Annotated in this window: 50 protein-coding genes and 1 pseudogene (1 of these 51 running past the window's edge); 13 read left to right on the forward strand and 38 right to left on the reverse strand. The window is 35.3% G+C overall.

Annotation, left to right across the window (positions count from 1 at the left end; genetic code table 11):
• Positions 1-246: 246 nt before the first annotated feature.
• On the reverse strand, positions 247-2,868 hold the full coding sequence (locus AB1410_09760; protein MEW6456981.1) for a diguanylate cyclase: 2,622 nt from the start codon (positions 2,866-2,868) through the stop codon (positions 247-249).
• 12 nt (positions 2,869-2,880) lie between these two features.
• Positions 2,881-2,940 (reverse strand): annotated as a pseudogene (locus AB1410_09765) (two-component regulator propeller domain-containing protein).
• Between the two features lie 344 nt (positions 2,941-3,284).
• Between AB1410_09765 and bioB the strand changes: the two are divergent.
• From bioB to bioD, 4 genes are all read left to right on the forward strand, one after another.
• Complete coding sequence (gene bioB / locus AB1410_09770) at positions 3,285-4,232, forward strand: biotin synthase BioB (GenBank protein ID MEW6456982.1); 948 nt, start codon at positions 3,285-3,287, stop codon at positions 4,230-4,232.
• A complete protein-coding gene (locus AB1410_09775; protein ID MEW6456983.1) occupies positions 4,219-5,391 on the forward strand; it encodes an 8-amino-7-oxononanoate synthase in 1,173 nt (390 codons plus the stop codon). The genes bioB and AB1410_09775 overlap by 14 nt, the downstream gene beginning before the upstream one ends.
• Before the next feature lie 97 nt (positions 5,392-5,488).
• Positions 5,489-6,862, forward strand: coding sequence for an adenosylmethionine--8-amino-7-oxononanoate transaminase (gene bioA / locus AB1410_09780; protein ID MEW6456984.1), 1,374 nt, complete (start codon positions 5,489-5,491; stop codon positions 6,860-6,862).
• Entirely contained in the window at positions 6,820-7,584 is a 765-nt protein-coding gene (gene bioD, locus AB1410_09785; GenBank protein MEW6456985.1) for a dethiobiotin synthase, read from the forward strand. Before bioA ends, bioD begins: the two co-directional genes overlap by 43 nt.
• 128 nt (positions 7,585-7,712) lie before the next feature.
• Here the strand turns inward: bioD and AB1410_09790 are convergent, their stop codons facing one another.
• From AB1410_09790 to AB1410_09810, 5 genes are all read right to left on the reverse strand, one after another.
• Positions 7,713-8,648 carry a radical SAM protein gene (locus AB1410_09790; protein MEW6456986.1) on the reverse strand — a complete coding sequence of 312 codons (936 nt, stop codon included), beginning with the start codon at positions 8,646-8,648 and terminating at the stop codon, positions 7,713-7,715.
• The gene (locus AB1410_09795; GenBank protein MEW6456987.1) at positions 8,645-9,538 is read right to left on the reverse strand and encodes an NAD(P)/FAD-dependent oxidoreductase; all 894 of its coding nucleotides are present in this window, start codon (positions 9,536-9,538) and stop codon (positions 8,645-8,647) included. The genes AB1410_09790 and AB1410_09795 overlap by 4 nt, the downstream gene beginning before the upstream one ends.
• Position 9,539: 1 nt before the next feature.
• Positions 9,540-10,196, reverse strand: coding sequence for an isochorismatase family protein (locus AB1410_09800; GenBank protein ID MEW6456988.1), 657 nt, complete (start codon positions 10,194-10,196; stop codon positions 9,540-9,542).
• Positions 10,197-10,382 (reverse strand): hypothetical protein, encoded by a 186-nt coding sequence (locus AB1410_09805; protein MEW6456989.1) that lies wholly within the window; start codon positions 10,380-10,382, stop codon positions 10,197-10,199. It lies immediately after the preceding gene.
• Positions 10,383-10,532: 150 nt separating this feature from the next.
• A complete protein-coding gene (locus tag AB1410_09810) occupies positions 10,533-12,689 on the reverse strand; it encodes a VWA domain-containing protein (GenBank protein ID MEW6456990.1) in 2,157 nt (718 codons plus the stop codon).
• Between the two features lie 114 nt (positions 12,690-12,803).
• On the opposite strand from AB1410_09810, the gene AB1410_09815 reads away from it, so the two are divergent.
• A complete protein-coding gene (locus AB1410_09815) occupies positions 12,804-14,003 on the forward strand; it encodes a pyridoxal phosphate-dependent aminotransferase (GenBank protein ID MEW6456991.1) in 1,200 nt (399 codons plus the stop codon).
• On the opposite strand, the gene AB1410_09820 is transcribed toward AB1410_09815, so the two are convergent.
• From AB1410_09820 to pxpB, 3 genes are read right to left on the reverse strand one after another with little or no spacing between them, the layout of a single operon-like run.
• Positions 13,990-14,760 (reverse strand): 5-oxoprolinase subunit PxpA, encoded by a 771-nt coding sequence (locus tag AB1410_09820; protein ID MEW6456992.1) that lies wholly within the window; start codon positions 14,758-14,760, stop codon positions 13,990-13,992. The genes AB1410_09815 and AB1410_09820 overlap by 14 nt on opposite strands.
• 21 nt (positions 14,761-14,781) lie before the next feature.
• The gene (locus AB1410_09825) at positions 14,782-15,717 is read right to left on the reverse strand and encodes a biotin-dependent carboxyltransferase family protein (protein MEW6456993.1); all 936 of its coding nucleotides are present in this window, start codon (positions 15,715-15,717) and stop codon (positions 14,782-14,784) included.
• Positions 15,696-16,418 (reverse strand): 5-oxoprolinase subunit PxpB, encoded by a 723-nt coding sequence (gene pxpB / locus AB1410_09830; GenBank protein ID MEW6456994.1) that lies wholly within the window; start codon positions 16,416-16,418, stop codon positions 15,696-15,698. The genes AB1410_09825 and pxpB overlap by 22 nt, the downstream gene beginning before the upstream one ends.
• Positions 16,419-16,808: 390 nt before the next feature.
• Here pxpB and AB1410_09835 point away from each other — a divergent pair, with 390 nt between their 5' ends.
• The 6 genes from AB1410_09835 to AB1410_09860 all read left to right on the forward strand — a co-directional run bounded on the left by AB1410_09835 (position 16,809) and on the right by AB1410_09860 (position 21,979).
• Positions 16,809-17,543: a tetratricopeptide repeat protein gene (locus AB1410_09835; protein MEW6456995.1), complete on the forward strand. Its 735-nt coding sequence runs from the start codon at positions 16,809-16,811 to the stop codon at positions 17,541-17,543.
• Positions 17,540-18,331 carry a prepilin-type N-terminal cleavage/methylation domain-containing protein gene (locus AB1410_09840; protein ID MEW6456996.1) on the forward strand — a complete coding sequence of 264 codons (792 nt, stop codon included), beginning with the start codon at positions 17,540-17,542 and terminating at the stop codon, positions 18,329-18,331. Before AB1410_09835 ends, AB1410_09840 begins: the two co-directional genes overlap by 4 nt.
• Before the next feature lie 34 nt (positions 18,332-18,365).
• Positions 18,366-19,190, forward strand: coding sequence for a prepilin-type N-terminal cleavage/methylation domain-containing protein (locus tag AB1410_09845; GenBank protein ID MEW6456997.1), 825 nt, complete (start codon positions 18,366-18,368; stop codon positions 19,188-19,190).
• Between the two features lie 94 nt (positions 19,191-19,284).
• Complete coding sequence (locus AB1410_09850; protein MEW6456998.1) at positions 19,285-20,679, forward strand: hypothetical protein; 1,395 nt, start codon at positions 19,285-19,287, stop codon at positions 20,677-20,679.
• Between the two features lie 131 nt (positions 20,680-20,810).
• Positions 20,811-21,416: a dCMP deaminase family protein gene (locus tag AB1410_09855; protein ID MEW6456999.1), complete on the forward strand. Its 606-nt coding sequence runs from the start codon at positions 20,811-20,813 to the stop codon at positions 21,414-21,416.
• Entirely contained in the window at positions 21,413-21,979 is a 567-nt protein-coding gene (locus AB1410_09860) for an AAA family ATPase (GenBank protein ID MEW6457000.1), read from the forward strand. The genes AB1410_09855 and AB1410_09860 overlap by 4 nt, the downstream gene beginning before the upstream one ends.
• Positions 21,980-22,053: 74 nt before the next feature.
• Here AB1410_09860 and AB1410_09865 read toward each other — a convergent pair whose 3' ends face one another.
• The 8 genes from AB1410_09865 to AB1410_09900 form a co-directional block, all read right to left on the reverse strand.
• Positions 22,054-22,590: a M48 family metallopeptidase gene (locus AB1410_09865; protein ID MEW6457001.1), complete on the reverse strand. Its 537-nt coding sequence runs from the start codon at positions 22,588-22,590 to the stop codon at positions 22,054-22,056.
• Entirely contained in the window at positions 22,583-25,588 is a 3,006-nt protein-coding gene (locus tag AB1410_09870; protein MEW6457002.1) for an HsdR family type I site-specific deoxyribonuclease, read from the reverse strand. The genes AB1410_09865 and AB1410_09870 overlap by 8 nt, the downstream gene beginning before the upstream one ends.
• A gap of 1 nt (position 25,589) precedes the next feature.
• Positions 25,590-26,720: a restriction endonuclease subunit S gene (locus AB1410_09875; protein ID MEW6457003.1), complete on the reverse strand. Its 1,131-nt coding sequence runs from the start codon at positions 26,718-26,720 to the stop codon at positions 25,590-25,592.
• Positions 26,717-27,712 carry a hypothetical protein gene (locus AB1410_09880; GenBank protein ID MEW6457004.1) on the reverse strand — a complete coding sequence of 332 codons (996 nt, stop codon included), beginning with the start codon at positions 27,710-27,712 and terminating at the stop codon, positions 26,717-26,719. Before AB1410_09880 ends, AB1410_09875 begins: the two co-directional genes overlap by 4 nt.
• A gap of 25 nt (positions 27,713-27,737) precedes the next feature.
• On the reverse strand, positions 27,738-28,031 hold the full coding sequence (locus tag AB1410_09885) for a hypothetical protein (protein MEW6457005.1): 294 nt from the start codon (positions 28,029-28,031) through the stop codon (positions 27,738-27,740).
• A gap of 97 nt (positions 28,032-28,128) precedes the next feature.
• Positions 28,129-28,665: an ORF6N domain-containing protein gene (locus AB1410_09890; GenBank protein ID MEW6457006.1), complete on the reverse strand. Its 537-nt coding sequence runs from the start codon at positions 28,663-28,665 to the stop codon at positions 28,129-28,131.
• A 182-nt stretch (positions 28,666-28,847) separates the two neighbouring features.
• Positions 28,848-30,392, reverse strand: a complete 1,545-nt coding sequence (locus AB1410_09895) for an ATP-binding protein (GenBank protein MEW6457007.1) — start codon at positions 30,390-30,392, stop codon at positions 28,848-28,850.
• Positions 30,373-32,154, reverse strand: coding sequence for a type I restriction-modification system subunit M (locus tag AB1410_09900; protein MEW6457008.1), 1,782 nt, complete (start codon positions 32,152-32,154; stop codon positions 30,373-30,375). The genes AB1410_09895 and AB1410_09900 overlap by 20 nt, the downstream gene beginning before the upstream one ends.
• Positions 32,155-32,515: 361 nt before the next feature.
• On the opposite strand from AB1410_09900, the gene AB1410_09905 reads away from it, so the two are divergent.
• A complete protein-coding gene (locus AB1410_09905) occupies positions 32,516-33,934 on the forward strand; it encodes a Na+/H+ antiporter NhaC family protein (GenBank protein ID MEW6457009.1) in 1,419 nt (472 codons plus the stop codon).
• Here AB1410_09905 and rnhC read toward each other — a convergent pair.
• The 14 genes from rnhC to AB1410_09975 all read right to left on the reverse strand — a co-directional run bounded on the left by rnhC (position 33,911) and on the right by AB1410_09975 (position 52,766).
• Complete coding sequence (gene rnhC, locus AB1410_09910; protein MEW6457010.1) at positions 33,911-34,567, reverse strand: ribonuclease HIII; 657 nt, start codon at positions 34,565-34,567, stop codon at positions 33,911-33,913. The genes AB1410_09905 and rnhC overlap by 24 nt on opposite strands.
• 40 nt (positions 34,568-34,607) lie before the next feature.
• Positions 34,608-35,906 (reverse strand): acetyl-CoA hydrolase/transferase C-terminal domain-containing protein, encoded by a 1,299-nt coding sequence (locus AB1410_09915; protein MEW6457011.1) that lies wholly within the window; start codon positions 35,904-35,906, stop codon positions 34,608-34,610.
• A gap of 125 nt (positions 35,907-36,031) precedes the next feature.
• Positions 36,032-37,531 (reverse strand): NADPH-dependent glutamate synthase, encoded by a 1,500-nt coding sequence (gene gltA, locus AB1410_09920; GenBank protein MEW6457012.1) that lies wholly within the window; start codon positions 37,529-37,531, stop codon positions 36,032-36,034.
• Positions 37,532-37,545: 14 nt separating this feature from the next.
• Positions 37,546-38,379, reverse strand: a complete 834-nt coding sequence (locus AB1410_09925) for a sulfide/dihydroorotate dehydrogenase-like FAD/NAD-binding protein (GenBank protein ID MEW6457013.1) — start codon at positions 38,377-38,379, stop codon at positions 37,546-37,548.
• The gene (locus tag AB1410_09930) at positions 38,372-40,741 is read right to left on the reverse strand and encodes a molybdopterin-dependent oxidoreductase (GenBank protein MEW6457014.1); all 2,370 of its coding nucleotides are present in this window, start codon (positions 40,739-40,741) and stop codon (positions 38,372-38,374) included. Before AB1410_09930 ends, AB1410_09925 begins: the two co-directional genes overlap by 8 nt.
• Positions 40,738-42,681 carry an NADH-quinone oxidoreductase subunit NuoF gene (locus tag AB1410_09935; protein ID MEW6457015.1) on the reverse strand — a complete coding sequence of 648 codons (1,944 nt, stop codon included), beginning with the start codon at positions 42,679-42,681 and terminating at the stop codon, positions 40,738-40,740. Before AB1410_09935 ends, AB1410_09930 begins: the two co-directional genes overlap by 4 nt.
• Positions 42,682-42,684: 3 nt before the next feature.
• Positions 42,685-43,170, reverse strand: coding sequence for an NADH-quinone oxidoreductase subunit NuoE (nuoE, locus tag AB1410_09940; protein MEW6457016.1), 486 nt, complete (start codon positions 43,168-43,170; stop codon positions 42,685-42,687).
• 16 nt (positions 43,171-43,186) lie between these two features.
• A complete protein-coding gene (gene ccsB, locus AB1410_09945) occupies positions 43,187-44,026 on the reverse strand; it encodes a c-type cytochrome biogenesis protein CcsB (protein ID MEW6457017.1) in 840 nt (279 codons plus the stop codon).
• A gap of 202 nt (positions 44,027-44,228) precedes the next feature.
• Positions 44,229-46,157, reverse strand: a complete 1,929-nt coding sequence (locus tag AB1410_09950) for a cytochrome c biogenesis protein ResB (GenBank protein ID MEW6457018.1) — start codon at positions 46,155-46,157, stop codon at positions 44,229-44,231.
• An 18-nt stretch (positions 46,158-46,175) separates the two neighbouring features.
• The gene (locus tag AB1410_09955; protein ID MEW6457019.1) at positions 46,176-47,282 is read right to left on the reverse strand and encodes an alanine dehydrogenase; all 1,107 of its coding nucleotides are present in this window, start codon (positions 47,280-47,282) and stop codon (positions 46,176-46,178) included.
• 104 nt (positions 47,283-47,386) lie between these two features.
• Positions 47,387-48,712, reverse strand: a complete 1,326-nt coding sequence (locus AB1410_09960; protein MEW6457020.1) for an FAD-dependent protein — start codon at positions 48,710-48,712, stop codon at positions 47,387-47,389.
• Between the two features lie 22 nt (positions 48,713-48,734).
• The gene (locus AB1410_09965) at positions 48,735-48,962 is read right to left on the reverse strand and encodes a hypothetical protein (protein ID MEW6457021.1); all 228 of its coding nucleotides are present in this window, start codon (positions 48,960-48,962) and stop codon (positions 48,735-48,737) included.
• A 542-nt stretch (positions 48,963-49,504) separates the two neighbouring features.
• Complete coding sequence (locus tag AB1410_09970; GenBank protein ID MEW6457022.1) at positions 49,505-52,567, reverse strand: efflux RND transporter permease subunit; 3,063 nt, start codon at positions 52,565-52,567, stop codon at positions 49,505-49,507.
• 10 nt (positions 52,568-52,577) lie between these two features.
• Positions 52,578-52,766, reverse strand: coding sequence for a hypothetical protein (locus tag AB1410_09975; GenBank protein MEW6457023.1), 189 nt, complete (start codon positions 52,764-52,766; stop codon positions 52,578-52,580).
• Positions 52,767-53,063: 297 nt separating this feature from the next.
• On the opposite strand from AB1410_09975, the gene AB1410_09980 reads away from it, so the two are divergent.
• The gene (locus tag AB1410_09980) at positions 53,064-53,351 is read left to right on the forward strand and encodes a GYD domain-containing protein (GenBank protein MEW6457024.1); all 288 of its coding nucleotides are present in this window, start codon (positions 53,064-53,066) and stop codon (positions 53,349-53,351) included.
• A gap of 148 nt (positions 53,352-53,499) precedes the next feature.
• Here AB1410_09980 and AB1410_09985 read toward each other — a convergent pair whose 3' ends face one another.
• The 6 genes from AB1410_09985 to AB1410_10010 all read right to left on the reverse strand — a co-directional run.
• Positions 53,500-53,643 carry a hypothetical protein gene (locus AB1410_09985; GenBank protein ID MEW6457025.1) on the reverse strand — a complete coding sequence of 48 codons (144 nt, stop codon included), beginning with the start codon at positions 53,641-53,643 and terminating at the stop codon, positions 53,500-53,502.
• Positions 53,644-53,791: 148 nt separating this feature from the next.
• Positions 53,792-53,935 carry a hypothetical protein gene (locus AB1410_09990; GenBank protein MEW6457026.1) on the reverse strand — a complete coding sequence of 48 codons (144 nt, stop codon included), beginning with the start codon at positions 53,933-53,935 and terminating at the stop codon, positions 53,792-53,794.
• Between the two features lie 120 nt (positions 53,936-54,055).
• Complete coding sequence (locus AB1410_09995; GenBank protein ID MEW6457027.1) at positions 54,056-54,511, reverse strand: HEPN domain-containing protein; 456 nt, start codon at positions 54,509-54,511, stop codon at positions 54,056-54,058.
• Positions 54,508-54,975: a nucleotidyltransferase domain-containing protein gene (locus AB1410_10000; protein ID MEW6457028.1), complete on the reverse strand. Its 468-nt coding sequence runs from the start codon at positions 54,973-54,975 to the stop codon at positions 54,508-54,510. The genes AB1410_09995 and AB1410_10000 overlap by 4 nt, the downstream gene beginning before the upstream one ends.
• A gap of 229 nt (positions 54,976-55,204) precedes the next feature.
• Positions 55,205-56,137, reverse strand: coding sequence for a 6-bladed beta-propeller (locus AB1410_10005; protein ID MEW6457029.1), 933 nt, complete (start codon positions 56,135-56,137; stop codon positions 55,205-55,207).
• A 218-nt stretch (positions 56,138-56,355) separates the two neighbouring features.
• A protein-coding gene (locus AB1410_10010) for an efflux RND transporter permease subunit (GenBank protein ID MEW6457030.1) crosses the window boundary here: on the reverse strand, positions 56,356-57,671 show its 3' end. It continues 1,909 nt past the right edge of the window; the window shows 1,316 of its 3,225 coding nt (coding positions 1,910-3,225); its start codon lies off the right edge, out of view; its stop codon occupies positions 56,356-56,358.

Below are 57,671 nucleotides of genomic sequence, written 5' to 3' on the forward strand. Positions count from 1 at the left end.
CAGGGATGGCAGAAATCAGATTTTGGTATGACAACAAATTAGTAGGTATAGAAAAGGTCAAAAATGAAGACCTGAAATTAGTCCACTTTTAAATCTTAAATAGTCCACTTTTAAAATTTAGCTAACATACTTGATTATGGGCTCTATCAACAAAAAATTCATATCTCATATTTTCTCTTCCGAGATAGAGGAATGATACTCCTTTGGTTTTTTCTTATCCAATGAAATTGAAAAATTTAGCTGACTTCAAATTTCTATTTCCTCATAAATTATTTCTCTAAAACAAACCTGGTTGCGACCGCTATTTTTGGCTTCATAAAGAGCATCGTCCGCTGCCTTAATTAAATTGTCTATAAGTCTTTCATGGAAAAATCTGGGAGACCTAACAATTCCTATGCCAAGGCTAATGGTTATTTTGAATAATTGATCATCAAATTGAAAAGAAGTATTTTTAACTGATTGTCGCAAATCTTCAGCTAAAGTTTGAGCCCCTTTTAGATCAGTAGAGGGAAGAATAACAGAAAATTCTTCCCCTCCATACCGAGCTAAAGTATCATTGCTTCGTATGCGATTCTTGAGGATTTTGACCATGCTTGTCAGAATATAGTCTCCTGTTCGATGACCGTACTTATCGTTGAATCTTTTAAAGTGATCAATATCCAGTATGATTAGAGCTAAGGAATCTGGATGTTTCCTGCGTATCATTTTTCTTATTTCCTGATTCAGAGTCTCCATAAAAAACCGGCGATTATATATCTTTGTTAACTCATCAGTGATTGCTAGCTCATTTAAGAGTTTACTTTTTTCTTCGAGTTCCCTTGTTCTTTCTCTAATTATTTCTTCAAGAATCTTTTTTTCTCTTTTTATTTTATTAACTCTATATCTGTAACCAGCAACAACCAAAACCAAGAGGCCTATTATTGATACTCCAATAAACCACCAGGTTTCCCAAAAAGGAGGCAGAATGGTAAAATACAATTGAGCCGGAGTTTTTGACCAGTAGCCATCTCCATTTCTCGCTGTAATTTTAAAAGTGTAATGACCATTATTTAGATTGGTATATCTTATTTCTCTTTTTTCAGTAATCTTTGACCAATCTTTATCATAACCTTCAAGTCTGTATTGATAGCGAACATCCTGTTCATCTTTAAAGGATAAACCTATATAGAAGAAATCAATATTGTTTTGGTTATACTTAAATTTTAAATTTTCACTTTGCTCAATGGGTGAATTATTAACCAAAAACTTTTCTATATAAACTGGAGGAGGCACTTTATTAGGAATATCATTTTGAGGAATATATTTGATCACTCCTTTAGTGATGCCAAACCATATATTCCTTTGAATATCAAGATATAAAGAATTAGGGGTACATGTTTCATCTCCTACTAAACCTTTTTTTTGATTGTACACTTTAATTACTTTTTCGCCATCAAATATATTTAATCCTTTATCCGTTCCTAACCATAAATTCCCATCATATTCAATAACAGAAACAATATTATTATCTGATAGGCCATTTTTAGTAGTATAAATGGTAAAATTTTTACCATCAAATTTATTTATTCCAAGATTTGTTCCCAACCACAGAATACCTTTTCTATCTCTAAAAATCGTATTTACACGATTATTTGATAATCCCTCATTGGTGGTGTAATTTTTAAATTTTTTGCCATCGAAACAGGAGGCTCCTCCCTCAGTCGCAAACCAAATCTTATTTCCATCTTGGTAGATGTATCTGACATAATTGTTAACTAAACCATTTTTAGTAGTGTAATTAATAAATTTTTTGCCATCAAATTTACTTATTCCTTGAGCTGTAGCTAACCATAAGAAATTCTCAGTGGATAAAATATCTACCACAGCGTTGGAAATCAAACCGTCCTTTTGGGTATATTTTTCAAATCTTTTTCCGTCAAAACTATTTAAACCTTCAAATGTAGCAATATAGAGTTTATCCTTAAATTCAGCTAAATCCCAAATTTGATTACTTGATAATCCATTTTTAGTAGTGTAGGTAATAAAGTCAGTATCAAATTTTATTAAACCATCTTGATACGTCCCAAACCAAATCGCATTTTTATAATCATAAATTGACATTACTATCTTATTTTCTAAATAATTTAAAAATTTATCAGAGAGAATCTTGCTTATTCCATTATTAGTAGTTAACCACACTGAATTTTCTTTATCAATTAGAATGGAATAGATATTATTAGCTATTAAGCCATTTTGAATGTCATATCTTTTAAAATTATCTTTATGTCGGATAATTCCATCTCCTATTGTCCCAAACCACAAATCTTTACCTAAAGCAGCACAGTAAATATCATCTTCTGGAAAATAATTTATAAATTCGTTGTTTTCAAATTTAAATAGTCCTCTATCTCTTGTTCCTACCCATAAAATAGAACCCTGTTTTAATAAAGCTCTTACAGTCTTACCATAAAATCCTTCTTTTTCTCCATAATTCATAAAATTTTTTCCATCAAATCTGGAGAGTCCACCACCACTTGTGCCAATCCAAAGATATTTATCATCAGAGAGAAGGGAATAAATATAATTATTCGGCAAGCCATCTTGTGTAGTGTAGGTAATAAATCTTTTTCCATCGAATCTGGAAAGACCTCCTTCACTTGTGCCAAACCATAAATATCCCTGAAATCTTGATATACACCAGATAGTACCTTTGCCTAATCCATCATTGAAAGTATAATTTCTGAATGTCTTTCCATTAAATTGGCTGAGCCCATTATTCGTTCCAACCCAGAGAATTTCATTGTCTTTTAATATAGCTCTAACTGTATTATTAATTAAACCATCTGAGACCGTGTAGGTAATAAATTCAGCTCCATTATATTTTACCAATCCCCCACCAGTACCCAACCAGATATACCCTTTACTATCTTGTAAAATGCACCAGACCTGAGCGCTTGGCAAGCCATCTTTAGTGGTATAATTCCTTATATGAAGTCCCTGGGCTAAAATAATATTTTCTAAGACTAAAATTGAAAAAAGGAGGGAATATTTTTTATCATTCTTTTTAATATGGAATCACCTCAACTCTTCATTTATAATATAATAATTAAAACATAAATTTTCAATATGTAGACTTATTTTCCTTTAATTTAATCTTACTAATTGGTCTTTTTAGCATTTGACATCAATTTCTTCCTGTGATATAAACAAAAGATTGATACAGAGCGAGAATCAAAAATATCCACGTCCAAAAAAGAAGACTTTCTATCTAAGGGCGTAAACCTAATTTTTTAAGGTTTGCAATTATGAGTATCGGAGCAAAAGAGGCTTTAGAACTTCTTAAAGCTGAAGGGCGAGAATTTTTTGAACTCATGCATACTGCAAATACTAAGAGAATTGAAAACAAGGGAAACGAAATTTCCTTATGCGGAATTGTAAATGCAAAGAGTGGTCTATGCGGTGAAGACTGTAGCTTTTGTGCCCAATCAGTACATCATGATACTGATGTAAAAACTTATCCGCTTTTAGGAGAAACGGAAATTTTAAGAGCCGCCAGGGAAGCTCAAGATAATGGCGTGAGGGAATTTTCAATCGTTACAAGTGGTAAAGGCATTCGTAGAAAGAAGGAAATCGAGTCATTAAAAAAAACTATCAGTGAGATTGCAAAAAAATTGAAATTGGAGCGCTGTTCTTCTCTCGGAATCGTAAGGAGAGAAACCCTCCTTGCCCTTAAAGAAGCCGGGCTTCAATCCTATCATCACAATCTTGAAACAGCACGGTCATTCTTCCCGAAAATCTGTACAACTCGTTCCTACGATGAGAATATTAAGGTTGTTATCAATGCAAAAGAATTGGGGCTTAAGGTTTGCTGTGGAGGGATTTTTGGAATGGGAGAAAGTGATGAGCAAATTGTGGAATTCGTTCAGACACTTAATGAACTTGATATTGATAGTATTCCAATAAATTTCTTAAATCCTATACCAAAAACCCCGTTAGCTAATACAAATTTCCTCAATCCGGAAAGGTGTCTTAAAATAATTGCTGTTATACGGATTCTTTTCCCAAAAAAGGACATTTTTGTCTGTGGAGGAAGAGAGGTGAACTTAAGGCAACTCCAACCTCTTATCTTTCTGGCTGGTGCTAATGGAATGATTACTGGAAACTACCTCACTACCAAGGGAAGAGGATACCTTGCTGACATGGAAATGATAAATGACATGGGGCTCAAAGTAAAGGGATATGAGAGAACATAAATTTAAAGACCAACTAAAGATTGAATTAAGAAAGCTTGCATCTAAAAATCTTTTAAGAGATATGGTGGAAATTTCAAGTCCACAGGGGAGTAATGTTAGTATCATGGGAAGGAATTTCTTGCTTTTCTGCAGTAATAACTATCTCGGGCTTGCAAATCATCCCGATATCATAAGAGCTTCAATTGAATATGCCAAGCGCTACGGCGTTGGCAGTGGAGCGAGTCGTCTGATATCCGGAACAATGACCCCTCATGTTGAGCTTGAGGAGAAATTAAAGAAATTTTTGAGTGCTGAGAAAACTCTTCTATTCAATAGCGGTTATCATGCGAATGTTGGAACAATCTCGGCCATCGCTCAAGAAGGGGACACAATATTTTCTGACGAGCTCAATCACGCGAGCATAATTGACGGCTGCAGACTCTCAAAAGCAAAATGCATTATTTACCCTCACAGAAATGTTGAAGTGCTAGAGAATTTGATGAAGAAGGAAAGGAAAAGAAATGGGAAGGGGAAATCCATTATCGTAAGTGAAAGTTTATTCAGCATGGATGGGAACATTGCACCAATTGTGGAGCTTGTCGCTCTGAAGAAGAGATTTGGTGCAGTGCTCATTCTTGACGAAGCACATGCTTTTGGGGTAATAGGAAAAGGGGGGAAAGGTGTGGCTGAGCAAAATGGGGTTGAAAGAGAGGTTGATATTAAAATAGGAACACTCGGAAAAGCATTTGGATGTTTTGGGGCTTTCGTAGTTTCAGATGCAACTACAATCAATTTTTTAATGAACAAAGCACGATCTTTCATCTACACAACATCCTTGCCTCCTCCCATTGTTGGTGCGGCGATAAAAGCAATTTCTCTCGCAGAAGAAGCTGAAGACAAGAGAATACAAATAAGAAAAAATATTGAGCAAATAAGAGGTGCGCTCAGCAATCTTAATGGAATAAAAGTAGAAAATCATATATTCACGATTATTTTTGGAAGTTCAAAACAGGCCCTAATGCAAGCATGGAAACTATTTGAAAAAGGCATATTTGCGCAATCAATAAGACCACCAACAGTAAAACCAGGAACAGCCAGAATAAGATTTTCCATCACTTCAGAACATAAGGAAGAGGATATATATTTTCTGACTCAAAGTCTTTTCTCAATATTTAATTAAACGCTCATGAGTCAGAGGCTCGTAAAGAAGCATGAAAATATTATTCCTCCTCCCTGCATCTCAAATAAAAGAGTGAGAGGGTAAGGGTATTTGCGGATTGAAGTTACAAAAGAGTTCAGAAAAAAAGCGCCTAATTGAATGGGATAAACGCTACATCTGGCATCCATTCACACAAATGTCAGAATGGCTTGCCTCTGAGCCTCTCATCATAGAAAAAGCTGAAGGGAACTACCTAATTGACATTGAAGGTAGACGCTACCTTGACGGTGTCTCATCTTTGTGGGTGAACAGATGGGGACACAATAACAGAGAAATCAACTCTGCCATCGTAAAGCAGATTGAGAATGTTTCCCACACAACTTTTTTAGGACTATCCTCCCCTGCCCCTATAATACTCGCAAAAATGCTCACAGAGTTTCTGCCCAAAAGCCTGTCAAAAGTTTTTTTCTCCGATAATGGTTCAACTGCAGTGGAAGTCGCCCTGAAGATTTCATTCCAGTACTGGCAAAATAAGGGAGGTAAGGCAACAAAAAAGACAAAGTTTGTATCACTCAAATATGGCTATCATGGGGACACTATTGGCGTGGTATCTATTGGAGGGATTGACCTTTTTCACAAAATTTATCGTCCCCTCCTTTTTGAGTCTTACAAAGTTGAATCCCCATATTGCTACAGATGCGCATATAGTCTGAATCCCATAGACTGTGACCTTCGCTGTGCAAACTATGTTGAAGAAATCTTTGCAGAAAGAAAAAGTGAGATAGCCGCTCTCATTATGGAGCCTTTAGTTCAAGCTGCAGGAGGGATAATTGTGCATCCGAAAGGCTTCCTGAAGAGAATTTCGGAATTTTGTGCTGAGTATGGCGTACTACTTATTCTGGATGAAGTTGCAACAGGTTTTGGAATAACTGGAAGCCTTTTTGCCTTTGAACAGGAAAATGTCATCCCTGACATTTTATGCATTGCAAAAGCGCTTTCAGGTGGATATCTTCCAATTGCGGCAACCATTACCAGCGAAAAAATCTTCCGAGAATTTTTGGGACTCTATTCGGAAAAAACTTTTTTCCACGGACATACATACACCGCAAATCCTTTGGCAGCAGCCGCAGGAATTGCAAATCTAAAACTTTTTAGGAATGTCACCAAAATCAAAAAAAAGATTTTGGTTTTCCAACAACTTCTTACACGGTTAAAGAACTTTCCTTTTGTAGGTGATATAAGACAGAAAGGATTAATTGCAGGGATTGAACTTGTGGCAAACAAAGAAACCAAAGAAGAATTTCCAATCGAAGAGAGAGTTGGGCACAAAGTTTGTATGAAAGTTAGAGAAAAGGGAGTAATCCTTAGGCCTCTCGGAAATGTCATCGTAATTATTCCGCCTCTATCCATAAAGGAGGTAGAATTAAAAAAAATAATTGATGCCATTAGATGGGCATTGGAAGAAACTTTCAAAGGGCTGAAAGGGAAGTGATGGGAGGGGGCGTTTTCATCACAGGAACTGACACAAATGTGGGAAAGACTTTTGTGGTTTGTGCTCTCGGACACGCATTGAAAAAAAAATTTTCCAATCTATTTTATTTTAAGCCAATAGAAACTGGCTGCAGGAAAAGAGGCGGAAAGCTCATCCCCTCTGACACAATAAGTGTATTAAACTCCCTTCGATTGAAGATGCCTATCAGTCAGGCATCCCCCATAAGATTTGTAACTCCAGCGGCTCCCTATATCTCGGCTAAAGTTGAACACAAAAAAATATCTATAAGAAGAATCCTTAGCTGCTACAAAAAAATCAGAAAAAAAAGTGATTTTGTTATTGTTGAAGGAGCAGGTGGAATTAATGTTCCAATAACAGAAGACTATTTTTACATAGATTTGATCAACGATATGAAAATTCCAGCGCTTCTCGTAGTAAAAGAAAAATTGGGAATGATAAATCATACCCTTTTAACTCTTGAAGGATTAAGCTCCAGAGGAGTAGAAGTGGTCGGCGTTATTTTTAACCGAAGCGAGAACTACAAATATCAAAAAGACGAGTATGAATTAAGGTCCAAAGACATTGAATTCATAGCCAACCACGCCGGGATTAAAATTTTAGTTAGAATACCATTTGTAAAGGAAAGAAAAAACATCCAGGAAATTCCAGAGGTGCTTAAGCCTATCATTTTAAATCTATGTCTTCAGAAAATCTCTTTATAATCTTCAGAGAAAGAACCAGAGTAATAGTTCTATAATCAATTTTCTTCTGGGGCACCATATATCTTTTCCACTAATCAAGCATATAGTCTATTGCATTCAATTTTCCTTTCTTTTGTGTTGTTACTTTTTCAGAGTTTCTGGAGATGATAAGTGTAGCTATCCTTTATAAATTCCTTTTTTCTCTTATAATTTGTTATATATTGCCCACAGTTACTGCCAATATAATTCTCTTCCAATTCTCCTATGCTCAGGAGAACCTCATAGCCAGCTCTACATAGGGCATCAATTATTGGGTATTCCTTTTTCTCTGGCAAAATATGGGAAGATATTTTATTTTTGGTCGCCTGATGTGTAGGATTTACTGGAGTTATCTTGATTAAAAATTTATCTGGGTTAAAATGGTGTAAAAGAATATCTGGGTTAACAGGCATCCCATTAGCCAAAGCAAAATTAAGGGCTATTTTTCTGTCACCCTTTTCATAAAATATATCTCCGTATTCTGCCATTTTTCCAAAATCCCATTTTTTTACAGGAACAAGCCACTTCCTTAATTTTACATCTGTGGTATGAATAGAGAACTGAAATTGAAATTTTCCTCTATAATATCTCTTTTTAATATCCAGCAATCTTTTAAAAAATTTATCTGTCCCCTCAGGTGCAATTGTAGAAATAGATGGTATAAGCCCAGGAGCATTGCATAAATCAGGGAGCTCCATAAGTACATCAAGGACATCTTGATTAAAGGCTGGTTCCCCCATTCTTGCAAATTGAATCTTAAACTTTTCAACAGACACTCTCCTTTCAGGGAAACGCATTTTTATTAGATAATCAATCTGAAATACTATCTCATCTTTAGAAAGCTTTCCCTGAAAATTACCCCCAGCATCACAAAAGCGACAGCTTACCGGGCAACCATACAAGGTGGATACAATCAAAACCCATTTCTTTTCTCGTGGCAGTGGAGGTTGAACCGATTCAACAAATTCTATTTGTTTACCTTTATCCATTTCTGCGATATAGATCATGGCAATATCTTCTCTTCCAACTTTTGCAACTATCTTCATGAGTTTTCTCCTATTATTTTTTTGTGAATTTCCATAGCAGATTTAACACCATCTCCTACACAAATAGCAGTTTGTCTATAGACTTCATTTTTAACATCACCCACCATAAAAAGCATTTTTACCTTTATAAGTTTTTCAAATTTTTTCTTAAGATTAATACTCAAAAAATCAAGATGAGGCCTTCTTCCAATAGAGATAACCAGATAATCTACATAGATTTGCTCTTTTTTCCAGTTTCCATAATGATTACAAATTATCAGTAGCCCATTCTCTACATCTTTTATTTCCTCCACATTAATGCTATCCAAATAGGAAATATTCTCGGTTTTCATACATCTATTCCATAAGGCAGGAATACACCTCGCTTTATTATTCTTGTTTAAGATTATAACCTCATTCCTTTGAGAGAGAGTAAGAGCATAATCGAATGCTCCATCACCACCTCCAATAATCGCAATCTTCTTGTTTATTGCTTCAGCCATAGAATGAATCTCATAAAATACTCGGTTTTTGAGCTCTTCTGGGATTTTTGGAACTGAAAGTCTCAGAGACTCTGTGCCAGAGGCAATAACTACAATGCGAGAGATTATTGTTCTTTTATCAGTGCGAACAAAAAATACTTTGTTCATATAATCGAGTTCTAACACCTCCTCAAAATGGACTTTAATTCCAGCATTTTCCAGTTGTTTTCTAAAAAGTTTTACAAGTTCTTGTCCAGGAATTCCCTCTGGAAAGCCAGGATAGTTCTCTACCAAATTAGCATTCCTTAGAAGTCCACCAATTTCATCTTTTTCTAAAAGAATGGGTTCAATTTCATAACGCTTTAGCTGAATTGCTGTTGCTATTCCTGAGGGTCCTGCCCCTATTATAACCACATCGTTAATATCCAATTTAAGATGCCTCTAAGCATTTTTGTAGTTCTTTAATGAGAATAGGTATGGAAAAACCATGAGACAGATTAAGGAAAGCCGCCCAATGAAATTCTTGGCTATAGGTTGCAGTCCCATCTATCGGGAAAAAGACCCTATAACCTCTAACAAAGGCAGATCTTGCTGTTGTCTCACAGCAAAGGTGCGTCATTACTCCAGTTATTACAACCTGTGTTACCCCTTTTTCTTTTAGCAAATTTTCAAGGGGTGTATTGTAGAATGCGTCATATTGCGTCTTTTTGATAACTATTGCCCTGGGAAGACTAAACTCAGGAATAATCTCACTCAAGACATTTTCTTCCATTATCAAATCTTTCCACCATTCTCTCATAAGCTTTGCATCCCGATGATTGTTAAGATGGCGCGTTAAGATAACTGGCAGATTCGCTTTGAGGAAGGCATTCGATAGATCTTTAATCCTTGGTATAATTGGTAAAGAGCTTGGAACATAGGCATGGGAGCTTCCATCGAGAAAATATCGTTGCATGTCAAGAATTAAAAGGGCAGAATGCTCAGGAATGAAGGTAATTTTGTGTTGTTCTCTATATTTCCTCAATTTCTGAAGCATTTGCCAAGATCTTTCATCAATAGTTTCCGAACTAAAATAACTTTCTCTCATTTAATCTTCCTCGCTATTATGAAGACGTATTTTCTTTCGATTAGTAATTAGAATTTCATATTTTAATTTATCAAGATTTAACACTTCTATTTCTTTTATGACATTTCCTTTCTCTTCGTCTTTAAATTGACCTGCCTTTATTTCCATTCTTAAAATTTTATCATTTTTCTTTTTTTTATTAAACAATATGAATTCTGAAAGACCTCACTACATAATACAATAATATTTGACCCTTCCTGAGTCCTTAGAAATAATTAAAATTCCTACCGAAAATAATTTTAGTTTGAATATCTAAATCATTAGATTCTGAAAATATCTGAATTTAAAATATATTTTTTATTGAATGGAAAAAATTTTGAAGTTATTGAATCTTTTTTTATTTAATTTGTCTTCTAATATAATATAAAGAGAATAATTTCCAGGTTTTAATTCAACTGGGTCAAATTCAACCAAATATATAATTTTGGTTTGCTGTTCGATTTGATTTAAAATTTTGCAACTAATACTTTTACTTTCTCCTGTGGACAAATTAACTAAAAATGTAAGAATGTTAAACTCAGGTTTAATTTCGTTTTCTTCTTTTTCAAATCTTATAACTGCAAATAGATTTGAACTCCCTGGGATATATACTCCAATCAAAGGAATAAATTCACTTTGATTGAATGGATAAGGCTCTTCATGGAAAGGGTAATTCTTGGTATGTTTATATCTATCGGAGGTAAAACCCGCTAAGAAATTTTGATTGGTGTTTTTTATAAGTAAAAGAGGTTGAGAAAGTCTTCTATTTCCTCCTTCATCTGAGGCCTTAAAAGATATCGATGCTTTTCCTGATTTTCCCGTTGAAAGATTCCTTATTACAATTCTAAAGAGATTTTCACCTTTTTTCACAGGTAGAATATTATAAAAAAATAAATTTTGTCCTCTATAATAAGAAACGTCTATCTTTAAATTCTGGAGCAATGTTAAATCTCCTTCTTTTTCAAGAGAAAGTGTAATAATTTCTACTTTACCTTCTCCCTCGATGAATTTATTCATTGGAATCTCTGTAAATATCAGAGCATTCTCTTTGCCTTCATCAGAGAACAAAACAGCATCAGAGCTTAGTTTTAATACTTCTCCTGTTATAATTGATTCATCATTTAATGCTAAATCAATCAGATGTAAATCTTTTTCAAATTTTGTAAGCTGGGAAAATGGTTTTGGATTAAAATATCCTTTAAGTGTTAAAATTTCTGTACCTTTCCTCTTTACTTTTACTTTTATACTATGGAACTTACCATCAGCTACCTCTTCTTTAACATAATATCCGAGCACATAATAATAATCTGTCATTTCTGAGATTTTTTTAACTACAGATTTTAAATCATATGTTCCTCCGAAGTATTTTCCTCCAGTTGTATTAGAAAGTTGCATGAGGGAATAATTTACTGAACCAGGATTTGAAGATCTGAGGCTTTCTTCCCCGGCTGATAATCCTTCTGTGTTTACTGCATAAACAATCGAGCCTGATGCAGCAAGTTCTTTTGCCATCAGTTCATACTCATTAACAAGATCAGTATTTCCTGCCATTGATTCATCATCAGAGCGACGTACAAAATCCCATATAAATTCTTCCATCCTTTCAGCACTACTAAATTTATCTCCATAGAAAATTCTATTGTTTATTCCAGATGAAAATAAAACAATATGCTTAACTCCAGGGATATATTTCAAAGCTTTTGCTAATTCTTTGAAAACAAGAGTAAAATTTGTAACATTGCGTTTATATATTTGTATATTAAATTCCTTATCAAACCTTTCTAAATTTTCAATAATTTCGTCTGGCTCTTCCTGAGAGCTTAAGCCTTTTGGAGCAAGTTGATCCATTGAGCCTGAATATTCATTACGAAGTTTTTCAGCTCTTCCAAGAAATTTTTGGATTCCAATTTTTTCTATCTCTTTTTTAATTTTTTGATGGTCATCTGTCAGATATTCAATCATTTTAAAGCCTGACATAAATGAATAAGTCAGTATTCCAACCAAATCTTCAGGCCTTACCTGAGTGTTTATGAAATGAAGGGCTGCTTCTTTAGCTCTTTTTATTCCCTGAGGAGTATTAAATCCAAAATCAAAAAGAAGGAATATTTTTCTTCTTTCTTCAGGTTTCAAACTCTTCACTTCATCCTCTGGCTGAATTGTCTCTTCTTTCTTTAATGATTTTCTCTCAAAGTAAGCAACAGTCTTTAATTTACCATCAATGTATATTTCAAAATCTGATTCCTTTAAATCTTTAACTGGTTCTCCTTTTTTATTCACTACATATACTTCTACAAGTTTTAGAATAACTTTAACTTCATATTTAAGTTTTTCCTGTTCTTTCTCCTGGGATGATAATATGTAAGATGGAAAAATAAGGAGAACTATTAGAAGGGAGATAAGACATATATTCAATTTAATTTCATAAAAAGTTTTCATCTTTACATTTAATTTAATACTTTTTTTAAACTTTTTCAATATCCTATTTTGGTCATCCTTGCTGTTCAAATTTTTTAGTTTTAAATTGACACAGGTTTTACTGTAAAATAAAATTTTCTTGGACTTATAAAAACAAAGAAGGAGGACTAATAAATGAAAATATCCAAAAGAGGTAAAGAAATCCAAGCTTCCCCCATAAGAAGACTTGTTCCCTATTCGGATGAGGCAAAAAAAAGAGGAATTAAAATATACCACCTGAACATCGGTCAACCTGACATTCCAACTCCAAGGCCCATAATCGATGCAATAAAAAAATACAATGATGAAGTATTAAGCTATGGACCATCAACCGGCTTACCCGAATTAAAAAGACAAATCTCTTTTTATTTTCAAAGATATGGAATCCCTATAAATGAAGATGAGGTAATCATTACAGTTGGCGGAAGTGAAGCAATTTTATTCTCATTCAATGTAGTGGCTGATCCCGGTGATGAGATTATCGTCCCAGAGCCATTCTACACTAATTATAATGGTTATGCTTCAATGGCAAATTTGAAAATAAAGCCTGCCACAATGAAAGCAGAGGATGGATTCAGACCGCCAAAAATAAAAGATTTTGAGAAAAAAATTTCAAAGAGAACAAGGGCAATGTTATTAAATTCTCCAAACAATCCAACTGGAACTGTTTACACAAAAGAAGAGCTTTCAGAAATTGTAACCCTGGTAAAAAAATATGACCTTTTTCTTATAAGCGATGAAGTCTATAAAGAATTTATTTATGATGGTATAACTCACACAAGTATTTTAGAGTTCCCTGATATCTATGACAGGGCAATTGTAGTTGATTCTATTTCAAAAAGGTTCAGTGCATGCGGGGCGAGGGTGGGAGCTGTGGTTTCAAAAAATCAAAAGGTAATTGAATCCTTAACAAAGTTTGCTCAAGCAAGACTCTGTCCTCAGACAATTGAGCAGCTGGGTGCGATTGCTGCCTATAAGATGGACCCAAGTTATTTTGAGCCCATCAAGAAAGAATACGAAAGAAGAAGAAACCTTATGTATGAAGAACTTTCAAATGTAGAAAAGGTTATTTTGAAAAAGCCCCAGGGTGCTTTTTATATGATTGTAAAATTGCCGGTAAAAAATGCTGAGGATTTCGCCATCTGGTTAATGAAGGATTTTTCTATCGATGGAGAATCTGTTATGGTTGCGCCTGGAAATGGATTCTATGCAACTCCTAACTCTGGAGAAGATGAAGTAAGAATAGCTTATGTTTTGAAAGAGGAAGATCTAAAGAAAGCTTTAAGAATTTTTAAAGAAGGACTTAACAAGTATAAAGAAATTAAAGAAGAATAATTTGGCTTAAGGGGCAAACTTCAACACCGAGTTTATCCAATTTTTCTCTGGCTGATTGAATTAACTCAACCGCTCCAGGTGTGTCTGAATGAAGACTAAGTGTATGAAATTTAATTGGAATCTCCCCTCCTTCAACAGTTTTAATTTTTTGGTATAAAACCATTCTCTCAAGTTGATTTAATATTTCTTCTCTGTTTTCAATTAAACTTCCTTTAACAGTTCTCGGGACAAGCTCACCTTTTGAATTATAACGCCTATCGAGAAAAGCTTCATAAGCGACTCTACATCCTTCATCTTCTGCTGTTTTTGCAAATTGTGAGTTAGCTAAAGCAACAAGCATATAATTTTTATTTATTTTTTTTATCGCTCTTGAAATTATTCTGGCTAACTCTTTGTCTTTGACTGCCATATTATACAAAGCTCCATGAGGTTTTACATGCTGGATTTCCATTCCCTCTATTTCTACCATGGCTTCTAAAGCTCCAATCTGATAGATTAAGATATTTTCAAGGTCGAACTCTTCAATTTTCATTTCTCTCCTTCCAAACCCCATCAAATCAGGAAAAGAAGGATGAGCTCCGATTGAAACATTGTGTATTTTTGCAAGCTGAACTATTTTTCTCATGGTAGTCGGATCTCCTCCATGAAAACCGCAACCAATGTTTATAGATGTCACAAAATTCAATATTCTTTCATCTTCTCCAACTTTCAAATTTCCATAGCTTTCTCCATAATCTGCATTTAAATCTACCTTCATATATCCTCTCCTCAAATCTTATTACAATAATTCATAAATATTCTCAATCCTCCTGATATATTCTTCCCTTTTTTTGTATGCTTCCTCAAAGGAAACTCTTCTAAAAATTATTTTATCCCCTGGCTTCATCTGACCGAATTTATCAAGGTCAGAAACTAAAACCGTCCCTATCTTTGGATAACCTCCTATAGTTGGGCCATCTGCTAAGATTACAACTGGATTTCCTTCTTTTAGAATCTGAATTGTTCCTGTATTTAATGGCTCGGAGAGAATTTCTCTCTTTTTAAAAGGATAAACCTCAATTCCTTTGAGCCTATAACCTGACCTGTCAGATTCAGGCTTTACGATCCATATTTCACTCAAAAATTTTTCATACTCTGAAAAAATTAATTCATCCTCTTTCTCTAAAATGAAGTCAACTTTAAACGGACTCAAAAAATTCTTCTGATAATTTACCTTGATTTCTTTATGCTTAACAAATTGCCTTATCTCTTTCAATTTTATAATATCGCCCTCGCTTAACTGCCTTTCCTCATAACCACCTATTTTTCCTTTTGTATAGGTAGAATAAGATCCAAGTGCTACCGGAATATCAAGAAGTCCTGATACCACAAGATAAGCTCTCGCTCCTTTTTTAACGAAACCCAATTCGAGAAAATTCCCTTTCTTAACAGAAATAGTTTGATTCATTTCAACTTCTTTCCCATTTAATCGAATTTCGATCTCTCCTCCTGTTATTGCAAAAGCTAAATCTGAGAGAAATTCAATTTTTGGACCGAGCAGAGTAATTTCAAAAGCAGGGAAATTCCATGGATTCTCTACAAGGGAATTTGCAAGATAGAATGAGAATCTATCCAGAGCTCCTGAGGGCGGCACGCCATAAGCTCTATATCCTTCTCTACCTCTGTCCTGAATTGTTGTAAATAAGCCTGGTTTTATGATTCGTATAGCATCCATTCTTTCTCCCCTTTTTCAATCCTCGAGTAAGCTTGAGAGTCTATGGGCTTAAATTTAACATTATCACCAGGTGAAAGTAAAAATGGATTCTCCTGATTTAAGTCAAAAATTTTTAAAGGAGCTCTTCCGATTATCCTCCATCCTCCAGCAGTTTCAACAGGATAGATTCCTGTTTGCTTTTCTGCTATCCCCACTGAACCAGGGGGTATTTTAATTCTCGGAGTCTCTCTCCTTGGAACCTGAATCCTCTCATCAAGAATTCCCATGTAGGGAAAGCCTGGAGAAAACCCAAGCATAAAAACTCTGTAAATCTTCGACGAGTGAATTTCAATGAATTCTTCTTTTTTTATGCTGCAAATTTCAGTGACAATATCCAAATCAGGAGAAAAATCTTCCCCATAACAAACAGGAATAACAATGTTTCTTTGAAAACTTTCCTCCTCTTTATCTAAATTTTCTGAACTATTAACGATATTTTCAATTAAATTTCTTATCTGTTCATACTTTATCGATTCAGGTTTGTAAAAGATTGCAAGCGAAGAATATGCAGGAACTATCTCCTTTATCTCTTTAATTTGTAGGTCTTTAATTCTTCTGGCTATGTTCCATATGATTCTATTTTCTTCAATGTTAATCTCATTTCCAATTACAAAAAGAATCCCATCCTCGCCAAGGGGAAAATATTTTGCATTCTCAAGCATGTAATGTATACTTAAAAAATCAAATTTATATATATATTAATCATTATTGTTATTCAATATTAATATTTAATACGAACGCACTAATATTTGTTACACCTTACTCGTTTTCCCCCCTCACCTCAATCCTCTCCCCACAGGGGAGAGGGAGGGGTGAGGGGACAGGAATGCATCGGAATTAAATGCGTTTGTATTAGTATTATAGTATTAATTTCCTTAACGCCGTAATATCGGTGTCAGGCTTAACTTTTTGACACCGTACACGTACAATTAATAGAAACATTTAAAAAGGTTGCAAATAAAAAAGTAGCCTGTCCCCTTTTTCCCTTTTTTGTCTAAATTTGACCTTTGTATTAAAAATTATTTATAATCTTTTGAAAAAGAGGAGGAGGAATGAAAAACATATTCTACGGAGCTATTTGTTTATTTTGTATTTCAGTAATTTCCTTTTCACAGGATGTTGGGAAAATAATGACTGAGGCTGACAATCTTTTTTCGATGAGAGAAGAGTTGAACAAGGCAAAAGAAGCAGCTTCAATATATGAAAAAATAATCAAATCAGACCCTAAGAACTTTGAAGCTCACTGGAAGTTAGCAAAAACAATTTACTACATCGGAAACCATTCGCCTGAAAAAGAAAGGGTAGAAATTTTTAATAAAGGTGTTGAAATATCAAAAAAAGCAATAGAAATAAACCCTGATAAAGCAGAAGGTCATTTCTGGCTCGCTGTTTTATATGGAGTCTATGGAGAAGCCCGTGGAGTATTAAAAAGCCTTTTTCTTGTTGATGACATAAAAGAAGAAGCTAATAAATCATTGAGCATAGACCCAAATTTAGAAGGCGCTGGAGCTTACAGGTTACTTGGCAGGATGTACTATAAGCTTCCTGGAATTGCAGGAGGCTCAAAGGAAAAAAGCCTTGAATACCTTTTAAAATCAAAAGAAATGTGTCCGACAAATGCATTAACAAGAATCTACCTTGCCGATACATATTTAAAACTCAAGAAAAAAGAAGAGGCAAAAAAAGAATTGCAGGAAGTTATAAACATGGAGCCAGATTCAAGATGGATTCCTGAAACAAAAGAATTAAAAAAGAAGGCTGAACAAATGTTAAGGGAGATAAAATGAAACAATTAGTGTGCTGTCCCATAGATATCCTCGCACACAAACAATCTCTGATGAAGCACACTGAATGGGTATTGGGAAGAGGCTTCCCCATGTCTGGGGTGTTTTCAGCGAAGCGTCTAAAGGGAGCTTGCCCCCAGAGGGAAAGTGCCGTGTCACATCAAAATAACAAAAGGTATTTAGGTGAGACGACACTAAAAGGCTTTACTCTAATTGAGGTAATCGTTGTGCTGGCAGTCATTGCAGTTTTAGCTGCAATCCTCACTCCAATAATCATTAAAAACATAGAAGATGCAAAGATTGCCAGAGCGAAGAGTGATGTAGAATCTATAGGAAAAGCTATTGTGGAATACAGAAATGACATAGGGTTCTGGCCTTCAAAACATAGAAACGGAGCTTCAAATCCATGGCAAGCGATTAATGTTATTGCATCAGAGGATATAACAAAAATCGCTCCTCCTGATGATGGCTCTGATTATGACTGGAACAGGGGGCAGATAAGAACCATGGAACAATTTCTTATCAACAATGATAGCCAGATTGTAGAAATAAGCCCTAATCCCCATGGGCTTCCAGCGTGGGAAGGTCCTTACATAACTAAATTGGAATTAGACCCATGGGAGTATGCTTATGTGGCTAATGTGGGATGGCTTCCTGAAGGAGCTGATTATTCAACTTCGAGCACAAGAAGGGTGTGGGTAATCTCTTCTGGTCCTAACATGACAATTGAAACAAAATACACAGGCGAAGGCTCAATAGGTGGAGATGATATTGGATTTGGAATAAAATAAATTTTTATGATTAAATATAAAAAATGAGTTTTAAATGGAAATAAAAAAGAAAAACCAAAAAGGATTAACTTTGATTGAAATGATTATTGTTATAGCAATAATCGCTCTTTTAGCAGGTCTCTTTACTCCCTTAATCTTCAGGAATATTGACCAGAAGAGATTTGACACAACAAGGGAGAAAATGAAAATGATTAAGCAGGCTATCGTTGGAGACCCAACTCACATATTGTACAGACAGAGGACATCATTTGGGTACATTGGAGATATGGGAATTTTGCCCAATGCCCTCACTGATTTAATCGTCCAGGGAACCCAGCCAAACTACCAGCAAGATGGAACATCAGGATTATGGTGGGGATGGAAAGGGCCTTACCTTGAGACAACTCAGACCACAATAAGCGGAAACACTAAATATGTGGCATTGATAGACGCATGGGGAAATGACATTCAGTATACAAAAAATTTATCAGGAAATCCTGTTGTTACCCTTCAATCCTATGGTCCTGATGGAGCCTCAGGAGGAGGCGATGATGTATTTGTTTATATCTTTTTCCAGGAAGCATTCTCCTACTTACAAGGAAACTCTCAGGATGAATGTGGAATGGGAATTCTATTTGGAGCAATAAGATTATATTATCCAAATGGAACAACAGTGACATATGCAACTGCAACAAACTCCACCGGTAATTTTACGTATTCATTAACTACATTTCCTGCAGGTGTTAGAAAATTGATTGCCGATGCAAATAACAATGGAAGCTTTGCTGATTCAGTAGATTTGAATCAATTCTGCGTCATAAACAATGGACCTGTCAATGGAATTAACTTGAGAAGAAAAGGAACCTGCGCCTGGCCATAAAACAATACAAACTCAAGTGCTATACGCTTTTTTTGAGAAAATTTGTTGGTAAAAATATTCAGGAGACTCTAATATTAAATCATCATAAAAAATAATGTCTTATAAAAAATCCAAACTAAAAGGAATTGTTCTTCTTCAGGTATTGGCAGTAATAATCATTCTATTGATTGGTATAGCAATTTTTCTTCCTTTAATCGTAAAATCAATCGAGAAAAGGGAAACTCTTAAAACAGAGGAGAAATTAGAGATAATAAAAGAGGCAATCGTAGGAAAAGAGGAATTGATGGGTTCTAATCTTAGAACCTCTTATGGTTTTGTTGGAGATTTAGGAATTCTTCCAGCAACTCTAAATGAGTTAATGGTTCAGGGTTCATATCCATCCTGGACAATTGATGCAACAACAAAAGTTGAATTCGGCTGGAGAGGACCTTATTTGAATACAATTCAGCATAATGGTAACTATGTTGCTTTTCTGGATACATGGGGAAATCTAATTCAATATGAAAATGGAACTGGAGCTGTTTTAAAAGTTTTAAGAAGCTATGGCCCTGACGGACAATCAGGTACCACAGATGATATCACTCTTAACATAGAAGAAGATGAAGTCAGAGGTTATGTAAAAGGAACTATTAAAAACGGTGCGGGAGTTCCAAGAATGATTGACCAGATAGACATATACTACCCAAATGGAACATCTACCTTGCAAAAATTAACAGTTTACCCTGATTTTGGAGATTACAGCACTGAAACTGATACTTGCTCTCCACCATGCCCTGTAAAAATCCCTATTGGCAAAAGAAAAATTATAACTGATATAGACAACCAACCCCCTCAAAATTTAGATTATTATTTAGGCCCTGGGCAGAGAGTTGGGCAGTATGCGAAACTTCCTCCAATTCCTCAAATTCCTCCTGGAGCATGGGCATGTGATTTTTATTTGCCTGTGAATGGTGGTCCTTACATGAACTGGAACCTGAGATGTGGAGTACCTGGCGTCCCCGGATATTTAATTTACATAGAAAAATCAAGAAAACATCAGAAATTCCACTGTCCTGAAAAAGGAGATGGAAAAAATATGTGGGATAAAGTTATAATAACCATCCAGAATGTGTTCAATTTCACGGTCAAATTAAAAGCATTTTCCTTCTATTCAAACAGTCCTAATCCTTTATATCTTGAATATGCATTCTTTGGAAAAAAGAAAGGGTTTCCGACTGATTTTGTCGGATGGGACTATATGGTTGTTAACGGTGGGGTTAGAGCTGCAGAAAAACAGAGAATAAATATATATGCAATAGATGCTCCTAACTATACTCCCTACACAGTTGAGATAGAACCTTGCGAAGATATTGAATTCAGTTTTCTTGGTTTTAACTACAGCCAAACAGGTCCGGAATACTGTATCGATGTAAGATGTATTGTTTTTACAATTGCTTTTTCAGATGGCTCTACCATTGAAATTCCTGTTGACCCAGGGGATTGCAAATAAAGTAGGTTTCTTGGCCACTCCTCCTATCTCAGAAATACATTAAATTCCCCCCTCCTAATCAAAACTTTAGATGATTACTGCAAATCAAGTTAATTGAAAAAAGAAAAGGATTAGATTAAAATTTTTCATCTATGAAAAAAGATGCTGAAAAAAATCAAAGACCTTCGAAGGATAGATATTATTTAAATATTGCAAAAGAAGTTTCTCGAAGGTCAACATGCCTTAAAGTTTTAATCGGAGCAATAATTGTAAGGGATGACCAGATCATTGCAACCGGATATGTGGGAGCACCAAGAAAGACAAAAAGCTCTTTAGAACACGGATTCTGCCTCAGGCAGATGCTTGGTATTCCTTCAGGTGCTCAGTATGAACTATGCAGGTCTGTCCATGCAGAACAGAATGCCATAATAAATGCTGCAAGAGCAGGCGTTTCCCTTCTTAATGGAGATATGTTTATCTATGGAGAAAAAAGAGATTCCTCTATTTCTCAATCCTTGGAAAATGAAAAAGAGGTTACAGGGAATGTAAAATTGCTGAATGCCTATCCCTGTTTTATCTGTAAAAAAATGATAATAAATTCAGGATTGAAAAGAGTCGTCTGCTCGACAGAAGATGGAAAATTCAGAATATTTTCAGTCGATAAATGGGTTAAAGAATGGCAGATAACAGATATAATAGAGGATAAATATCAGTATGGAGAATTGCTGCATCAATTGAATAAACTTAAACAAAAATGAAAATCGGAGTAACCGGTCCGATTGCCTCTGGAAAAGGAGAGGTTGTTAAGTTCTTCAGGAAAAATAATTTCAAATACATTTCTCTTTCAGACATGGTCAGAGAGGAAGCAAAAAAAAGAAACATTCCAGTTACAAGAGAAAACCTTCAGAACATAGGAAATAGCCTGAGAAAAGAATTTGGAGCAGGTGTTTTAGGAATGAAAGTAAGAGAGATAATTGAAAGCTTCCCTGAAAAAAACTGGATTATCGATGGAATAAGAAACCCTGCTGAAATAGAAGAATTGAAAAAAATGAAGGGTTTCTATCTTATCGGAATTATCGCACCCCTTAACATTTTGATAGAAAGAATATTGAAAAGAGAAAGAGAAGATGACCCGAAAAAGAAAGAGGAAATTATAGAAAGAATCAGACAGGACATAGGTGTTAATGAGCCCGAAGATGGCCAGCAGGTTGGCAAATGCATTAAGATGGCAAACTTTACAATCATTAACGAAGGCTCGTTATTAGATTTACAAGAAAAATTAAAGAGAATCTATTCCACAATTTTAAAAAAATCTATTTAATAAATACTTTATCCTTATATAATATTTTTAAAATTCAAGATAAAGGAATATGGTATTGGATGCAAAGATTGTAGTCATTTTCTCGTGCCATATTGAATATTAAACCAATATATGAACAAATCTTTCTCTAAATTTCTGTAGTTATTAAACCTTTTGGAGACTATTTTCCAAAAATTTTCGTTATGTCTTTTTTCTATTAAATGGGTAATTTCGTGAAAGATTACATACTTTATCAAATACTTGGGCAACTTTTGCATCAGTATATTTATAGTCAGATTTCTCTTGGGACTCAAGCTTGCCCATTTTGTTTTCATATTTCTGAAATAGATATTATTCAATCCAATACTTAATTCTTTGGAGATTTTTTTAACAAATTTCTCAATGAGAGTCCTGAATTCCTTTTCACTTCTCTCAATCAATCTTTTATTTGAAGAAAGATTTAAACATTCCCTTATAAATTCATTCTTTTTAAAAATCCAATTCTTGTGCTTTTCAAGAATAATATCAGGTTTTAATCTCACAGGCAGTACTAAAAGAAGCTCACCTGTTGTAAATTCTAACCTTGGATATTTTATATTCCTGTAAGAAGTTTTATATCTTATGTTATGCATTTCCATAATTTTTCACACTTTCAATGAGTTTCCCATATAGAGTATTCATTTCATCTAAAGAGAGAGCATGCTTGCTTTTAAGCCTCCTAACAAATCTTCTTATCTCACGCTCTACTTCCTTTCTTGCAGTAGCTTGATTAAACCAGCCTAAAAACATACGCTCTTGAAGATTTTGTGAGAGTTCCATCACTTCTTTTGTAAGCTGTTCTCCATTTTCCAGTTTCTGCTCAAGTTGAAGGAGCATTGCATATTCAAGATTGGAAAATCCTAAAGACTTTTGTCTCTCTGTAAGAGTATTGATATCCTTAAGTATTCTTACACCTTCAGTATAAATCTTTGCGTAATCTCTAGTCTTTTCTTTCCAGAGCTCAAGAAGCCTTTCGACTTTTTCAATCAATGACTCATAGATGGGATTTCTGTGTCTTTCTACAAGAACTAACTTGTTAAGGGTAAAGAGGATATTCGCTGCTTTCTCCTCTTTTCCTTTAATTTTCTCTTCTAGCTTCTCGAGATACTCTTTATCAAAAGCTATAGTTGGAAGTTCTCGCTCAAGTGTATCTATTTCAGTAGCCCTATGAACAAATCTTATAGTTTTATCGTAGTATTTTTGAATATAGCCTTCATAAACAGATTTTTGGATGACTACTTTCATGTAATATGCGTAAATTGCAGAGAGCCATTTATAGGAATCAAAATGTTCCAATTTGATCTCATTGGGCCCAAGAAGTTCGAAAGTTTTACTTAATTTTCTGTACTTTTCAAGAAATTCTTTCCCTTTCTCTTCATCTAAAGTAAGAACTTCTATAGTTTTCAATAAGGTTTCCCTTTTGTAATCAATCGATACTTCTTTAAGAATTTCCAAAATCTCTCTAATAAGAGTTACAAATTCCTCTATAACATTGTCCTGACTAAAGAGAGCACCTTTGATATCTTCTTCGCTGTACATTTCAAGGGCTCTCTTAAATTCTTTTAAAATACCCACATAATCAATTACAATTCCAGACTCTTTTAAATCATTAAAAGGTCTGTTTGTTCTTGCTATTGCTTGAAGAAGCCTGTGTTCCTTGAGGAGCTTATCAAGATACATTACCTGGAGAGAAGGGCAGTCAAAACCAGCAAGCAGCATTTCAGTAACAATCAATATGCTGGGTAAGGGTTCTTCTTTGAATTTTTCGATAATTTCTTTTCTGATATCCCCTATATCTTTGCCTCCGTATTGTGCCCTGAGTTCAGCGACTGCGTTCTTTAATAACAGTTCATCTTCTCTATCAAACGTTATGACTACTTTGCTATACTCTTCAGGCAAATGTTTATTCAATTCCAGTCTGTAAAGTTCACATGCCTTTCTGCTTCCAGCTACCACCATAGCCTTAAACTTTCCATCAATATTCTCTTTGAAATGTTGAGCTATATCTTCGGCAATTACTTTAATCCTATTGGGATTTTCAAGAAAGAGTTTTATGGCATTAAGTCTTTTCTTTATCCCTTCCTCAACATCTTCGCGGATCTCCTCTGGAAGTTCCTCAAGTTCTGTTTCCAAAAATGCTTCCAGCATCTCCTTTTTTAAATGGACCTCTTTTTCAAGTCTTGGCTGATAGACGATTTTCACTGTAAAACCGTCTTTGATAGAATCCGTTATGAAATATCTGTCAAGATAAGGTTCTTCTGTCGGATAGCTGAATTCTAAATAGGTGTCTCTTCCTCTCTTTGAAATGGGAGTGCCTGTGAGGGCAAAAAAGAAGGCGTTCTTGAGTATTGATTTCATCTGAGCTGCAAGAGTTCCATATTGAGTCCTATGCCCTTCATCTATAAAGGCAATGACATTCTTCCTGTTCATTATTGTTTCTTTGTGTTTTGATATTTCCTCTAATTCTTTCTCTACCTCTTTGAGTTCTTCATATCTGAATTTATGAATAAGCACTATAAAAACTCCTCTCTTGCCTCTGTAGTCCTCATGTTTGAGGATTTCTTTGAGTTCCCACACTGAACTAATAATTTCAGGTTTTACAATATCTAGAGAGTTGAATTCACTATAAAGCTGATCTTCCAGCTCAATCCTGTCAACAATGAAAAATATTGTGGGATTTTCAAGCTCTTTCATGTAGTAAAGCTTATGAGCTGCAAATATCATGGTAAGGGTTTTTCCGCTTCCCTGCCAGTGCCAGATAAGTCCTCTATTCTTTTCCTCTTGACCCGTGAGATTCGCCATGACTCTATTAACGATTTTATTGGCAGCGCTGTATTGCATATATCTGGTTATCGCCTTAGAGGCATTTCCAAATTCTATCCTGAAAAAGAGGAAATGTTTGAGTATATCGAGTAAAGATTTTCTTGATAGAATTTCGATGACAGAGTCAATGGAATCTTTTCCTTCCTCTTTCCATTCGTGCGTTTTCACTTCATCCTGCCACGGAACAATAGGAAAATACTTAGCCCTACTTTCTGCAGCTACTCCAATTTGGACATACTTATAAAGCTCTGGAACGATTTTTTCGTAATCTTTTACCTGTTTATAAGCGTTGTACCAGCTTTCGGATATACTTGCAGGGTTCTTACATTCTATATTTACAAGAGGGATGCCGTTAACATAGAGCATAAGATCTATCCGAATTCTTTCTCTGCCGTCATAATTGATCTGCGTTGTTACAATGAACTCATTATTCTCGATGTCCTTGAAATCGAATAATTGAATGTACTTTACCACTCTCTCTTTTTCAAACTTCACAGGAATGCCAAATTTATAGAAATTCAAAATTTTCTTTGCTCCTTCAATGCCTGAGCTTGTTAAAGTTAGTTCATTCAGAGCTTTATTTATCTCTTCATCGCCGATGTTAGCTTCTTTGTTTATTCTTTTTAATGCTCTTACGAGATTCGGCACAAGGAGAGGCTCTTTATAGTTTTCTCTCATAAGATTATCAGATGGAACAAATTCCCACTCCTTTTCTATAAGTCTGCGGAGGAGATACTCTTCTACAATAGATTTTTCAGTAAATTTCATCTCAGGTTTCCAATTTCACTCTCTTTCTCCCTGTCAGTAAATCATTCATCAATCCCTTCTTAATTCTCTCAAACTTTCCCTTTTTCTCTTTCAGCATCTCCAGCCTTCTATCCCCTGTGCTCAGGATTTCAGCGATTTTTTTCTGTTCAGGGAGAGGAGGAAGAGGGAGTTTCAGCACATGTACCAATTCTCTTTTAAGTCCAGGGACTACATCAGCCAAACTTAGTTTTGGCAAATTTAAATGATTTAATACAAAAAATAACCACTTCAATTCAATATCTTTTATTAAGGTATTTATATAATAAGTTGTATCTATAGGCCAAAAATCTGAGTTTATCCAAGAGACAGCTCCTATTGTCCCCTTTCTGCCTATAACTATACCTGGCCCCTTAACTAAAGCTTCTTCATGGTATCCCACTATTCCATTAGAACCTACCACTGGATACATTCCAGCTTTTCTTTCTCTTTCAGATAATCCTTTGCCATACTCTAACGTTAGTATTTTCCCCAACCTCACCACCTCCCACTCCTTCGGTATCCTTCCAATCTCTGTTTCTTTAAACTCTTTATAACCTATGCCCTTGGTCAGTAGCTCATGCATCAACCCCTTTTTTAGCCTTTCGGTCTTCTCAATAGTTTCATCTACCTTCTCAATAGCCTCATCAACCGTTGAAAGAATCTTAGCAATTTTTTTCTGTTCAGGGAGAGGAGGAAGAGGGAGTTTCAGCACATGTACCAATTCTCTTTTAAGTCCAGGGACTACATCAGCCAAACTTAGTTTTGGCAAATTTAAATGATTTAATACAAAAAATAACCACTTCAATTCAATATCTTTTATTAAGGTATTTATATAATAAGTTGTATCTATAGGCCAAAAATCTGAGTTTATCCAAGAGACAGCTCCTATTGTCCCCTTTCTGCCTATAACTATACCTGGCCCCTTAACTAAAGCTTCTTCATGGTATCCCACTATTCCATTAGAACCTACCACTGGATACATTCCAGCTTTTCTTTCTCTTTCAGATAATCCTTTGCCATACTCTAACGTTAATATTTTCCCCAACCTCACCACCTCCCACTCCTTCGGTATCTCGCCAATTTCGGTTTGTTTAAATTTCTTTTGTTTAGTCATTTCTTAAATTCCAATATGTCAAAAATACTCAATTGTCCTGCATTTGAAATTTCAATTTTTCTGGTTGTAATATTCTCAAATTCCCATCCAGTATTTGGGATAAGCGCTTTAGAAATAGTAAATGCTCTATAATGACTACTATTCTTAAATCCACTGCCCCGCTTTCGTTTATCAAGCATCTCTTTTACAGGATATGCAATAATTCCTTTTTTATCTTCTATTGGGTTACCGATCTGAGGATTTATATTCTTGATTTTTGCATCTTTAAGGCAGCAATGAATCGCACAACCAAGTAACATATCCGCCAACTGAAGCATATTGGCGTGCTTGTATTCTTCCGATCCTTCATTATAATTCCTATGATTAGAATTCAAATGTACTAACTCTGCATCCTTGGGAATTTGCACATATTCCCGAACTTCTCCTGTAAGTCTATCCAGTATTCTAAACTCGTTTAATCTTCGATGATGTGGCTGACCATCAGTAATAATTTTTAAGATTTTCACTTTGTGACTATTGTCATAAAGGTAATGAACCGTTCCCTTTAATAACATTCTAAGCAATGTTTCTCCAAACCTTAATTCTCTTTCATTCCTATCTTTACCACCATAACTTGCAATTTGATCTGGCCTTGGCTTTTCATGAAAAATTATACCTAACTTGCAAAAAGTTTTATTCTGCTTTAAATACTTTACACCTATTTGAACTATCTGTTTATCGGCATTATTTCGCTTTGCCCATTTCCGTCCAGATATCTCTGAAAAATGGAATTTATGATCTACGCCAAAATCACTTCTTATCTTCTTAATTTCCTCAAATAGAATATTTAAGGGTTCAACTTGTCTTATCTGTGTGTCAAATAAATCACCTGTCTCTTCAATAATTGTTTTAATCGGTACAAAAAGCAAAGCATGTCCCTTTGATATTTCTGTACCAGCGCTTTTTGTTTCATCATGATATACTATTACTTCACTTTCAATACTTCTTCTCATTTTTCTATTTTGCCTCTCACCACATTTATTTCTTCCCCCCTGCTCTCTTTATAATATTTCCTTTTTCATCCATGACCCCTATCCCGTTTCCCTTGGTACCATCTAAAGCATTCTGTAGATTCCTTTCGTTTACAGCAATATACCTTGCTTTTGAGGATCTTTTTACCTGATTTATTCCTTGATATATTCCACTTTTCGTGGTCTCAACTTCAATCACTCTATTGTCTGTAACTATATCAATCCCCTTTTGCTTTCTATATTCTGTTCCAAACCTTTTTGCCAACTTTTCCCCAATTTGATCGTGTTTATTTTTAGCCATTATTTAACCTCCTCAAATTAATAATCATCAACTTAATCATCAACCTTATCTAAGTTAATAGCCGAGGCTTCTACATTTCCAAGCGGTTTCGTCTCTCTCACTCCCTTCCGAACCCGATCATCTTTCTCGGCTTTTGAGGTGGAGTCATGAGTTGGCGAATGGCATCGAAAATAGCCTTTATCTTTTCCTCTTGCCTTTCTATTTTTCTTTCAAGCTCCGTTAACTTGTGAGCAAGTTCTTTGTGTGCTGAAAGGATTTCTCTAAGCCTTATAAAGGCCCGCATGATGGCTATATTCACATGAATGGCTCTTTCGCTATGCAATACACTGGAAAGCATGGCAACACCTTGTTCAGTAAAGGCATAAGGGCGGGCACGTCTTGCTCCTCCCCAACTTGAAATCACAATTTGTGACTTCAAGATTTTATACTCTTGTTCATTAAGCTGGAACATAAAATCTTCAGGGAATCTCTCGATATTGCGTTTTACTGCCTGGATAAGCACACGAACTTCAACCTCATAGAGTTCCGCAAGGTGTGTGCTAAGCATAATTTTCTTCCCTCGGATAAAACAAATTTTTCTCTCAATCTGTTCTATTGGAACAATTGCTTGATTAAGCATTTCCAGTTCCATCATCCTTGACTTTTTACATAATCTTTAATTTTTTTTATATTTTCTGCCGTCGTAGTTGCCTGCCAATTAACCTTTTTGCATCAAAATATAATAAATTTATGCCTCTTAGAAAATGACAACTTAAATGACAACCATTGTCAAACCAGCTCATAATAAGCTCCTCTGTACTTTTCTTTGAACTTTCATCATCTATCTCTTTCCCCTTTCTTTATTGCAATATATTTTTGAAATCTACTTTTTGGTTTATCCGGAATCGTTCTTTTTAAATAGTCCTTTTCCAATAGAGGATTGAGGATTTTCTCTATAAAGTGTTTTCTGTCTCTTAAGTTTAGGTGCACCATGATTTCTTTCAGGGATCTCGGAGTTTGGCAATAACTTAGAGTCAGAGCAATTCTATCCATTATTTCGACTTGTGGGGTGACTTGTGGGGTGACTTGTGGGGTGACTTGTTCGGTTGGATGACGCAGTGTGAAGGTAAAAGTATCAGATTTTATATCATTTGAATAATCTGGAATTGGATATCCTTCTTTTTTCAGGAGCTCAACGGTAGTTCTAATGCCTGTTCCTTTTGTTTCTGCCCATCCGATATCATAAAAAACAGCGGCTATTAGAGGGTTGCGCAATTCAGATCCAGGAGAACTAAAGAGAGAAGGATCTTTTAGAGAGTAGCCAGGGTTATAAAATTCCACTCTATCATTATAGACTCTTATCTGAGCAGGGCTTGGGTGAAAATAGTTTTGATGCATTAAAAGATTAGTGAGGGCTTCTCTTAAAGCCTTTCTATGGGCATGCTCTTCTGTGCGAATGAGCTTCTCATCCAATTTAAATGGAATCAAGAAGAAACGATCAAGGATGTCGAGAGCAGAAGACCAGAGAGTTACGAGATTTCCTGTCAAATCCTGTGAGAGAAAGGGATTCTTTTCTTTTCCCCATTCTGACCCTTTTATCCTGATTATATCCAGGCGCTTTGCTGGAAAATATCGTTTTACAATTCCTTCCTTACCAAAAAGAAGGATGCCAGCTACGATTAAAGTCCTGCCATCTTGTGCCAGCAGATTGTACGCTTTCAATAATTCGGCATTGTCAAATGTGAGTTCCGGAGCATCAGGTTTTATGAGCTTACGCAGATTTCTGAAGACAGAAATAGCCTTGATATCAATATCTTCTAATGTAGTACCAATAACAGATTGTGCATCAGGAGCTCCCATTCGCTCTTGATAATATCTCTGGACATCAGAATCTGTTAATCTTATGTCGGTAGCTCCTATTCGTTTAAAACCTCCTTTAATTGGGCCTAAGTCTTTTATGTAGATTGGCTTTTGATATCTCGGTGCTTCTTTTACTTCAATCAAAATTATCGGCATACCTTTATCCTCTGTTATCCCCGCTCTTACAACAGGACAATAATTAAATTTCTGCCCAATGGTGGAGGTAAAGTCATCCAATATCTTTGAAGGATTCTCTACGCCCACAGGGATGTAGTTATTGTCTGCCTTCTCATACCCAAGAAGTATCATTCCACCGCCTTCATTTGAAAAAGCTGAAACGGTCTCCCATAAATCCTTAGAAAGTTTCGATTTGCAAAGTTTATACTCAATCTTTGAACTTTCCCATCTGCTCCTCTCTTCCATTATCTTCATTTTTTGTGGTTCTCCGTTCTCTATCAATTTGACTCTTTTTTCAGCTCCAGACTCAATAGAATCTTGATTCTCAGATTTTTTCTTCATCATTAGATACCTTTAGTTCCTTAAGATAATTCTCTATCTTTTCGCTTACTTCTGTTAGCTCCTTTTCAAGTATGCGAAGCTCTTCCCACTCTTTTGCCGCATCAATCTCCTCTGTCTCTTCCTCAGGAAAAACATACAGCGTAACATTCAGGTTATAGTCATTTTCTTTTATCTTTTCATGCTCTACAATCCTTGCAAATCCATCTATATCCTTAAACTCTCTGTATGCAATAACAATTTTATTTATGTGCTCATCTCCTAATCTGTTGAGTTTTCTGACCTCTGGATGTTGTTCATATTCTCTGCTTGCATTTATAAATAAAATCTTGTCTTTCCTTTCCTCTGGTTTATTCTTATTGAGAATGAGGATGGCTCCTGGTGCACCTGTATTGTAGAAAAGTTTTTCAGGGAGGAGAATGACTGCTTCCATCAGGTTTTCGCTAATAATAGCTGTTCTCACCGCTTTTTCTTTTCCACCCCTAAAGAGACAACCATTATCTATGACAATACCTACTCTACCTTTTTCGGTGTTTGCAGAGGATAGCATGTGTTGAATCCAAGCCCAGTCTGCGGATTGATTTGGAGAGAATCCGTACTTAAATCTTTCTCTCCAGAACTCACCCTTTTTCAAAATATCCTCACCATAGCCATCTTGATTCCATGGGGGATTGGCTATGACGACATCGAACGTTTTGGCACGTTCAGCATCTTTAAATTTGGGATAAAGCAGAGTATCGCCAAGCACAAGTTGGGCATTCCTTATATCATGGATGTAAAGATTCATCTTCGCTAAGGCGAGAGTCTTGTGATTGGCTTCCTGTCCGGACAAGAAAAGTTTTTCAGCCTCACTTTTTCCCTTTTCATTTTCAATATGTTGATAGGAGGCTATTAACATGCCTCCTGAACCACAAGCAGGATCATAAACACTTTCTTTTGGCTGGGGATCAAGAATTTCTACGAGGAGTTTTATAACCTCTCTTGGCGTGTAAACTTCTCCTTCTTTTGCCTTTTGGGGAGCGAAATATTTTAAAATCCATTCGTAGGCATCACCAAGTATGTCAGGAGAGACATGATGAAGTGGCTTTGCGCTGAAGAGCTCGACAAGTTGCCTTAATATCTCTACATTCTCTCTGTTTGTGGTGAACTGGACAAAATCAACATTCTCAAAGACATCTTTTAACTCAGGATTTTTCTCTGAGAGAAGCTTCATTGCCTTGGAAAAGTTTTCTGGTAATCGCGCAGGTTCTTTTCTTATGTTTTCCCAAAGAAGTTCATCCGAAATATCGAAATCATGATATATGGAGTTTTTTGCCTCTACTTTTGCCTCTTCCTCACTAAGACCATCTGCAAGGGCTTCCTTATAGGCCGCCTCGTATTCTATTTCCCATTTGTCGCTTATCCTTTTATAGAAAAGAAGGAAAAGTATAAATGTATAATCGACCCTTGTTCTGATAAGATCCGCAGCTTTTTTTAGTAGATTATCAAGATCGTCTCTTGTTAGAGTATCATTCCTTATCGTAAATAATTCCGATAATATTTTTTCTCGGCTTATCAATGTGTAGATACGCTTTCTTGCATCTTTAGGGTCAAGTTCAACTTTGAGCCAATCTCTTTTTCGTAACTCTGAAAGAATAACATTGACCTGCTCCTCTGAGTCCTGCAACTTCTCCTTGAGAATCTTTTCTGCTTCTTCAAAACGGAATAAAGAATCCTTGAAGGCTTCCACGAGCATCCCATATCTTTTTTCGAGCCATTTAGGTATCATAAACTATTTCCATATAAATAAATTAGATAAGTTTTTAATTTCATACTTATATAATAGTATAAAAAAAATCCTTTGTCAAATTTTTCTATTTAAAATATACCCTTTCTTTTAAAAGATAATCCCTCGATGTGATTAGGCAAGATTTATATGGCAATGTAGAGGTGCTATTTTTTACGAAAGGCCCTCATGTTTAATGGTGGAAGCGTCTAAAAATAAATCTATATAAGAATTTCTAATTAGAATTTATAACATTTCAGTTACTTTTTGTGTGATTTAACTAATACATCTTAAGATACTTTAAATGACTTAAATTTTGGAATGGAATTTGTTTTGCATTTATGATAACATTTGAAATTTAAAAATGGAAAGCTTTGGCTGGCTTTCAATAATTCCTCCCTTAGTAGCAATTGCTTTAGCTCTGATCACAAGACACATTTATATCTCCCTTTTCCTTGGAATCTACTCTGGAGAGCTTATAATTTCCAAAGGAAGAATATTTTATTCTTTCTACCTCACATTAGAAGAAATCCTAAATGTCTTCTCAAAAAAAGAAAATGTTCAGGTAATCTTTTTCTGTATGCTCGTGGGAAGTTTAATCGCCCTTGCCCAGAGATCCGGTGGAATAGAGGGGTTGATAAATTATGTTACTTTAAAGGGTATAATCAAGACAAAGAGAAAAGCTCAGGCTCTGGCAGGGATAATAGGAGTTCTTGTATTCATTGAATCAAGCATCACCTCCCTCATAGTCGGGTCAATCTTTAGACCAATTTTTGATAAGTTAAAAATTTCCCGGGAGAAGCTTGCCTACATTTGCGATTCAACCTCTGCTCCTGTCTGTATGATGATACCTCTAAATGGATGGGGAGCTTTTGTTATCGGCCTTCTTTTAGCTCATAACATAAAAGACCCGGTTCATGTGCTTATTAAATCCTTGCCCTTAAATTTTTACTCAATCTTGGCAATTTTAATGGTTTTTATAATCGCTTTTTTAAACAAAGATTTTGGGCCGATGAAGAAGGCAGAGGAAAGAGTAGAAAAAGAGGGAAAGATTTTCAGAGATGGATCTAACCCTCTTATCGCCTATGATATAATTAATTTAAAAACTAAAGAAGGAGTTAAGCCAAATCCATTTAATTTAATTATTCCTGTTTTTGTGATGATCTCTATTATACCCTGTGCTCTTTACATTTCCGGAAATGGAAATATATTCAAAGGCTCAGGGTCCACTTCAGTTTTATGGTCGGTTTTGATTTCGATTCTAATTGCTTCAGTCATCTATTTAATCAAAAAGAATCTAAACATCCATGATTTAACTGATTTAATCATTAAGGGAATGTCAGGGCTTCTCCCCGTTACTATTCTTGTTGTATTTGCATATGGCATCGGGAGTATCTCAAGGGAGCTCCATACGGGTGAATTTGTCGCTTCTCAATTTTCAAGAGCACTCCCTCCTTTTCTTCTTCCTGCAATTCTTTTTGCTGCAACATGCTTTATAGCTTTTGCTACCGGAACTTCCTGGGGTTCATTTGCGATAATGGTACCGATAGGAATCTCTGCTGCAATAAATTTAAATTTAAGCATTCCTCTTGTTTTATCTGCAATATTGGGAGGGGGAGTCTTTGGAGATCATGCTTCTCCTCTTTCAGACACTACAATAATTTCTGCAATGTCTTCTGCTTCTGACCTCATGGATCATGTCACCACCCAGCTTCCCTATGCTCTGTTTTCTGCAGGAGTAAGTTTATTTCTTTACATATTAATAGGAATTCTTTTCGTTTAGGAGTAGTGTTTTAGTAATTCTAAAATGTTTTTTTGCTATTCTATCGAGTACTTCAGTCCCTTTTTCCTCTATCAATTTCTTTGCAATTTCTTTTACTTCCTGGGATGAACCTTTTTTAAGCTCAACTCCAATCTCTGAAGAAATTTTCTCCATTTCATTTAGAAATTGGGCTCGAGCAAGAATTGAGGCTGCTGCCACAGCTAAATCTTCCTCAGCCTTTTCCTTCTGTTCAATTATTATCTGTTTGCCCTTTTTCATAAGAGCTCTCTCTATGAACTTTTCATCTCCAAACTTATCAGAAATAGCTCTATCACAATAAGTTAATTGAAGTATATTCTCGATAACTCTTGCATGGCCCCAGGCAAGAATTCTATTCAAATTTTTCATCCTTCCCCATAATTTATTATATTTCTCCGGACTTATCGTAACCAGGGAATTTATGAATTCCTTCTTAATTATTTTAGAAAGTTCCTTTATTTTATTATCTGAGAGTTTTTTACTATCTTTTACTCCCAGCTCTTTCAAACGATTTATCTGGTTCTTATTTACAGAAACCCCTGCTATTACTAAAGGTCCAAAATAATCTCCTTTTCCTGATTCATCAGTCCCTATCCAGCACGTCCGCCCGTTCATAAAAAGATGCAACACGTCTTTACAATAGTTATAGAAATTATTATTTTAAAAGTTTTCTTTCTTTTGCAGCTTTTTCAAGTTCTTCTCTGAAATCAGGATGGGCAATCTCTATGAGAGCTTTTGCCCTCTCATTCAAATTTTTTCCATGTAAATAAGCAACACCATACTCAGTTACGACATACCATACATCGGCTCTTGTGGTGACAACCCCGGCTCCCTGTTTTAAGAACGGCACTATTCTTGAAACTTCTCCTCCCTTTGCAGTGGAAGGAAGTGCTATAATTGGCTTCCCTCCTTTAGAATGGGCAGCGCCCCTTATGAAATCAACCTGGCCTCCAAATCCACTGAAAATATACGGTCCAATTGAATCAGCGCATACCTGACCTGTTAAATCCACCTCTATTGCTGAATTTATCGCAACCATTTTATCATTTTGGGCAATGATAAAAGGATGATTTGTATAATCTGTAGGATGTAACTCAAACAATGGATTGTTATCCACAAATGTGTAAAGGTTATCTGAGCCAAGGATGAAAGTAGCAATCACTTTACCAGGATGAAGAGTTTTCTTTGCTCCTGTTATTATTCCCTTCTCGATACCTTCAACAATTCCATCGGAAACCATTTCAGTATGAATTCCTAAATCTTTCTTTCCCTCCAATGAGGCAAGAACAGCATCAGGAATGCCCCCGATCCCCAATTGTAAAGTGGAGCCATTTTCGATTAATTTTCCAACATATTCTCCTATTTTTTTCTCCATATCGGTAAAAGTTTTTCTTTCAAGCTTTGGGAGCTCTTGGGATGTTTCTATTACTTTAGAAACTTTAGATACATGTATAAATGAATCACCAAGAACCCGAGGCATTTTATCATTCACTTGAGCTATAACTATTTCTGCGCTTTCTACAGCAGCTTTTGAAACAAGAACCTCGACTCCAAGACTCATAAACCCATGAATGTCAGGAGGAGAAACCTGAACCATTGCTACATCAAGCTTCATCTGTCTCGAAAGAAATAAATTTGGGATTTGATGAAGGAATACAGGAATATAATCTGATTTTCCTTCATTAACTGATTTTCTGTCTGCTGGGCCCACAAACAATGAATTATGCCTGAAATGACCCTCCATGTCCGGACTGGAAAAAGGATCTTCTCCTAAAAGGAGAACATGAATAAGTTCCACATTGAACAATTCGTCTTTTCTTTTTGCAAGGGCATTCAACAATACATATGGAGCTGCAGCATTACCACTCATAAAGACTCTGTGATTGCTTTTTATTAAAGACACTGCCTCTTCAGGAGAACAAAGTTTCTTCTTATAATCCTCATGCCATGACATCGCTTACTCTTTAGTTATTAGTAGGGCAACCCTTCAGAGCCTGCCCCGAACTTGGTTCGGGGGTTGCTTAATGCATGGTTAAAGCCATGCCCTACATGTCAATTTATTTAATTCATTTGTATTAGCTAACGACTATTTTTATTCTTTAAATATAAATCAATGCTGTATGCAGCCATTCTTCCATCTCCCATTGCCAAAATAACAGTTGCTCCTCCTCTCACTATATCTCCTCCTGCATATATCCCTTCAATACTTGTTGCCATTGTATTAAAATCCACTTTTATCGTTCCCCATTTTCCAACTTCAATACCCTTTGTTGTTTGAGGAATTAAAGGATTCGGGCTTGTTCCTACAGCATTTATAACAAGATCCACTTCGATTCTAAATTCTGAGCCTTTTATGGGAATAGGTCTTCTTCGTCCTGATGCATCAGGTTCTCCCAGTTCCATTCTCAGACATTCCATCTCCTTGACCCATCCTCTTTCATCTTCAATGAATTTTACAGGAAGAGTTAAAAAAAGAAATTCAATACCTTCTTCTTCAGCATGCTTAACCTCTTCCACTCTTGCAGGCATTTCTTTTCTTGTACGTCTATAAACGATTGCTGCCCATTCAGCTCCCAATCTTTTTGCGGATCTGACTGAATCCATCGCTGTATTTCCTCCTCCGATTACTGCAACCCTTTTCCCTTTTGGCAAAGGCGTATCATAATTCGGAAACTCAAAAGCTCTCATAAGATTTATTCTTGTCAAATATTCATTAGCAGAATAAATTCCATTTAAATTTTCTCCCTCTGCATTCATAAAAGTTGGCAGTCCTGCGCCTGAGCCGATAAAAAATGCTTCATAGCCTTCTTTCTTTAAATCATCTATCGTTGCAGTTCTTCCTACAACGAAATTATTGAGTATTTCCACCCCTAATTTCTTTAGATAATCAACCTCAGCATCGAGAATTCTCTTTGGTAATCTAAACTCGGGTATTCCATAAGCAAGAACGCCTCCTGATTTATGAAGAGCTTCAAAAACAGTTACTGAATGGCCTTTTTTTGAAAGCTCTCCTGCTACAGTTAGACCAGCAGGACCAGCACCTACTATTGCCACTCTTTTTCCTGTAGGATTAGCTAATTGAGGAATCAATATCTCTTCTTTTTCTCTTTCCCAGTCAGCAACAAACCTTTCAAGGTTCCCTATTGCCACTGAAACCCCAGTGGACTTAAAAACTATACACTGAACCTCGCATTGACTTTCCTGAGGGCAAACTCTTCCACATATTGCTGGAAGAGAATTGGTTTCCTTTATTTTTCTTGCAGCTTCAGAAAATTTGCCAATTTCAATTAGTTTAATAAATGAGGGAATATCAATTGCCACAGGGCAACCAATTACACAAAATGGATTTGGACAATCTAAGCATCTTCTTGCTTCTTCTACAGCCTGGTCAGGTGATAAACCAAGGTTTACCTCAAAAAAATCTTTATTTCTGACATCATGTTCTCTTTCAGGCATTTTCTGTCGAGGGATCTTCATTCTCTCTTTTACTGGAATCGCTTTCTTGAGCTCTTTTCTCCACTCTTTCTGAGCCTCTTTTTTTAAGTCATCAAATCTTGGAATCTCTTTTTTCTCTTCCATCTTAATTTTTCCTTTCAGGGATATACATCACATTCATACTTTTGCAGAGAATCCAGTTCTTCATTTATATATGCTGCCCGTCGGAAGAAAAGTTCTTCCCAGTCAACCTGATGACCATCAAAATCAGGACCATCAACACATGCAAATCTTGTTGAGCCTCCGACTGACACTCGACATGCTCCGCACATTCCAGTTCCATCCACCATCACGGGATTCAAGGCCACAATAGTTTTGATCCCTGACTCTCTGGTTGTTTCTGAAGCAATCATCATCATAAAGGTACAGCCAATTGCCACGACCCTGTCTATCTTTTTCCCATCAGAAATCATTTTTCTCAATATTTCAGGAACATGTCCCTGGTATTTAGTTGTTCCATCTCTTGTAACAGCCATCAACTCATCACTAACTTTTTTTATCCTATCTTCCCAGTAAATTAAAAATTTACTTCTTCCTTCTATCATTGAAATAACTCTGTTTCCTTTCTCTTTAAGGGCCCTTGCCATAGGGTATATATTGCCGATCCCATAGCATCCACCTACACATAAAACAGTTCCAAAATTCTCAATTTCACTTGGCATTCCCAAGGGGCCCAGCAATGCATAAAGATAATCGCCTGATTTCATGTTTGCTAACTTCTTTGTGGAAGTACCCACTTCCATGAATACTATTGTTATCGTTCCTCTTTCCTGATTCCAATCAGAAATCGTCAGAGGGATTCTTTCACTTTTTTCATCTGTCATGACGATAACAAACTGTCCTGGCAAAGCCTTTTTTGCCACAAAAGAGGCTCCCACTTCTAATAAATGCATATTTGGAACAATCTGTTCTCTCCTTAAGATTTTAAACATTTTTTCCTCTTACAACCCTTTCTAAAGATTTCGATTCTTTTAAGATAAAAACATTCCTGTATCTGTATAGACTATTTTCTTTATTTTCCTCTGTGGCTGAAGGGTTCAAGTAATCAGTGCTTAAAATTTCTTCCAGCTTTTCAGGATTTATCTCAAACAATTGAGATTTCTTCAAAACCTCTGAGAAAGAAGGCAGGTTGATAAAAGCGCTTCCTTTTTCTCTGAGATTTTTATAAGAAATGTTTTTGTAAAGCTTAATTTGACTCGAAATTTCCTCCATTATCTCTTCAGAATTCTTATAATCAAAACCAGTTGCTCCCATTTTTTCAGAAATTTCACTTATTATCCACCAATCTGGCTTTGCCTCTCCAACAGGTTCAATTACCTTACTTAGCAATTGAACTCTTCCCTCCACGTTTGTATAAGTTCCCTCTATTTCTGCAAAAGAAGCAGCAGGAAGAATAACATCTGCAAATTCTGATAATTCAGAGGGAAAAATATCCTGAATTACAAGGAATTCTATTCCGGATTTCTCCTGTAATTGGAACTCTCCAGCTAAATAGAGACATTTTATTTCATTTTCTTTAATTTTTTTCTTGACCTCAGAAAAATCTCCAGCCTTATTCCTATGGTAAAACTCTGACACCACTCCCATATCAAAAGAGCCCCTGAAATTATTCTCAACTACAAGGGGAAATAAAACAGCCCCTGAAGAAATAGCTAAATTCATGAGGATTTTTATATTTTCAGTATCAAAGCCATTCTGGATTAAATCAGGTTCGTAAAATAAAAGCGAATCCGGGCTCTTAAAAAGAATCCCTGAGATTTCCTCTATTTTCTCAAAATTAATTCCCGTTGATTTCTCTATTCTCTCCCTGGAGACCTTTTCCAGAATGGATTTGATGAGTTCCGAATTCTTTAATTTTAAAAAATACCTTTCATTTATATTCCCATTTTTTAAGGCTGACTTCATCAACCCGATAAAGAAGGCTATCTCTGAGCCTGATTTTATTTTCAGAGTTTCATAAGCATAGTTAATCAATCCAGTTTCTTCATTGTTAATCAGGATAAGCCTTGAGCCATTCCTCGAAGCTTTTTTTATCTCAAGAGAAATGATCGGGAATGATTTTGAAAACAAAGGCCCGACCACAAAAATTGTCTTAAATTTTGATACATCTTCAATTGAATTTTTAAACAGAAGTGGTTTATTTTCATTTTCAAAATATTTTAAAGAAGAGGCATACGAAAATCCCTGTGTAAATTCTAAATACCCAGATTTCATCACTTCCTTTACAAATTTTCGAATTACAAAATTATCCTCATTTGTAAGGTTAGTTGATGTAATAAAACCAAATTTATTTCCCTTATATTTTTCAAGATTTTCAGAAATAAAATTAATCGCCACCTCCCAGGAAACTTTCTGAAGATTTCCATTCCTCCTTATCATTGGATGAAGTAATCTCTTAGGGCTATGAATTATTAAAGGAAGGGTAAACCTTCCTTTTACACAAGCCTGACCTTTATTAACTTCTCCATCCATATCAGGAACTACACTTATGACTTTTCCAGATTTGACTTTAAAATCCATCACACATCCAATTGAACAAAGAGCGCAGATAGATTTTACAGATTTCTCTGGGACACCTGCCCATTTGCTTGCTCTTTCTATAAGTGAACCGGTAGGACATACATCCACACATGCTCCGCAGAACTGACAGTTAGCCTCGATGTGGCTCATGTTAAATGCAGTGCCAACTATAGTTTTGTTTCCTCTGTTAACAAAGTTTAAAACCCCTGCTCCCCTTATTTCATGACAAACTCTCACACATCTATTGCAGAGAATACACAAATTATAGTCCCGGTCAAAGAAAGGGTCTTCTCTTTCAATCGTAAAATCTCTGTACAAAAAGGGGAGGTCCACTTCTTTTATCCCAACATATTCAACTACATCCTGAAATTCGCATTGCTGGTCTTTCGGACAGAATCTACAACCTGTCGTAACACCAACTTTTCTTATACAACCCTGATATTTTATACATCTATCTTTTTCAGTGCAGATAAGACATGCATTAGGATGTTCAGTCAATAAAAGTTTTACCACTTCTCTTCTTAAATTCTGAATCTCTTCATTTATCGTAACAACCTTCATTCCATCCGAGGCAGGAGTTGTGCATGAAGTTGGGTATCCTCTCATCCCTTCAATCTGAACTATGCACAATCTGCAACCTCCATAGGGAGAAAGATATGGATGATAGCAGAGAGTTGGCACATATATTTCTGCTTTTTTTATTGCATCAAGAACTGTTTTTCCTTCCTCTACCGCGACTTCTTTTCCATCTATCGTTAATCTTAGCTTTTTCACATCTTCTCTCTTTCTTTTGCAATCTTTTCCCTGTATTCCTTATAAGGAACAGGTTCTTTAAGAGTTTCAATTTTCTGACCAGTTACTTTAACAACAGCGCTTACCTTTACAGGACAAACATCAAGGCAGACACCACATTTAATACATTTTTCCTGGTCGATTATATGGATCAATTTATTGCCGCCTCTAATTGCATCAGAGGGACAATTTTTGAGGCAAAGTAAACAGCCCACACATTTTTCTGGCAAAATGTAGTAATTTATCAGCTCCTTGCAAACAAGAGCAGGGCAGATTTTCTTTTCAATATGAGCTTCATACTCATCCCTGAAATATCTGAGTGTGGTTAATACCGGGTTTGGAGCTGTCTGGCCAAGCCCACAGAGGGAACCTTCCTTAACCGTATGAGCTAATCTTTCAAGTCTCGGAATATCTTCTGGTATACCTTTCCCATCTTTTATTTTTCTTAAAATTTCAACCATATGCCTTGTTCCAACTCTGCATGGCACACATTTTCCGCAGGACTCTTTTTGTGAAAAATCAAGAAAATAATGGGCAACATCCACCATACAGGTTTCTTCATCCATTACAATCATCCCGCCTGAACCCATCATTGAGCCTGCACTTTTCAATTTTTCAAAATCAACCGGTAGATCAAGTAATTCTTTAGGAATACATCCTCCGGAAGGTCCTCCAGTTTGAACAGCTTTAAACTCCTTACTCTTTGGAATTCCACCGCCTATTTCAAAAATTATTTCTCTCAGGGTTATTCCCATCGGAACTTCTACAAGTCCGGTATTGTTTATTTTCCCAACGAGAGAAAAAATTTTTGTTCCTTTGCTTGTCTCTGTTCCTATGCTTTTATACCAATCAGAGCCTTTGTTAATGATAGCAGGAACATTAGCCCAGGTTTCCACATTGTTTATGTTTGTGGGTCTGTTCCACAGTCCCATCTGAGCTGGATAAGGTGGTCTTGACCTTGGCTCACTCCTTCTTCCCTCAATCGATGCGATAAGGGCTGTTTCCTCTCCACTCACAAAGGCACCAGCTCCTCTTACAATTTTTACATCAAAGCTGAATTTAGTTCCCATAATGTTATTTCCAAGAAGTTCTGAAGCTTTAGCCTGATTGATTGCAATCATTGCATTTTTTACAGCAAGGGGATATTCATTCCTTACATATATATAGCCTTCTTTTGCGCCAATTGCATAGGCCCCTATAACCATTCCTTCTATAACACTATGGGGATTACCTTCTAATAAACTTCTATCCATGTATGCACCAGGGTCACCCTCATCGCAGTTACAAATTATATACTTTATCGAATCTTTTTCTTTTTTGCATATTTCCCATTTCAATCCTGTAATAAATCCCGCACCACCTCTTCCTCTCAAGCCTGATTTTTTTATCTCCTTGATTACTTCCATATCAGTCATCTCTTTTAGAACTTTTGCTAATGCTTCGTATCCACCTATGGCAATGTAATCCTCGATGCTTGTTGGATCTATAAATCCATTATTTCCGAAGATTATTCTTCTCTGCTTTTTGTAGAAAGGAACATCTCTTTCCCTTGTAATTTTTTCACCTGTGTATGGGTCTTCATAAAGAAGGCGATCAACAATTCTCTGATTTTCAATCGTCTCTTTTATAATTTCATTAACATCCCCCATCTTCACTCTCTGATAGAAAATACCACTCGGATGGATCACAACAATTGGTCCTCTTTCACAAAATCCATGACAGCCTGTTTTCCTCACATCAACCTTGTCTTTCATCCCATTCTGGCTGATTTTAGATATAAAATTCTGAGTTACTTTCTCGCAGCCATAAGCCTGACATCCTGTTCCATTACAGACTGTGATTACTGGTTTCTCGTCTGACCTTGTTCTTAATATATCTTCTTTTACTCTTTTCAAATCATCAAAACTTTGTATTTTAAACATTTCTTATTCTTTTTTGTTTCTTAAATTCTCCGTGAGATCATCAATTTTTGTCTTGTTCATCTGACCGAAATATTCATCATCCACAACAACTATGGGTCCGAGAGCACATGCTCCAAGGCAATTCACTGACTCTAAAGTAAACATGTTGTCTTCAGTTGTTTCTCCCTCTTTTATATTTAACTTCCTTTCAAGCTCCTCTAAAATATGAGGAGCCCCTCTCACATGACAGGCTGTTCCAAGGCAGACAGTTACTGAATGTTTTCCTCTCGGTTTTAGTCTGAAAGATGTGTAGAAAGTCGCAATACTGAATATGTTACTTAAAAAAATTCCCAGTTTTTTTGAAAGATAATCCAACGCCTCCTGAGGAAGCCAGTTAAACTCTGATTGAACATCCTGTAGAATAGCTATGAGGGCATCTTTTCTCTTTCCGTATTTATCTAATATTGGATCAATCTTTTCTTTTAGCTCCGATATATCTACCGATTTCACCTCAATCCCTCTCTTTTTATTGATATGTATGAAGGCTCTCCTGTGCTGAAGGAAGAACATTAACTCCCAGATATGTGATTATCACTGCTACAAAACCAGCAATGGCAAAATAGGCAGATCTCTTTCCCCTCCAGCCTTTAACAAACCTTAAGTGCAAATAGATAAGATAGACAAGCCATGTTATAAGAGACCAGTTTTCTTTAGGATCCCATCCCCAGTAATCTCCCCAAGCTTCTTTAGCCCATACCCCTCCAAGGAGAAGACCAAGGGAAAGAAAAATGAAGCCAAAATTTATTATCTTGTATGTGTAAGATTCAAAATCGAGAAATTCCTGTTCCAACCAATGTCCTTTTGGAAGTTTCTTCTTATCAGGAAATTTTAAATAAAGAATAGCTGTTACGAAAGAAAGAAACAATGCTGCATACGCAATAAAATAAATTATAACATGAGGGATAAACCAGAAACTTTGAAGGGCTGCCGGCAAATTTATTCTATCAACATCAACTTTAAATATAGCATATATCAGAGAAATCACTGAAAAAAGTGAAGCAAATATTCCTATAATCCTTAGCTTTGTAATAAGTTCAATGATTAAGTATATAAAAGCCACTGTCCAGGTGAAGAAGACTAAAGTCTCATACAATGTTCTTATGGGTGGCTGTTTATATGTAGCCCAGCTGAATACAATTAGAGCTGTGTTAAAGGCAAAAGCAATAAATATAGAAAGAGTCGGAAAATACTTGGGAATCCATTTTCTTTTTAGAAATAAAAAAAGATAAACCAAAAAAGAAATCAAGTAAAATAAAAACGACAATTTAAAAAATAAATGCATCCTTGAGAATACAAGTAAAGTCATTCAATCCTCCTCGTGGTGCTGTTCCATAAATATCTTAACAAACAAATAATTTCTCATAAAGCACACTGAAGGGGTATGGGGAAGAGACTTCCCCATGTCTGGGGGTGCTCAGCGGAGCATCTAAGAAGATCTTTCTCCCATAGGGAAAGGTCATGGCACAATAAAATAACAAAAACAATTTTGAGTGCCATGACACTAGTTTTTACTCCTCGATTACTTCAGGCAATAATATTCTTCTCTTTATGAAAAATATATGTAAAAGCCCAAGAAATAACATCACAAACCCAAGCCACACTACATTTACTCCAGGATCTTTAACAATCTGAATTCCAGAATATTCCGGGTTTTTGGGATCATAATTAGACTGATAAAATTCATACCCTTCAAATTTTAAAGGATGATTAACTTCTACCTCTGTTGATTTCATTTCTTTATCATTTTTATAAACCTTTAATGTGCTCACATAATCTTTAATTTCATCAGATTTTCTTTCAAAAGAAATTGCAAATTTTCCATTTTCAAGAAAAATTGGTTCAGGATTGTTGCCTACAAGAAGATATTGTTCTTTGTTATCTCCTGAATAAACGCCAATTAACACAGCTGGGTTTAAAGGGTTACTAGATTTACTTCTATATATTTCTTTCCTTTCAGCTTCTGGATAAACATCAAGGAAACTTATTTTTGAGCCATCAATTTCAATCTTTTCTTCTGGTTTCATTGGAATTGAAACATTTTTTTCCCTTCCAAATCTTAATATCTCCTTTGTTTTTCCTAAAAAAACAAGATGTGTTTTTACTCCTCTTTTATGTTCTAAATACTTATATCTAAGATTAAGACGATTGTTGAATAAACTCTGTCTTTCAAACCCTCCTACCTTTGCAAATATCCATATTCTATTAGTCTCTTTAGCCTTTGAATCCTCAATCTCAATTCTCAAAGCGGGGTTCTTTGGTTCATCAGAAAGAGATAGAGCCTGTTTCCTTTCAGCGTCATAAGTAAAATCAGGGTAGAATCCCAGGATCCTTATGATAAAATCTCCATATTTATATTCTTTTCCATTTTCTACATAAATTTCCTCTTTCATACTATTCTGGCTTATTTCAAGAAGATTTTTCCCTGCCTGTTCTTCATATGAAAGATTCCTCAAAAATTCATCATCTTTTTCCCATAAAAAGTGAATCGCAAAATTGCTGCTTAAATCAAAATAACTTTTGTCCTCATTTAGAAAAATCCACTTTTCATTTATTGTTCCATTTTTTTCAACAGAAAACTTAAGAACAGGGTTTAAAGGTTTCTCTGACTTTTTCGAGATTATTTCAATTCTTTCAAAATCAGGGTAATAATCAAGTATTTTAAAAGAATGAAATGAACCCGGTATCTTATTTAGTGTCCTTTCCTCGGGCTTGTATGAGATGGCTAATTTGTAAGTATCTTTTCCAGGCTTATGTTTGTAAAGTAACACTCTGTATTCAGGATTATATTCCTCAATCCTGAATTTAACTAATTCCACTTCAAATCCAAGGTTTACGAATTTGTTAGTTTTTACCCCTCTTTCAACTATGTTTATTTTATTCTTTGTCTCTCCAATAAACATATCCATGTAACCTTTAACTCCCCAAATGTGACCGATCAAAGCTCCTAAAAGAATTACAATGATTCCAAAATGATTAAGATAAAACCCTAGTTCCTTCCAGTTTAGTTTCTTTTTCGTTACTGTGCAGAAAAATAAAGAAAATGAAAGTATTATCAGAAAGAAATTAAACCACCAGTTTCTATAAATTGTATCCAGAAAAAAAAGGATGGCAATTTTCGAAAAAAAATTACCCAAGTATTTCTGGTAAAATTCAAAAGGCTGATCCTGAACTAAAAAAGTTCCTAAAATTGTAAAAAAGGTTATTAACATAAACAAAGATATCGCAAATTTTACAGATTTTAAGTAGGTGAATATTTCATCTCTCATAAAATAAAAAAATGTCAATAAAGGAAAAAAAACGAAACCAAATATTACCAATATGATTGTCCTGTTCTGAATTGTCTGGATGTAGGATTTATAAATTATCTGACATAGATTCACGAATAATGCAAGAATCAACAAGATTAAAAAGCTCTCTTTAAAAGTGACCCTTCTCATTCAATCTCCTTTTTAAATTTAAAACAGCTCTGTATATTCAAGATCAAAAAGCTCACAGATTCCTTCTCTCACACACTTTCCCTTATAAAGATAAACACCCCTTGCTAAGCACTTTTCTTTTCTCAAAGCTTCATCGATATTCATATCAGCAATGGCTTCCACATAAGGACAAAGCACATTGGAAAGCCCAATAGAAGCTGTTCTGCTCACAACTGATGGAATGTTTGGAACACAATAATGAATCTTTTCATCGTAAGTATAAATCGGGTCTTCTATCGTGGTAGGTCTTGAAGATTCAATACATCCTCCCTGGTCTATCGAGATATCAATTATTACAGCTCCGGGCTTCATACTCTTTATCATCTCTTTAGTGACAACTTTAGGAGCTCTCTCTCCAGGAATTAAAATTGACCCGATCAAAACATCAGCGTACTGAATGTATTTTGAAATGTTGTAGGGATTTGCAAGAGCAGTAATCACAGTTTTTGATGTTGACTCCTCTAATTGCTTTAGCTTATTTAAATCCTTGTCCAAAACTATAACATGAGCACCTAAATCAAGACAAGCCCTTGCAGCACTTTTCCCCACAACTCCACAACCAATAATCATTACTGTTGCAGGAGGAACAGAAGTTATACCTCCTAAAAGAAGTCCTTTTCCTCCCCTGTCACTCTGAAGGTAATGCCCTGCAATGATGGGAACCATCGCTCCTGCAATTTCTGACATCAAAACAAGGCAGGGAAGCGTTCCTCTATCATCCTGAATTATCTCATATCCAATTGCGATAACTTTCTTATTTAACAATTCTTCTACTAAACTCCTCTTTGCAACAGCCATGTGATGAAAAGCAAAAATTACCTGATTCTCTCTGAGTCTTTTTACCTGATTTTCACTAAGGGAGGAAATTTTTAATATTATATCTGACCTTACTATTGCCTCATCTTCACTGTATACCTTATGGGCTCCTACTTTTGAAAACTCCTCATCATGATATCCAGCTCCTTCCCCAGCTCCTGCTTGAAAAAATACTGTGTGGCCGTCTTCAATTAAGGATTGAATGGAAGAGGGAGTTAATGGAATTCTTTTTTCCCTTCTCTCCGACTCTCTTAAAATACCTATATTCATTTATTATTCCTTTTAGAATTAAAGAAATATTTGACATAGTTTTTTAATATACAATATTGGGGAATAAATTTCAAATAAACTTAAAATTAATAGGCAGGCAAAAATTAATTTTTGAGTATTCCTTGGGCTGCAAGTATTCCTGAGGCAGCTGATCCAACAATTCCCCTGCTTAAACCTGCTCCATCTCCAGCCACATAAATGCCTGAAAGGGAAGTCTGCAAATTTTTATCAGTAATTACTCTCAACCCATGAAACTTAATTTCAGTAGCATAAATAAGGGTGCTATTATCAGCCACTCCGGGAATCAACCTATCTAAAATCTCAAGACCTTCAAGGATGTCCTTTACAAAACGATAGGGCATTGCCATTGCAATATCACCAGGTGTAACATCCTTTAAAGTTGGAAGTACATAACTTTTCTCCAGCCTTCCCCATGTGCTTCTCCTTCCAACTCTTAAATCACCAAGCCTCTGGAGTATTGGCTTATGGCCTCCAATGGTTGTAGCCTGGAGTGCAATACTTTCACCGTAAAGGTTTGTGTTTTCAAGGGGCTCGGTCAGTTTAACTTTAATCAAAAAAGCAAAATTTGTATTGGAGCTTCTGAAATCCTTCCTCGAATGACCATTTACCAGACAGAAATTATCAAAAACTTCTTTCACCACATATCCATAGGGAGAAACACAGAAGGTTCTTACAAAATCATCATAGGCTGGAGTTCTTATATGAACTTTAGGATCCCAGTTTACTCCACATATTTCTTCCATTATTATCGCAGGAACCTCAACCCGAACTCCTATATCAATGGGATTGTAAATATAATTCATGTTTTTTCCCTTTACAATTCCTTCGAGCCACCTGGCTCCACTTCTTCCAGGTGCAAGCAATATCTTGTCAAATTTATATTTATCTTTATCTATAAATATTTCTCCCTGGTTAAGGTCGTTGACCTCTGAATTGCACAGAAATTCAACGCCCCTTTTCTTTAAATCTTTAGATATTTCCTTGATAAAATAAGGAAGATGGTCTGAACCAACATGAGCCTGTCTTACAGGAAGATACTTCATTCCTGAATGAGCTGCTTGAGTCTCTAAAGCTTTAACCTTTTCTTCATCCATTTCTTTTGCTTTGATGTCGTAAAAGGAGAAGATTTCTTCAACTTTCTTGACAAGGTTTTCAATTTCTTTAAGATTAATTAAATCAGTTAAATTATTTCCTATCTCTGGAGAAAAATTAAGTTTACCGTCAGAAAAAAGCCCTGCTCCACCAACTCCAAAAAGAATGTTAGAAGAGCTTTTGATTCTCTCTTCTGCATCCGGACCTTTATCGATTATAGTTACATCTACTTTTTCTGATAGCTCATATGCAGCAAAGAGTCCAGCTGGACCTGCTCCCACTATTCCTATTTTCATGAGTATTAAATAATGACCCAAAATCCTTCATCTGTCAATAAAATCAAGTAAGTGGATTTTCCCTTCCAAGAACTTCCTGATAATATTCAGGGCCAGTTGAAATCAAAGAATTTACATAATGATAGTATGCAATCTCAGGAGAAGAATACTTTTCAATATATTCTTTTGTAAAATACTTCTTATCATAATTAGGCTTTGTAATAAAATATCCAAGAATAATTAAGAATATTATTAAAAAGATAATAATTAAAATCAGTCTTCCAGCTTTCATCTTCTCTCTTAAAAATATTAAATACTAATACAAACGCAATATATAATTTGTAGGGCAACCCTTTAGAGCCTGCCCCGAACTTGATTCGGGGGTTGCTTAATGCAAGGCTAAAGCCTTGCCCTACATGTAAAAATATTTTGTGCGTTTGTATTAGTGTGCTGTCCCATAAATATCTTTATAAATAAACAATTTCTCATAAAGCACACTGAAGGGATATGGGGAAGGAACTTCCCCGAACATAGAGGGGTGTCGGAATACATATTCCACACCCTCCTACATGCACCATTCTGGTGCATGGAAATAGATGATTTAAATTTAAATAAAGACCTTTTACACACTGCCCTTAAGGGCAGTGCTAGGAGCCTTTCGGATAAAAGAGAAAAGATTAATTCTTCTGACATTTCAGTTCTCCGAAAGGCTCCTATGAGCTGCTCAGAGAAGCGTCTAAGGAGATCTTTCTCCCATAGGGAAAGTGTCATGTCACAAAAGAATAAAGAAAGATATTTAAGTGACACGACACTAGCGTCCTATAGTTATAATAATTACAGGTATCTGAGCTTTTTTAATGCTGAAATTTTTATTTTTTCAGATAAGTAGTAGAAAATTGGGATGAAAAGAAGGATAAATACTGTTGAGGAAATAAGGCCTCCTGTAATGGACAAGGCCAGAGTGGACCAGATGTTTCTCTTCTGTTCAACCTGAAAGACAACAATCACAAAAGGAAGCATTCCCAGAATTGTAGTTGTTGTGGCAATGAAAATGGGCCTTATTCTTTCTGATGCACCTTTAACAATTGCTTCAACAAAATCAAAGCCATTGGTCCTTTTATGATTTATACTATCAACCATCAATATAGCATTATTGACAACTATTCCTCCCATGAGTATCAAGCCTATATAAGCTGATGAATCAAATGGAAAATCTGCTACTATAAAAGCTATAAACACTCCAATCAATGCAAGGGGAACGGATAAAAGCACTACAAATGGCTGGACTATTGATTCAAAAAGAGATGCAAGAATCATAAATATAAGCAACAGCGAAATTATTATTGCAAATTCTATCTTTTTCTCCTCCTCAAGGGTAATTCTCCAAAGCTCCTCCAATGTGGCAGAAAATCCAGATGGAAGAGTTAAATTGTTAAAGATTGCTTTCTGATATCTTTCTCCAGCTTTATAAGGGCCTCGATAGTCCCACATGACTATTTGTTGAAATCTCTGATCTTCTCTCTCTATATCTCCTTCAATCGGAATCTCCTCTAAATCCGCTATCTCATTCAGCCTTAAAAGTTCTCCTTTGGTTGTTCTTAGCACAATATTTTTCAATTTTTCGATGTCCATATCCTCAGCTTCTTTTATCTTCACTGAAAAAAGAATCTCCTTCCCATCCAATTTTAAAGATCTCCTGCTGCCAGTTCTCCCTGGGATTGCTGAAGATATGAACTGCGATAGCTCGGATGGAGAAATTTTATATTTATTTAAATTATCTCTGTTTATCTTAAAAGCCACTTCATAGTAATCAAGGCCTGACCAGTACCATCTCGAGGAGACAATTTTTGTCTCTTTAATTCGAGGGCTCTTGAGTAATGTCTTTTCCACCTGGGAGGTGATATCCTTCAATTTTTTGAAATTATATCCATAAAACTTTATTCTAAAAGGAAGATAAGAGCCTCCATAAAGTCCACTGTAATAGCTCTGGGGGTCAAAACCATAAACTGAGATCCCTATTCCAGCGAAATTCGTTGCAAGATTGATTAGTTCTTCTTTAAGAACATATGGAATAAATGAACGCTCTACCTGGGAAGGGAAGGTAATCCTGATAAACGCTCTTTCTGGAAATACATATGTATTCACTTCTTTTCTGTATTGTTTCTCCAATACCTTATTCTCAAATTGTTTTATCACTTCATCAGTTTTTTCAATCGGAGTTCCTGGAGGCATTGTAACATGGACATTAAGAGTATCTTTTATGTACCACTGAAAAAAAGTTCCAAACGATACTTCTTTCCTGAACCATTTAAAAGTTAAATAAAAAATTGCAGCAATTAACAGGATAAAAATTAAAGATCTTTTCAGGGAGAATTTAACAAATTTTTCATAAAATTGAGTGATTTTCCATCCTTTTTTATCTATTTTTTTAATTGAGAATTTTAAACTTAGAGATGGAATCAGAGAAAAAGCGATGAAAAAAGATGAAATCAATGAAAATGAGATAACAAATGCAAGGGGAAGATAATAAATTCTAAGCCTTCCCTGAAAATATGGAAATGCAAAAAATACTGCGATTGTTGTAAGGGTTGCTGCAAGGACTGCTTTAAGTACCACCTTACTTCCGAGTAATGCAGATTCCTTAGTCGCCAGGCCCTCTTCCCTTTTCCTGTAAATACTCTCAAAGACAACAACAGAATTATCCACAAACATGCCAAATCCAAGGGCAAGCCCTGATAAAGTCAGGAGATTTAATGGAATTTTAAAGAAATATATAAGATTCATAGTAAGAAAAACTGAAAAGATTATCGAGGATAAAATTAAAATTGATGGCAAAATTCTTCCGATGAATATGTAAAGCAATATAAATATTATTGAAATAATAAGTGCAATTAAAAAATAAAGATTTTGAAGCCTTTTCTTTATTTCTTTGCTCTCATCTTCCACAAAACGAAATGTCAAGTCCTTAGGTACTTGTTTCTGAATCTCGATGAGTTTTTCTTTTACTCTTTTTGCAACTCTTAAAGTGCTCTCGCCTGGCTCCTTTAATATCTCAATCTCTACTGTTGGCTCTCCATTTATTCTTCTTATAGATTGAACATCTTCAAAACTCTGTTCAACTTTTGCAATGTTTCCTAATCTTATAGGAATGCCCTGGAAATATTTAACAACAGTGTTCTTTAAATCTTTAATTTCTCGAATTGACTGGGATACCTTGAAAACATATTCTTTATCCTCTTTTTTTATTTTTCCTGCAGGAAATATTTTGTTGTTCTGAATCAAGTTGGAAATAATCTCCTGGGGATACATGTTATAAAAATCAAGTTTTTCTTTCTCCACTATAATTTTGATTTCAGGTTGGGAGCCTCCTCTAATTAAAACGTCTGAGACTCCTTTGATGGAGCGAATAGGAATTTTTATTCTTTCCTCAGCAATCTGTCTTAGCTCATGAAGAGTGTAATCTCCTGAAATGGTGAAAGATAAAAAAGGCTTTATTTCAAACTCTTTTGGAATATAAGGAATGATTCTTGGTGAATATGCTCCTGCTGGAATATTTTCGATGAAGGAAGCAATCTTTTCTCCTAACTCCACAGAAGCAAAATCCATGTTGGTTTTTTCATTGAATTCAAGGACAATCTGGGACCTTCCGATGGAGGAAGTGCTGGTAATTTTCCTTACTCCTCTCACAGTGGAAGATATTTCTTCAAGGGGAGACGTGATGGAGGTCTGGACATTTTCAGGAGGTGCTCCTGGGTAGAGAGTTTCAATTGTAATTCTGGGATAATCCTCCTTAGGAGCTAATTCCACGGGAATGTTTATCGTTGAATATATGCCAAGAACAATAACTGCAAGAAAAAACATCGAAGTTGTAACTGGATGCTCAACAAAAAATTTCATTTTCCAAATTCTATAATGAAAAAAGAAATTCTACAAGTATTCTTAAAATATTCCACCACCCTATTAAAATCCCCAATGGAACAAAAACAAGCGCAATAAAAAAAGTAATCATTGAAACCTTCCATGAAAAATATAATCCCAACCCATAGCCAACAACAATAACAACAATAGAAACTGCGTATTTAAAAACATTCTTCATTTTATTAATATCATCTATTTTTCATTTAATGATTTAATTCTATTACCTAAATAAATTTTTCTCAACCTCATTTAATTTAATACAAACGCATTTAATTCTGATGCATTCCTGTCCCCTCACCCCTCCCTCTCCCCTGAGGGGAGGATTGAGGTGAGGGGGAAAACGAGTAAGATGTAGCAAATATTAGTGCGTTTGTATTAAATAGAATCTTATGAAATTTTCTTGTGATTAATTATTAAGTAGGGTAAAATTTGAGGTCAAATAAATTATAATTTAAATTAAAAAAGGAGGCGTGAGATGGCAACCTATATTATTCTGAGTAAAATTTCTCCTGAAGCATTCAGAGATCCCAAAGATTTTAAGAAATTAGCAGCTGATGTATCTTCAAAAATTAAGAGTGAATGCCCTGGAGTTGTCTGGAAGGATAGCTACGCAACCACAGGACGGTTCGATATAGTTGATATTGTAGAATCTGATGATCCAAAGCAAGTAATGAGAGCAGCCATGATTATTCGAGCCTATGGACATTCCACTACTGAGACATTATCTGCAACCCCATGGAAAGAATTCCTCGAAATACTTTAGGCATATTCCTATTAAAGGTTTTTCAATATAGTTCCTTAACCTCTTTTTCTTTCTCAATACCATGTTCAAATCTTTATCTTTATGTCTAAATCAATGAAATTGAGGGGAATTTTCTTAGGCGAATAAGCTTTTGGAGGAATCTTTATTCCTATAAATAATTTTTCACCTCTTCTAAAAGTAAATCAAAACTACCCGATTTTTCCTGAAGTGTTTTACCAGAGACACTTTCATTAATTAAAAAAAAGCTCAATATAATAAAAACAATTGCAAGAAATAATTTAACTTTCCTCATTAAAACCTCCAACTTTCTTTTAATTATATTTTAACAAAAAATGTTATAGATTAGTATGAGTCTATGCTTCTCTTCTGAGCTCATCTCTTAATTTCCTGTTTTAGCCTCCAGTAATCCTCAGTAAAATTTCTGAAATCCTTTGTTTTATTTATCTTATTTCAATTTGGTATCTTACAATCTCTGGGAAATTTTCTTCTTCAGCAAAATATATTCCCCCTTCATTATCAATTGCATCGGCATATCCTTTTACATCTATTGTTCCTTTGTAACTATAATTTTCAAATATATCCATCTTATATTTGTTTTTTTCTTTTTCCTTACATTCCTTTGTAACAAAAATTAAATTTTTATATGGAATAACTTTAGGATTATCAAAAATTATTCCAATTCCTTTTTTCCATTCAGTTTAATATTAATCCTTTATTCCAAATAAACTAATAACCTTTTTTGTTATCTCATAAGATTTATTAGCTTTGAATAGGAGTTCTTTAGCGATGATTTCTGTACATAATTCTGAAGTGGATTGCCAGCCTTTTTCAGTTTCTCTACTGTAAGTAGACCAGGCGTGCCATGGTGCTGCCTCTTTTACATATTTAGCGAGCTCATTAATTTCTTTATAAAATAAATCCGCTTTTCCCGTTGTTTTTGTCTTTAGTCTTTTAATAACCTTTAAAAGCTGATCACTGGGATTGTGACTCCAGATGGGTTCTTCGAAATACGAAATAATAGACTTAGCACAAAGTTCGATTGTTAGCTGAGAATTTTGAACAACTACAACATGGTCTTTAAGAGCAATATTCCTCTCAGCTCTTCTAAGGCATTCCTCCGCTTCCTTAATCCTCCTTCTTACTTCTTCTATATTGGTCATTTGAGCTTTATTTCTATGGAAGTCCCAGGTTTAAGAAATGGAATTGTCCACACCTTATAATTTCCTCTTTTCTCTTCAACCAAACCTGCATCCAGAGCAGTTTGAATAATCTCTTTAAAAAGCTCTTTAACATTGCCCTTATCAAAAATAATAATACCCTCTGAAACAAGTCTTAATACATACCAATTGGAAATCTCCCTCAGGCTTTTCAAAGAATACACCATAACTGTAACATCTCTTCCAAAACCCTTTAAAACCTCAAAAATTTCATTATACCAGTATTGATCTGTATCTGATTTTTTTTCTTTCACTATCACAAAAATATCGATATCGCTTCTATTGGTAAAATTCTTTCCTCTCGCTAAAGAGCCAAAGACTCCAATAGCCTCAGCTTTTTCAAGAGTTTTACCCAAAGAAAGAATCTTTAGTTTAATTTCATTTAATAAATTTTTGATTTCTTTCATTGCCTTAATTTTATTGGCTCTATATTTTAAGGTCAAGAAAAATGGGAAGAATGTAATTTCTGAATAATTAATGAATTCTTAGGATTTTGCGGATAATCTTAACAAATGGGTCAGACTGGATAAAGTAAAAATTGTAAGAGGAATCAATCATTGAAAGCATTGTACCTTCTGGTAATTTAATGGAGCTGAGAAATTGACCTTTGTTGTTAAAAAAATCAATATAGTTTTCCTAAAAAGGCTTCTTTTCGTTTCCCCTAACAAAACTGACAGAATTTATTATCATTCCATCTTTAAACGGAAAACATGGTCCTGAAATATCCTTAGGTCGCATAGTTATTCTTCTTCCCTCAGCAAATATTCTAAATTCAGGAGATTTAAGACTAACATTCCTTATAATCTTTCTTAAAGTCTTTCCATTTAAATCATATTCTCTAATCTCATATTTTTCAGGAAGACTGAGATAAATTTTATCTTTAGAAAGCTTAAATGCTCCTCCCATAGAGAACCCAACTCCTGGTGGTATTTTTGGCCCATAGTAGTATTCATCAGGAAATTTTTTCAAAAATTTCCCATCCTTTGAATAATATTCAGCAGTAATACCAGGCTGACCCCTAACAAATATATTCACAAACATTGTTCCATGTCTTAGGAATTCGATTTCATGGAAAGATTTATCCAACCTCATTGTATTTACAAACTTTCCATCTGGATTGAAATAATGAATCAAACGTCCACCATCTAAAACTGCCAAATTACCCTCTTGTGTAATTTTTATCCCCATAGAGTATTGAAATTCTCCTGGCCCCTGACCTTTTCTTCCAGCCTGCCAGAGGAATTTTCCATTCTTATCAAACTTCAAAACTCTGTGATTCTGATGGTCTAACAGATATATATTTTGTGAAGGATCGACATCAATTGAAACCTCACGTCCAAACATTAAATAATCTTCTCCTTCTTCCACTCCAAGAGATAATGTTTCTTCGAATTTTATTTTTTCTTCAATCTTCTTTCCCCATAATCCATCCCCTTCATTTTCTATGATTGTAATTTCTCCCTCTTTAAAGACCTTTCCCTTCCATTTTTCTTTACCTAAAGAAGAACTCATTGATGCAATTCCAAGAACCAGTGTCAATAAAATAATTTTCTTGACTTTATCTTTCATCCCTTCTCCTTTTCCTTATTATTATATATTCTCATCTATTTTCTGACAAAAATTCAAAAAAATAAGTTCAATTTGTGTTTTTATTTTTTTATATCTTTTCATTTATTATAATTTTATATCTTACTATTTGAGAAAAGTAAGGCAATGGAAATAAATACTAAAATCAAACCAAAATTAAAAATTAAAGTTTTTTTCATTGCCTTAATTTTATTGGCTCTTTATTTTTTGTCTTTTCTCTTTTCTAATATCTCATATATTACTGGGATTAGGATTATTGTGAGGATTGTGGCAACTGTTAATCCTCCGATAAAGGCGATTGCTAAGGGCTGCTGGAGTTCAGAACCCGCTCCTAATCCAATCGCAGTAGGAAGAACTCCAAACACATCAGTAATTGTGTTCATTACAACGGGTCTTACTTTTACCTCCGATGCCTTTAAAATAGCACTTCTTGGGGAAAGTCCATTCTTTCTAAGATAATTCATATAATCTACCTTAACAATTGCGTCATTAACAACAACTCCTGCCATTACAATTGTTCCAATCACTGCCATCACATTTATCGATTGATTTGTTATAAATAATCCTAATATTACACCCACAAGCCCCATCGGGATTGTTAAAACAATGATAAAAGGGTGAAATAAGGATTCAAACTGGGACGCGAGAATCATGAAAACAAGAATGGATGCGAGTAGAAATGCCATCTGCAGGCTTTTAAACGACTTACTCGCCTCCTCCCTTTCTCCCCCAATTACTACTCTATACCCAGAGGGAAGTCCAATTCTTCTTATTTCCCTTTCAATTTCAGGAATGACTTTTGAGAGTTTTTCTCCTGAAAGATTTGCTTTCAAAATCAGCTCTCTCTGTTGATTTTCTCTTCTTATCTCATCAGGCCCTTGAATTATTTCATAATAGACTAAATCTCTTAAAGGAATTAAATTTCCCTTAAATGCAGCCTGCTGATTCATCAATGTTTCAATTCTTTCCCTGTATTCAGGGTCAAACCTCACAACCACATCGATTTTTTTATCAAATTCTTTAAATTGTGTGGCATCCTTTCCTCTTACAGAATTTACAAGATAATTTCCCAATTCTGCCGGAGAAATCCCAAACTTTTGAAGGGAAGAATAATTCATCTTAACAAGAATCTCAGGTTTTCCTTCTCCAATGTTTGTATTCAGATCAGTTATTCCTCTCACATTTTCCATGTTATTCATCAGCTCCTGAGAAATCCCTTTTAATTTATCGAGGTCATCTCCGAATATTTTAAGTTGAATCCCTGTTCCAGCAAATTGAAGAAATTCTGTCATCACAGATTCTTCTTCCCTTATTGAATAACTTATCTGAGGATATTTTTTTAGAATATCTCGAACAAAAGAAAGGACCTCAGGAAGCTCGTGATAACTTTTTGTCTTTCCAACCAGCTTTCCTGAATTGATTGAAACATCATACCTCAGGCTCTCTGCTCCTCCTATGATGCCAACCTGGGAAAAAACAAACTCCATCGATTCATTCTCAAGAATATCCTTCTCAA

The organism is Acidobacteriota bacterium (genome assembly GCA_040756905.1).
Classification (GTDB): domain Bacteria; phylum Acidobacteriota; class Aminicenantia; order JBFLYD01; family JBFLYD01; genus JBFLYD01.

What these genes read in the sequence shown, in the direction of transcription:
- AB1410_09950 (MEW6457018.1), bottom strand. Translation starts at nt 46,157, where the DNA reads ATGAGAAGGGTCACTTTTAAAGAGAGCTTTTTAATCTTGTTGATTCTT.
- AB1410_09935 (MEW6457015.1), bottom strand. Translation starts at nt 42,681, where the DNA reads ATGTTTAAAATACAAAGTTTTGATGATTTGAAAAGAGTAAAAGAAGAT.
- AB1410_09895 (MEW6457007.1), bottom strand. Translation starts at nt 30,392, where the DNA reads ATGATGAAGAAAAAATCTGAGAATCAAGATTCTATTGAGTCTGGAGCT.
- bioD (MEW6456985.1), top strand. Translation starts at nt 6,820, where the DNA reads ATGGGCATTGGAAGAAACTTTCAAAGGGCTGAAAGGGAAGTGATGGGA.
- AB1410_09990 (MEW6457026.1), bottom strand. Translation starts at nt 53,935, where the DNA reads ATGGATATATTTGAAAATTATAGTTACAAAGGAACAATAGATGTAAAA.
- AB1410_09980 (MEW6457024.1), top strand. Translation starts at nt 53,064, where the DNA reads ATGGCAACCTATATTATTCTGAGTAAAATTTCTCCTGAAGCATTCAGA.
- AB1410_09850 (MEW6456998.1), top strand. Translation starts at nt 19,285, where the DNA reads ATGTCTTATAAAAAATCCAAACTAAAAGGAATTGTTCTTCTTCAGGTA.
- AB1410_09835 (MEW6456995.1), top strand. Translation starts at nt 16,809, where the DNA reads ATGAAAAACATATTCTACGGAGCTATTTGTTTATTTTGTATTTCAGTA.
- AB1410_09840 (MEW6456996.1), top strand. Translation starts at nt 17,540, where the DNA reads ATGAAACAATTAGTGTGCTGTCCCATAGATATCCTCGCACACAAACAA.
- AB1410_09815 (MEW6456991.1), top strand. Translation starts at nt 12,804, where the DNA reads ATGAAAATATCCAAAAGAGGTAAAGAAATCCAAGCTTCCCCCATAAGA.
- AB1410_09970 (MEW6457022.1), bottom strand. Translation starts at nt 52,567, where the DNA reads ATGAAATTTTTTGTTGAGCATCCAGTTACAACTTCGATGTTTTTTCTT.
- AB1410_09855 (MEW6456999.1), top strand. Translation starts at nt 20,811, where the DNA reads ATGAAAAAAGATGCTGAAAAAAATCAAAGACCTTCGAAGGATAGATAT.
- pxpB (MEW6456994.1), bottom strand. Translation starts at nt 16,418, where the DNA reads ATGCTTGAGAATGCAAAATATTTTCCCCTTGGCGAGGATGGGATTCTT.
- AB1410_09885 (MEW6457005.1), bottom strand. Translation starts at nt 28,031, where the DNA reads ATGGCTAAAAATAAACACGATCAAATTGGGGAAAAGTTGGCAAAAAGG.
- AB1410_09845 (MEW6456997.1), top strand. Translation starts at nt 18,366, where the DNA reads ATGGAAATAAAAAAGAAAAACCAAAAAGGATTAACTTTGATTGAAATG.
- AB1410_09875 (MEW6457003.1), bottom strand. Translation starts at nt 26,720, where the DNA reads ATGACTAAACAAAAGAAATTTAAACAAACCGAAATTGGCGAGATACCG.
- AB1410_09925 (MEW6457013.1), bottom strand. Translation starts at nt 38,379, where the DNA reads ATGTTTAAAATCTTAAGGAGAGAACAGATTGTTCCAAATATGCATTTA.
- AB1410_10005 (MEW6457029.1), bottom strand. Translation starts at nt 56,137, where the DNA reads ATGAAAGATAAAGTCAAGAAAATTATTTTATTGACACTGGTTCTTGGA.
- AB1410_09965 (MEW6457021.1), bottom strand. Translation starts at nt 48,962, where the DNA reads ATGAAAGCTGGAAGACTGATTTTAATTATTATCTTTTTAATAATATTC.
- AB1410_09825 (MEW6456993.1), bottom strand. Translation starts at nt 15,717, where the DNA reads ATGGATGCTATACGAATCATAAAACCAGGCTTATTTACAACAATTCAG.
- AB1410_09870 (MEW6457002.1), bottom strand. Translation starts at nt 25,588, where the DNA reads ATGAAATTTACTGAAAAATCTATTGTAGAAGAGTATCTCCTCCGCAGA.
- AB1410_09995 (MEW6457027.1), bottom strand. Translation starts at nt 54,511, where the DNA reads ATGACCAATATAGAAGAAGTAAGAAGGAGGATTAAGGAAGCGGAGGAA.
- AB1410_09865 (MEW6457001.1), bottom strand. Translation starts at nt 22,590, where the DNA reads ATGCATAACATAAGATATAAAACTTCTTACAGGAATATAAAATATCCA.
- AB1410_09890 (MEW6457006.1), bottom strand. Translation starts at nt 28,665, where the DNA reads ATGATGGAACTGGAAATGCTTAATCAAGCAATTGTTCCAATAGAACAG.
- ccsB (MEW6457017.1), bottom strand. Translation starts at nt 44,026, where the DNA reads ATGACTTTACTTGTATTCTCAAGGATGCATTTATTTTTTAAATTGTCG.
- AB1410_09905 (MEW6457009.1), top strand. Translation starts at nt 32,516, where the DNA reads ATGGAAAGCTTTGGCTGGCTTTCAATAATTCCTCCCTTAGTAGCAATT.
- AB1410_09880 (MEW6457004.1), bottom strand. Translation starts at nt 27,712, where the DNA reads ATGAGAAGAAGTATTGAAAGTGAAGTAATAGTATATCATGATGAAACA.
- gltA (MEW6457012.1), bottom strand. Translation starts at nt 37,531, where the DNA reads ATGGAAGAGAAAAAAGAGATTCCAAGATTTGATGACTTAAAAAAAGAG.
- AB1410_09860 (MEW6457000.1), top strand. Translation starts at nt 21,413, where the DNA reads ATGAAAATCGGAGTAACCGGTCCGATTGCCTCTGGAAAAGGAGAGGTT.
- AB1410_09985 (MEW6457025.1), bottom strand. Translation starts at nt 53,643, where the DNA reads ATGAGGAAAGTTAAATTATTTCTTGCAATTGTTTTTATTATATTGAGC.
- AB1410_09975 (MEW6457023.1), bottom strand. Translation starts at nt 52,766, where the DNA reads ATGAAGAATGTTTTTAAATACGCAGTTTCTATTGTTGTTATTGTTGTT.
- AB1410_09800 (MEW6456988.1), bottom strand. Translation starts at nt 10,196, where the DNA reads ATGAGAGAAAGTTATTTTAGTTCGGAAACTATTGATGAAAGATCTTGG.
- AB1410_09820 (MEW6456992.1), bottom strand. Translation starts at nt 14,760, where the DNA reads ATGAAGGTAGATTTAAATGCAGATTATGGAGAAAGCTATGGAAATTTG.
- AB1410_09775 (MEW6456983.1), top strand. Translation starts at nt 4,219, where the DNA reads ATGAGAGAACATAAATTTAAAGACCAACTAAAGATTGAATTAAGAAAG.
- rnhC (MEW6457010.1), bottom strand. Translation starts at nt 34,567, where the DNA reads ATGAACGGGCGGACGTGCTGGATAGGGACTGATGAATCAGGAAAAGGA.
- bioB (MEW6456982.1), top strand. Translation starts at nt 3,285, where the DNA reads ATGAGTATCGGAGCAAAAGAGGCTTTAGAACTTCTTAAAGCTGAAGGG.
- AB1410_09915 (MEW6457011.1), bottom strand. Translation starts at nt 35,906, where the DNA reads ATGTCATGGCATGAGGATTATAAGAAGAAACTTTGTTCTCCTGAAGAG.
- AB1410_10000 (MEW6457028.1), bottom strand. Translation starts at nt 54,975, where the DNA reads ATGAAAGAAATCAAAAATTTATTAAATGAAATTAAACTAAAGATTCTT.
- AB1410_09790 (MEW6456986.1), bottom strand. Translation starts at nt 8,648, where the DNA reads ATGAAGATAGTTGCAAAAGTTGGAAGAGAAGATATTGCCATGATCTAT.
- AB1410_09955 (MEW6457019.1), bottom strand. Translation starts at nt 47,282, where the DNA reads ATGAATATAGGTATTTTAAGAGAGTCGGAGAGAAGGGAAAAAAGAATT.
- AB1410_09900 (MEW6457008.1), bottom strand. Translation starts at nt 32,154, where the DNA reads ATGATACCTAAATGGCTCGAAAAAAGATATGGGATGCTCGTGGAAGCC.